The 54,831-nt window shown below is 65.8% G+C and carries 55 protein-coding genes and 4 tRNA genes (2 of these 59 only partly in view); 36 read left to right on the plus strand and 23 right to left on the minus strand.

Annotation, left to right across the window (positions count from 1 at the left end; translation table 11 throughout):
- The 3 genes in view from H4P35_RS07835 to glcF are tightly spaced (at most 12 nt apart) and all read left to right on the plus strand, a layout consistent with a single transcriptional unit that may run on beyond the window.
- On the plus strand, positions 1–753 hold the 3' portion of the coding sequence (locus H4P35_RS07835) for an FAD-linked oxidase C-terminal domain-containing protein (protein WP_226848564.1). The gene continues 747 nt to the left of window position 1, outside the view; the window shows 753 of its 1,500 coding nt (coding positions 748–1,500); its start codon lies beyond the left edge, outside the window; it ends in the stop codon at positions 751–753.
- Between the two features lie 12 nt (positions 754–765).
- Positions 766–1,872 carry a glycolate oxidase subunit GlcE gene (glcE, locus tag H4P35_RS07840; protein WP_175211163.1) on the plus strand — a complete coding sequence of 369 codons (1,107 nt, stop codon included), beginning with the start codon at positions 766–768 and terminating at the stop codon, positions 1,870–1,872.
- Between the two features lie 6 nt (positions 1,873–1,878).
- Positions 1,879–3,114, plus strand: a complete 1,236-nt coding sequence (glcF, locus tag H4P35_RS07845) for a glycolate oxidase subunit GlcF (protein WP_142049902.1) — start codon at positions 1,879–1,881, stop codon at positions 3,112–3,114.
- 27 nt (positions 3,115–3,141) lie between these two features.
- Here the strand turns inward: glcF and H4P35_RS07850 are convergent, their stop codons facing one another.
- From H4P35_RS07850 to H4P35_RS07870, 5 genes are all read right to left on the minus strand, one after another.
- Positions 3,142–4,581 (minus strand): NAD(P)(+) transhydrogenase (Re/Si-specific) subunit beta, encoded by a 1,440-nt coding sequence (locus H4P35_RS07850; protein WP_226848565.1) that lies wholly within the window; start codon positions 4,579–4,581, stop codon positions 3,142–3,144.
- Positions 4,578–4,895 carry an NAD(P) transhydrogenase subunit alpha gene (locus H4P35_RS07855; protein ID WP_006224972.1) on the minus strand — a complete coding sequence of 106 codons (318 nt, stop codon included), beginning with the start codon at positions 4,893–4,895 and terminating at the stop codon, positions 4,578–4,580. The genes H4P35_RS07850 and H4P35_RS07855 overlap by 4 nt, the downstream gene beginning before the upstream one ends.
- A 2-nt stretch (positions 4,896–4,897) precedes the next feature.
- Positions 4,898–6,016 carry a Re/Si-specific NAD(P)(+) transhydrogenase subunit alpha gene (locus H4P35_RS07860; RefSeq protein WP_056322621.1) on the minus strand — a complete coding sequence of 373 codons (1,119 nt, stop codon included), beginning with the start codon at positions 6,014–6,016 and terminating at the stop codon, positions 4,898–4,900.
- A gap of 191 nt (positions 6,017–6,207) precedes the next feature.
- A complete protein-coding gene (locus H4P35_RS07865) occupies positions 6,208–7,083 on the minus strand; it encodes an N-formylglutamate amidohydrolase (RefSeq protein ID WP_180099173.1) in 876 nt (291 codons plus the stop codon).
- A gap of 67 nt (positions 7,084–7,150) precedes the next feature.
- Positions 7,151–8,140, minus strand: coding sequence for a tripartite tricarboxylate transporter substrate binding protein (locus H4P35_RS07870; protein ID WP_056322627.1), 990 nt, complete (start codon positions 8,138–8,140; stop codon positions 7,151–7,153).
- Between the two features lie 238 nt (positions 8,141–8,378).
- Between H4P35_RS07870 and H4P35_RS07875 the strand changes: the two genes are divergently transcribed.
- The 3 genes from H4P35_RS07875 to H4P35_RS07885 all read left to right on the plus strand — a co-directional run bounded on the left by H4P35_RS07875 (position 8,379) and on the right by H4P35_RS07885 (position 11,334).
- Positions 8,379–9,305 carry a LysR substrate-binding domain-containing protein gene (locus tag H4P35_RS07875; protein WP_056322630.1) on the plus strand — a complete coding sequence of 309 codons (927 nt, stop codon included), beginning with the start codon at positions 8,379–8,381 and terminating at the stop codon, positions 9,303–9,305.
- A gap of 7 nt (positions 9,306–9,312) precedes the next feature.
- A complete protein-coding gene (mnmA, locus tag H4P35_RS07880; RefSeq protein ID WP_128827814.1) occupies positions 9,313–10,431 on the plus strand; it encodes a tRNA 2-thiouridine(34) synthase MnmA in 1,119 nt (372 codons plus the stop codon).
- 84 nt (positions 10,432–10,515) lie between these two features.
- Positions 10,516–11,334: a sulfite exporter TauE/SafE family protein gene (locus tag H4P35_RS07885; protein ID WP_056322636.1), complete on the plus strand. Its 819-nt coding sequence runs from the start codon at positions 10,516–10,518 to the stop codon at positions 11,332–11,334.
- Between the two features lie 79 nt (positions 11,335–11,413).
- Here the strand turns inward: H4P35_RS07885 and H4P35_RS07890 are convergent, their stop codons facing one another.
- Entirely contained in the window at positions 11,414–12,025 is a 612-nt protein-coding gene (locus H4P35_RS07890; protein WP_056322638.1) for a glutathione S-transferase, read from the minus strand.
- A 162-nt stretch (positions 12,026–12,187) separates the two neighbouring features.
- Between H4P35_RS07890 and purB the strand changes: the two genes are divergently transcribed.
- Together purB and H4P35_RS07900 are read left to right on the plus strand one after the other, a co-directional pair.
- The gene (gene purB / locus H4P35_RS07895; RefSeq protein ID WP_062838459.1) at positions 12,188–13,564 is read left to right on the plus strand and encodes an adenylosuccinate lyase; all 1,377 of its coding nucleotides are present in this window, start codon (positions 12,188–12,190) and stop codon (positions 13,562–13,564) included.
- 58 nt (positions 13,565–13,622) lie between these two features.
- Positions 13,623–14,081 (plus strand): cytochrome c, encoded by a 459-nt coding sequence (locus H4P35_RS07900; protein WP_056322645.1) that lies wholly within the window; start codon positions 13,623–13,625, stop codon positions 14,079–14,081.
- Positions 14,082–14,166: 85 nt separating this feature from the next.
- Here H4P35_RS07900 and H4P35_RS07905 read toward each other — a convergent pair whose 3' ends face one another.
- From H4P35_RS07905 to H4P35_RS07915, 3 genes are all read right to left on the minus strand, one after another.
- Positions 14,167–14,859, minus strand: a complete 693-nt coding sequence (locus tag H4P35_RS07905) for a cytochrome b/b6 domain-containing protein (RefSeq protein ID WP_062838458.1) — start codon at positions 14,857–14,859, stop codon at positions 14,167–14,169.
- An 86-nt stretch (positions 14,860–14,945) separates the two neighbouring features.
- Entirely contained in the window at positions 14,946–15,227 is a 282-nt protein-coding gene (locus H4P35_RS07910; protein WP_056320023.1) for a hypothetical protein, read from the minus strand.
- 582 nt (positions 15,228–15,809) lie between these two features.
- Positions 15,810–16,169, minus strand: a complete 360-nt coding sequence (locus tag H4P35_RS07915) for a hypothetical protein (RefSeq protein WP_152383845.1) — start codon at positions 16,167–16,169, stop codon at positions 15,810–15,812.
- A 235-nt stretch (positions 16,170–16,404) separates the two neighbouring features.
- Between H4P35_RS07915 and H4P35_RS07920 the strand changes: the two genes are divergently transcribed.
- The 4 genes from H4P35_RS07920 to H4P35_RS07935 all read left to right on the plus strand — a co-directional run bounded on the left by H4P35_RS07920 (position 16,405) and on the right by H4P35_RS07935 (position 20,327).
- A complete protein-coding gene (locus H4P35_RS07920; protein ID WP_226848566.1) occupies positions 16,405–17,115 on the plus strand; it encodes a DUF3053 family protein in 711 nt (236 codons plus the stop codon).
- A 91-nt stretch (positions 17,116–17,206) separates the two neighbouring features.
- Positions 17,207–18,388: an AI-2E family transporter gene (locus H4P35_RS07925; protein ID WP_226848567.1), complete on the plus strand. Its 1,182-nt coding sequence runs from the start codon at positions 17,207–17,209 to the stop codon at positions 18,386–18,388.
- Between the two features lie 107 nt (positions 18,389–18,495).
- On the plus strand, positions 18,496–18,717 hold the full coding sequence (locus tag H4P35_RS07930) for a hypothetical protein (protein WP_152383847.1): 222 nt from the start codon (positions 18,496–18,498) through the stop codon (positions 18,715–18,717).
- A gap of 35 nt (positions 18,718–18,752) precedes the next feature.
- Complete coding sequence (locus H4P35_RS07935; RefSeq protein WP_180099178.1) at positions 18,753–20,327, plus strand: sensor domain-containing diguanylate cyclase; 1,575 nt, start codon at positions 18,753–18,755, stop codon at positions 20,325–20,327.
- A gap of 24 nt (positions 20,328–20,351) precedes the next feature.
- Here the strand turns inward: H4P35_RS07935 and H4P35_RS07940 are convergent, their stop codons facing one another.
- Positions 20,352–20,591 carry a 6-phosphofructokinase gene (locus H4P35_RS07940; RefSeq protein WP_152383849.1) on the minus strand — a complete coding sequence of 80 codons (240 nt, stop codon included), beginning with the start codon at positions 20,589–20,591 and terminating at the stop codon, positions 20,352–20,354.
- A gap of 96 nt (positions 20,592–20,687) precedes the next feature.
- Here H4P35_RS07940 and yddG point away from each other — a divergent pair, with 96 nt between their 5' ends.
- On the plus strand, positions 20,688–21,596 hold the full coding sequence (yddG, locus tag H4P35_RS07945; protein ID WP_226848568.1) for an aromatic amino acid DMT transporter YddG: 909 nt from the start codon (positions 20,688–20,690) through the stop codon (positions 21,594–21,596).
- Positions 21,597–21,624: 28 nt separating this feature from the next.
- Here yddG and H4P35_RS07950 read toward each other — a convergent pair whose 3' ends face one another.
- Positions 21,625–21,816 carry a hypothetical protein gene (locus H4P35_RS07950; protein ID WP_062838453.1) on the minus strand — a complete coding sequence of 64 codons (192 nt, stop codon included), beginning with the start codon at positions 21,814–21,816 and terminating at the stop codon, positions 21,625–21,627.
- Between the two features lie 259 nt (positions 21,817–22,075).
- Here H4P35_RS07950 and H4P35_RS07955 point away from each other — a divergent pair, with 259 nt between their 5' ends.
- The 3 genes from H4P35_RS07955 (at position 22,076) to H4P35_RS07965 (ending at position 23,751) form a co-directional block, all read left to right on the plus strand.
- The gene (locus H4P35_RS07955; RefSeq protein ID WP_056320044.1) at positions 22,076–22,327 is read left to right on the plus strand and encodes a hypothetical protein; all 252 of its coding nucleotides are present in this window, start codon (positions 22,076–22,078) and stop codon (positions 22,325–22,327) included.
- Between the two features lie 107 nt (positions 22,328–22,434).
- Entirely contained in the window at positions 22,435–22,626 is a 192-nt protein-coding gene (locus H4P35_RS07960) for a hypothetical protein (RefSeq protein WP_056320045.1), read from the plus strand.
- 201 nt (positions 22,627–22,827) lie between these two features.
- On the plus strand, positions 22,828–23,751 hold the full coding sequence (locus tag H4P35_RS07965; RefSeq protein WP_226848569.1) for a hypothetical protein: 924 nt from the start codon (positions 22,828–22,830) through the stop codon (positions 23,749–23,751).
- A gap of 75 nt (positions 23,752–23,826) precedes the next feature.
- On the opposite strand, the gene H4P35_RS07970 is transcribed toward H4P35_RS07965, so the two are convergent.
- From H4P35_RS07970 to egtD, 3 genes are all read right to left on the minus strand, one after another.
- Positions 23,827–23,903: transfer RNA gene (locus tag H4P35_RS07970), tRNA-Met, on the minus strand.
- Positions 23,904–24,063: 160 nt separating this feature from the next.
- The gene (gene egtB, locus H4P35_RS07975; RefSeq protein ID WP_226848570.1) at positions 24,064–25,380 is read right to left on the minus strand and encodes an ergothioneine biosynthesis protein EgtB; all 1,317 of its coding nucleotides are present in this window, start codon (positions 25,378–25,380) and stop codon (positions 24,064–24,066) included.
- 32 nt (positions 25,381–25,412) lie between these two features.
- Positions 25,413–26,390 (minus strand): L-histidine N(alpha)-methyltransferase, encoded by a 978-nt coding sequence (gene egtD / locus H4P35_RS07980; protein WP_226848571.1) that lies wholly within the window; start codon positions 26,388–26,390, stop codon positions 25,413–25,415.
- Positions 26,391–26,686: 296 nt separating this feature from the next.
- On the opposite strand from egtD, the gene H4P35_RS07985 reads away from it, so the two are divergent.
- Together H4P35_RS07985 and H4P35_RS07990 are read left to right on the plus strand one after the other, a co-directional pair.
- Positions 26,687–27,022, plus strand: coding sequence for a YqjD family protein (locus H4P35_RS07985; protein ID WP_056320053.1), 336 nt, complete (start codon positions 26,687–26,689; stop codon positions 27,020–27,022).
- Between the two features lie 9 nt (positions 27,023–27,031).
- Positions 27,032–28,519, plus strand: coding sequence for a phosphatidylserine/phosphatidylglycerophosphate/cardiolipin synthase family protein (locus tag H4P35_RS07990; protein ID WP_226848572.1), 1,488 nt, complete (start codon positions 27,032–27,034; stop codon positions 28,517–28,519).
- 49 nt (positions 28,520–28,568) lie between these two features.
- Here the strand turns inward: H4P35_RS07990 and H4P35_RS07995 are convergent, their stop codons facing one another.
- The 4 genes from H4P35_RS07995 to H4P35_RS08010 all read right to left on the minus strand — a co-directional run bounded on the left by H4P35_RS07995 (position 28,569) and on the right by H4P35_RS08010 (position 33,681).
- Positions 28,569–30,236: an FMN-binding glutamate synthase family protein gene (locus H4P35_RS07995; protein ID WP_062838448.1), complete on the minus strand. Its 1,668-nt coding sequence runs from the start codon at positions 30,234–30,236 to the stop codon at positions 28,569–28,571.
- Positions 30,237–30,435: 199 nt separating this feature from the next.
- Entirely contained in the window at positions 30,436–31,659 is a 1,224-nt protein-coding gene (locus H4P35_RS08000; protein ID WP_142049866.1) for a YeeE/YedE family protein, read from the minus strand.
- Positions 31,660–31,809: 150 nt separating this feature from the next.
- Entirely contained in the window at positions 31,810–32,754 is a 945-nt protein-coding gene (locus H4P35_RS08005; protein WP_142049863.1) for an AEC family transporter, read from the minus strand.
- Positions 32,755–32,787: 33 nt separating this feature from the next.
- Positions 32,788–33,681 (minus strand): DMT family transporter, encoded by an 894-nt coding sequence (locus H4P35_RS08010; RefSeq protein ID WP_226848573.1) that lies wholly within the window; start codon positions 33,679–33,681, stop codon positions 32,788–32,790.
- A gap of 118 nt (positions 33,682–33,799) precedes the next feature.
- On the opposite strand from H4P35_RS08010, the gene H4P35_RS08015 reads away from it, so the two are divergent.
- Positions 33,800–34,243, plus strand: a complete 444-nt coding sequence (locus H4P35_RS08015; RefSeq protein ID WP_056320068.1) for a GNAT family N-acetyltransferase — start codon at positions 33,800–33,802, stop codon at positions 34,241–34,243.
- A gap of 150 nt (positions 34,244–34,393) precedes the next feature.
- Here the strand turns inward: H4P35_RS08015 and H4P35_RS08020 are convergent.
- A tRNA-Leu gene (locus tag H4P35_RS08020) sits at positions 34,394–34,478 on the minus strand.
- A 150-nt stretch (positions 34,479–34,628) separates the two neighbouring features.
- Here H4P35_RS08020 and H4P35_RS08025 point away from each other — a divergent pair.
- Complete coding sequence (locus H4P35_RS08025) at positions 34,629–35,240, plus strand: tRNA-uridine aminocarboxypropyltransferase (protein WP_226848574.1); 612 nt, start codon at positions 34,629–34,631, stop codon at positions 35,238–35,240.
- Positions 35,241–35,405: 165 nt separating this feature from the next.
- Here the strand turns inward: H4P35_RS08025 and H4P35_RS08030 are convergent.
- Positions 35,406–35,490 (minus strand) — tRNA-Leu (locus H4P35_RS08030).
- Positions 35,491–35,727: 237 nt separating this feature from the next.
- Between H4P35_RS08030 and rnr the strand changes: the two genes are divergently transcribed.
- From rnr to H4P35_RS08090, 12 genes are all read left to right on the plus strand, one after another.
- On the plus strand, positions 35,728–38,193 hold the full coding sequence (gene rnr, locus H4P35_RS08035; RefSeq protein ID WP_226848575.1) for a ribonuclease R: 2,466 nt from the start codon (positions 35,728–35,730) through the stop codon (positions 38,191–38,193).
- A 138-nt stretch (positions 38,194–38,331) separates the two neighbouring features.
- Positions 38,332–39,069, plus strand: coding sequence for a 23S rRNA (guanosine(2251)-2'-O)-methyltransferase RlmB (gene rlmB, locus H4P35_RS08040; RefSeq protein WP_056320073.1), 738 nt, complete (start codon positions 38,332–38,334; stop codon positions 39,067–39,069).
- Between the two features lie 46 nt (positions 39,070–39,115).
- The gene (locus H4P35_RS08045; protein WP_062838442.1) at positions 39,116–40,360 is read left to right on the plus strand and encodes a cystathionine gamma-synthase family protein; all 1,245 of its coding nucleotides are present in this window, start codon (positions 39,116–39,118) and stop codon (positions 40,358–40,360) included.
- Positions 40,361–40,417: 57 nt separating this feature from the next.
- Positions 40,418–41,098, plus strand: coding sequence for a Fe2+-dependent dioxygenase (locus H4P35_RS08050; protein WP_062838441.1), 681 nt, complete (start codon positions 40,418–40,420; stop codon positions 41,096–41,098).
- A 355-nt stretch (positions 41,099–41,453) separates the two neighbouring features.
- Positions 41,454–41,726 carry an HU family DNA-binding protein gene (locus H4P35_RS08055; RefSeq protein WP_003812968.1) on the plus strand — a complete coding sequence of 91 codons (273 nt, stop codon included), beginning with the start codon at positions 41,454–41,456 and terminating at the stop codon, positions 41,724–41,726.
- A gap of 145 nt (positions 41,727–41,871) precedes the next feature.
- Positions 41,872–41,947 (plus strand) — tRNA-Val (locus H4P35_RS08060).
- A gap of 382 nt (positions 41,948–42,329) precedes the next feature.
- Positions 42,330–43,148 (plus strand): energy transducer TonB, encoded by an 819-nt coding sequence (locus tag H4P35_RS08065; RefSeq protein ID WP_062838440.1) that lies wholly within the window; start codon positions 42,330–42,332, stop codon positions 43,146–43,148.
- 1 nt (position 43,149) lies between these two features.
- Positions 43,150–44,121 (plus strand): MotA/TolQ/ExbB proton channel family protein, encoded by a 972-nt coding sequence (locus H4P35_RS08070; RefSeq protein WP_056320084.1) that lies wholly within the window; start codon positions 43,150–43,152, stop codon positions 44,119–44,121.
- Positions 44,121–44,606 (plus strand): biopolymer transporter ExbD, encoded by a 486-nt coding sequence (locus H4P35_RS08075; RefSeq protein ID WP_226849447.1) that lies wholly within the window; start codon positions 44,121–44,123, stop codon positions 44,604–44,606. Before H4P35_RS08070 ends, H4P35_RS08075 begins: the two co-directional genes overlap by 1 nt.
- 63 nt (positions 44,607–44,669) lie before the next feature.
- On the plus strand, positions 44,670–45,341 hold the full coding sequence (locus H4P35_RS08080) for a response regulator transcription factor (protein WP_008164454.1): 672 nt from the start codon (positions 44,670–44,672) through the stop codon (positions 45,339–45,341).
- A gap of 114 nt (positions 45,342–45,455) precedes the next feature.
- Positions 45,456–46,526: a HAMP domain-containing sensor histidine kinase gene (locus H4P35_RS08085; protein WP_226848576.1), complete on the plus strand. Its 1,071-nt coding sequence runs from the start codon at positions 45,456–45,458 to the stop codon at positions 46,524–46,526.
- Positions 46,523–48,451 carry a potassium transporter Kup gene (locus tag H4P35_RS08090; protein WP_226848577.1) on the plus strand — a complete coding sequence of 643 codons (1,929 nt, stop codon included), beginning with the start codon at positions 46,523–46,525 and terminating at the stop codon, positions 48,449–48,451. Before H4P35_RS08085 ends, H4P35_RS08090 begins: the two co-directional genes overlap by 4 nt.
- A 75-nt stretch (positions 48,452–48,526) precedes the next feature.
- Here the strand turns inward: H4P35_RS08090 and argG are convergent, their stop codons facing one another.
- Positions 48,527–49,867: an argininosuccinate synthase gene (gene argG, locus H4P35_RS08095; protein ID WP_063952908.1), complete on the minus strand. Its 1,341-nt coding sequence runs from the start codon at positions 49,865–49,867 to the stop codon at positions 48,527–48,529.
- A gap of 70 nt (positions 49,868–49,937) precedes the next feature.
- The gene (locus H4P35_RS08100; protein WP_175156856.1) at positions 49,938–50,864 is read right to left on the minus strand and encodes a LysR substrate-binding domain-containing protein; all 927 of its coding nucleotides are present in this window, start codon (positions 50,862–50,864) and stop codon (positions 49,938–49,940) included.
- Between the two features lie 98 nt (positions 50,865–50,962).
- Here H4P35_RS08100 and H4P35_RS08105 point away from each other — a divergent pair, with 98 nt between their 5' ends.
- The 4 genes from H4P35_RS08105 (at position 50,963) to H4P35_RS08120 (ending at position 53,958) form a co-directional block, all read left to right on the plus strand.
- The gene (locus H4P35_RS08105; RefSeq protein ID WP_226848578.1) at positions 50,963–51,829 is read left to right on the plus strand and encodes an amidohydrolase; all 867 of its coding nucleotides are present in this window, start codon (positions 50,963–50,965) and stop codon (positions 51,827–51,829) included.
- A 69-nt stretch (positions 51,830–51,898) separates the two neighbouring features.
- Positions 51,899–52,852, plus strand: a complete 954-nt coding sequence (locus H4P35_RS08110) for a tripartite tricarboxylate transporter substrate binding protein (protein WP_056320100.1) — start codon at positions 51,899–51,901, stop codon at positions 52,850–52,852.
- Positions 52,853–52,854: 2 nt separating this feature from the next.
- Positions 52,855–53,385: a carboxymuconolactone decarboxylase family protein gene (locus H4P35_RS08115; RefSeq protein WP_062838433.1), complete on the plus strand. Its 531-nt coding sequence runs from the start codon at positions 52,855–52,857 to the stop codon at positions 53,383–53,385.
- A gap of 12 nt (positions 53,386–53,397) precedes the next feature.
- Complete coding sequence (locus H4P35_RS08120; RefSeq protein WP_226848579.1) at positions 53,398–53,958, plus strand: DUF4286 family protein; 561 nt, start codon at positions 53,398–53,400, stop codon at positions 53,956–53,958.
- Positions 53,959–54,033: 75 nt separating this feature from the next.
- Here the strand turns inward: H4P35_RS08120 and argF are convergent, their stop codons facing one another.
- Positions 54,034–54,831: the 3' portion of an ornithine carbamoyltransferase gene (gene argF / locus H4P35_RS08125; protein ID WP_056320238.1), read on the minus strand. 144 nt of this gene lie beyond the right edge of the window; 798 of the gene's 942 nt are visible here — the last part of the coding sequence; its start codon lies off the right edge, out of view; the stop codon is at positions 54,034–54,036.

Raw genomic sequence — 54,831 nt, forward strand, 5'->3', positions numbered from 1 at the left:
GCGGTCACGCAGGTGATCGCGGCGGGCATGATCCCCGCCGGCCTGGAAATGATGGACCGCCGCGCGACGCACATGGTGGAACCGTTTGTCCGTGCGGGCTACGACATGGATGCGCAGGCCATCCTGCTATGCGAATCGGACGGCACGCCCGAAGAGGTGGAGCACGAGATCGCGCGGATGGAAGCGGTGTTCCGCCAGGCTGGCGCCACGCGCTGCCAGGTGTCGGCGTCCGAGGCCGAACGCTTGAAATTCTGGGCGGGACGCAAGAACGCGTTTCCCGCCGCCGGGCGCGTGTCGCCCGATTACTACTGCATGGACGGCACGATTCCGCGTCGTCATCTGGCGCGCGTGCTGGGCGCCATCGAACAGATGGAAGACGAATTCGGCCTGCGATGCGCCAACGTCTTTCATGCCGGGGACGGCAATCTGCACCCGCTGATCCTGTTCGATTCGAATAAGCCGGACGAGGTGGAACGCGCCGAAAAATTCGGTGCGGCCATTCTTGAGCTGTGCGTGCAGGTGGGAGGAACCGTGACTGGAGAGCACGGTGTGGGAATGGAGAAAATTAATCAAATGTGCGTGCAATTCTCTCGCGAAGAACTCGACGCGTTTATGGCAGTCAAGCGGGCCTTCGATCCGCCGTGCCTGCTCAATCCTGAAAAGGTCATCCCCACGCTGGCTCGCTGCGCCGAATACGGCAAGATGCACGTCCATGCGGGAGAACTGCGCTTCCCCGATCTCGCCCGTTTCTAGGACGTATCCCTTATGGATTTTGTCCTGTCGGAATTGTGCGACCAGGTCATGACGGCGCGTGCCGGTCACAAACCCCTGTTCGTGATGGGCGGCGGCAGCAAGCGGTTCTACGGCAACTATCGTCCGGTCAGGCCGCAGGATGGCCATTGCCTGCTGGACATGACGCCTTACCGCGGCATCGTCAGCTATCACCCATCCGAACTCGTGGTGACCGTGCGCGCCGGCACGCCGCTGGCCGAACTGGAAGCCGCGCTCGCGGAGCACGGCCAGATGCTGGCCTTCGAGCCGCCGCATTTCGCGCCCACCGCGACCGTGGGCGGCTGCGTGGCTGCCGGCCTGTCAGGGCCGCGCCGCATGAGCGCCGGCGCCTTGAAGGATTTTGTGTTGGGGGCGCAACTGCTGGATTCCGAAGGGCGCATCCTGTCCTTCGGCGGCGAGGTCATGAAGAACGTGGCGGGTTATGACGTGTCGCGCCTCCTGGCCGGCTCGCACGGCATCTTTGGCGCCATCCTGGAGGTGTCGCTCAAGGTCGTGCCCAAGCCGATGGAAGAGATGACGCTGACGCTGCCCGCCACGCAGGCGCAGGCGCTGGCGAACTTTGCCTTCTGGCGCGGCAAGCCGTTGCCGATCTCCGCATCGAGCTGGACAAGCGAAAGCGGTGGGGCCGACGGCATGACGATGGTGCGTCTGTCGGGCGCGCCGCCCGCGCTCGCCAGCGCCCGAGGGCTGATCGGCGGCGACCTGATGGCACCCGAGGCCGCGGCGGCGTGGTGGCAGTCGCTGCGTGAGCAGACCCACGCGTTCTTTTCGCCCGGGCAGCCCTTGTGGCGTCTTGCCTTGCCGCCCACCACGGCCGACCTCGAACTGGGGCCGACGCTGATCGAGTGGGGCGGCGGGCAGCGATGGCTGAGCGGCCCGCACGATGCGGCCCAACTGCGCGACGTGGCGGCCCAGCATGGCGGCCATGCCACGCTGTTCCGGCCTGCGGACACTCCGCCGCCGGCCGATGGCGTGTTTCACCCGCTTGCGCCGGGCATTGGCGCGATCACCCGCCGGCTGAAGCAGGAACTTGATCCCGCCGGCCTGTTCAACCCCGGCCGCCTGGTCCTGGAGCTGTAGGACATCATGCAAACCAATCTGGCATCCTGGGCGAGCGGCACCGATCTGGGCAACGAGGCGGACGCCATCCTGCGCCGCTGCGTGCATTGCGGATTCTGCACGGCAACCTGTCCGACCTACCAGGTCCTGGGCGACGAGCTGGACAGCCCGCGCGGCCGCATCTATCTCATCAAGCAGGTCCTTGAAGGCAAGGAACCCACGCAGTCCACGCAGCAGCATCTGGACCGCTGCCTGACCTGCCGCAACTGCGAGACCACCTGCCCGTCGGGGGTCGAATACGGCCATCTGGTCGATATCGGCCGCAAGATCGTGGACGAACGCGTGGAGCGGTCATGGGGCGATAGAACCCGGCGCACCTTGCTGCGCAAGGCGATGCTGTCGCCGATGTTCGCGCCCGCCATGCGGCTGGGGCAGAGTCTGCGCGGGCTGCTGCCGCAAGCGCTCCGGCGCAAGGTGCCGGAACGCCGCGACGCGGGGCCGCTGCCCCAGGTGGGGCAGCACGCACGGCAGGTGCTGATGCTGGCCGGCTGCGTGCAGCCGGCCATGATGCCCACCATCGACGCCGCCACCATCCGCGTGCTGGATGCCGTCGGCATCGGCGCGCGCATTGCGCCGGGCGCCGGCTGCTGCGGCGCGGTCAGTTTCCATCTGGATGCGCAGGACGAAGCCGTGGCGCAGATGCGCGCCAACGTCGACGCGTGGTGGCCGCTGGTTCAGGACGGCAAGGTCGAGGCCATCGTGATGAACGCGTCGGGCTGCGGCGCCATGGTCAAGGAATATGCGCATCATCTGCGGCACGATGCGGCCTACGCGCAAAAGGCCGCGGACATCGTGGCGCTGGTCAAGGACGTGGCCGAAATCGTTGCGCCGCATGCCGGGCTGCTGCGCGCGCGGCTGCCGGCGGGCATGCGGGCGGCCTTTCATCCGCCCTGCACCTTGCAGCACTGGCAGGGCTTGCGGCCGTTGTCCGAGCAGTTGCTGGCCGACCTGGGTTTTGAGCTGCAGCCGTTTGCCGACAAGCACCTGTGCTGCGGGTCGGCCGGCGCGTACTCGGTATTGAATCCGGACATCGCGCTTGAGCTGCGAGACCGCAAGCTGGGCGCCATTGCGGCGGCAAGTCCCGATGTGATCCTGTCGGCCAACATCGGCTGCATCGGCCATCTGCAAAGCGGCACCGACACGCCGGTGCGGCATTGGGTCGAGGTGGTGGACGAGCAATTGCGCCGCGCCGCGCAGGGCTAGGCCCGCGCGGCGGTTGGCGCGCGCCGCCTACTCGACGGCCTTGACCATGTCCTCGAGCACCTTCTTGGCGTCGCCAAAGACCATCATCGTGCGGTCCATGTAGAAGAGCTCGTTGTCCAGGCCGGCGTAGCCCGAGGCCATGGAGCGCTTGTTCACGATGACCGTGCGCGCCTTGTAGGCCTCCAGGATGGGCATGCCCGCAATGGGCGACTTTGGATCGTTCTTGGCGGCGGGATTGACCACGTCGTTCGCGCCCAGCACCAGCACCACGTCGGTCTGCCCGAACTCGCTGTTGATGTCTTCCATTTCGAAGACCTGGTCGTACGGCACTTCGGCCTCGGCCAGCAGCACGTTCATGTGGCCGGGCATGCGGCCCGCAACCGGGTGGATCGCGTACTTGACGGTCACGCCGCGCTCGGTGAGCTTTTCGGCAAGCTCCTTGAGCGCGTGCTGCGCGCGCGCCACGGCCAGGCCATAGCCCGGCACGATGGTCACGCTTTCGGCGTTGGTCATCAGGAACGCCGCGTCATCCGGGCTGCCCGACTTGACGCTGCGTTGCGGCGTGTCGCCAGCGGCCGCGGCGCCGCCCGCTTGACCGCCGAAGCCGCCCAGGATCACGTTGAAGAACGAGCGGTTCATCGCCTTGCACATGATGTAGGACAGGATGGCGCCCGACGAGCCCACCAGCGATCCGGCGATGATCAGCATGGGGTTGTTCAGCGAGAAGCCGATGCCCGCCGCCGCCCAGCCGGAATAGCTGTTCAGCATCGAGACCACCACGGGCATGTCCGCGCCGCCGATCGGGATGATGATCAGCACGCCCAGCACGAAGGCGATGAGCGTCATGATGATGAAGGGCGTCCATTCCTGCGTGAGCATGAACCAGACGCCGCAGCCCAGCATCGCCAGCGCCAGCGCCAGGTTCAGCATGTGCTGGCCGGCGAACACCACCGGCGCGCCCTGGAACAGCCGGAACTTGTACTTGCCGGACAGTTTGCCGAAGGCGATGACCGAGCCGGAAAACGTGATGGCGCCCACGAACGTGCCGATGAACAGTTCAAAGCGGTTGCCGGCGGGGATGGCCATGCCGGGCGGCGCGATGCCGAAGGCGTGCGGCTCGGCCACGACGGCCACCGCGATCGCCACCGCCGCCAGGCCGATCATGCTGTGCATGAAGGCGACCAGTTCGGGCATCTTGGTCATTTCGACGCGCTTGGCCATCAGCGTGCCGATGGAGCCGCCGACCAGCAGCCCCAGCACGACCCAGCCCAGCCCGATCGTGGCTGTGCCGCTGCGCGCCAGGCCCACGATGAGCGCCGCGGTGGTCACCACGGCGATCGCCATGCCGGCCATGCCGAAGGCGTTGCCCAGGCGCGAGGTGGTGGGATGGGACAGACCCTTGAGCGCCTGGATGAAGCAGACCGAGGCAATCAGGTAAAGCAGCGTGACGAGGTTCAGCGAGATCATTTCGCTTCCTCCTTGCCCGGCTTGCGGTCCTTTTTCTTGAACATCTCGAGCATGCGCCGCGTCACGAGAAATCCGCCAAAGACGTTCACGGCGGCCAGCGCAACGGCAAAGACGCCCATGCCGCGCGCCAGTCCGCCTTCGGTCAGCGCGGCGGCCAGCATCGCGCCCACGATGATGATGGCGGAAATGGCGTTGGTGACCGCCATGAGCGGCGTGTGCAGGGCGGGGGTGACGTTCCAGACGACGTGGTAGCCGACGTAGATGGCCAGCACGAAGATGATGAGGTTCATCAGGGTGGGATTGATCGCTTCCATGCTTACGTCCTCCGCGTCACATTGCCGCCTTCGCACACCAGGCAGGCCGCCACGATTTCATCGTCGCGCTGGATCGCCAGCGCGCCGTCCGCATTGATGATGAGCTTCAGGAAATCCAGGATGTTGCGCGCGTAGAGCGCCGAGGCGTCGGTGGCGACCAGGCCGGGCAGGTTGGTCAGCCCGATGATCGTGACATCGTGCTTTTCGACGATGCGGCCTTTCTCGGAAAGCGGGCAGTTGCCGCCGCGTTCGACGGCAAGGTCCACCAGCACCGAGCCGGGCTTCATGGCCGCGACCGTTTCCGCCGAAACCAGCATGGGGGCGGGCCGGCCGGGAATCAGCGCCGTGGTGATCACGATATCGGCCTGCTTGCAGCGTTCGGACACCAGCGCCGCCTGGCGGGCCATCCAGGCCGGGGGCATGGGGCGCGCGTAGCCGCCCTTGCCCTGTGCGATCTCGCGTTCTTCGTCGGTTTCGAAGGGCACGTCGATGAACTTGGCGCCCAGCGATTCGACCTGTTCGCGGGCCGCGGGGCGCACGTCGGATGCCTCGACCACGGCGCCCAGCCGCTTGGCCGTGGCGATGGCCTGAAGGCCAGCGACGCCAGTGCCCAGGATGACCGCGCGCGCGGCCTTCAGCGTGCCGGCGGCCGTCATCATCATGGGAATCAGCCGTCCGTAGTGATGGGCGGCGAGCAGCACGGCCTTGTAGCCGGCCAGGTTGGCCTGCGAGGACAGCACGTCCAGGCTTTGGGCGCGGGTGATGCGCGGCGCGGCTTCCAGCGCGAAGCCGGTCAGGCCGGCGGCGGCCAGTTGCGCCAGGCCTTCGGCGTCGAAGGGATCGAGCATGCCGATGACCACCGTGCCCGGTTTCATGTGCGGCAATTCTTCAGGGGAGGGCGCGCGAACCTTCATGACCAGATCGGCGCCCAGGGCATCCTGAGCGGAACCTAGCGTGGCGCCCGCGGCAACGTAGGCATCGTCGGGATAGCGGGCCGCGGCGCCCGCACCACGCTCCACGACGACGGTGTGCTTGCCGCCCACGTACTTCTTGACGGTCTCCGGTGTTGCTGCGACACGGGTTTCCCCGTCTCGGGTTTCTTTTGGTATCCCGATGTGCATCGACGCCTCTCCTCAGAAGGTTCGCCGTAGTTATACACGGAATGTGCGCTCTGACGCTTCCCCCGTTTGTCCGCATCTCGCGCGGGCAAAAAAAACCCCATGGCGAACCATGGGGCAGGGGTCTTGCAACCCGAATGCGCCGGCCGGTATGAACACGTCGCTGGCCGGCGCCGGCGAACAGACGTCCGGCGTCAAGCCGTCTGCGCGCGCGTCCAGTTGATCAGCGCGCGGGTGAGGTCGCGCAGATCGGCCTTCAGGCGGCCATAGTTTTCGGTGGGGCGAAGCGACACTTCGTCCATGTAGAGCTTGCGGTTGATTTCGATCTGCAGGCTGTGGCGGCCTTCTTGCGGGCGGCCGAACGCGCGCACCAGTTCCACGCCCTTGTAGGGATCGTTCACGGTGACGTCGTAGCCGCGCTCGCGCAGCCAGGCCGCGATGAATTCGCGGAAGGCGGGGTCGCTGGTGCTGCCGTCGCGATCGCCCAGCACGAAATCGGGGTGGACGAGGCCGGGGCGGTCGGTGGCGAATTCACCGGCGACGCTGGGCATGGAATGGCAGTTGATGTGCCAGACCTTGCCGAACTTGCGATGCGCGTTGTCCAGCACCTGGCCAAGCGCGGCGTGATAGGGCGCCCAGCAGGCGTCGATGCGGTGGCGCACTTCCTCGACCGTCAGCTTGCGGTCGTACAGCGGCGTGCCGTCATCGAGCATGCGCCAGATCAGGCCCTTGCCAAGCTTGACCTTGGGCGAAGGATTCAGCGCGTCAGGCCAAGCCTGGTCCAGCAGCAGTTCGTCGATTTCGTCGCGGGCGCGGTTGGCGTCGATGTAGGCGCGCGGGAAGGCCGCGGCAATCATCGGCACGCCCATCTCGATGGCGTCGCCCCACAGATCGTCAACCCAGGTGTCCTCGGCGGTGCGCAATGCGCCAAAGTCCACCGCGGCAGCGAAATCGGGGGGGTAGGCGGTGCCGCTGTGCGGGGAATCCAGCACGAGGGGGGCCGAAATATCCGAATCGGGGTATTGCTGCGGAAGGTCGAGGCGGTAGGACAGGGGGCGGGTAATTCGCATAGAGGGGTACTGCGTTCGTGAATCGGAGGTCCTCGCGTGCCGGCGGCGCGCGAGGACCGAAGACCGGTTAGTCGATCTTCACGTTGGCTTCTTTGGCGATGCGCTTGTTCTTGGCGATTTCAGCCGAGATCTGCGCGCCGAATTCGGCCGAGGTGTTGGCCGCGGGCGAAGCGCCCAGGGCAGCGAGGCGGCTCTTGACGTCCTCTTCGGCGCTGACCTTCTGGACAGCGGCGTTCAGCTTGGCCAGCACGGGGGCGGGCAGCTTGGCCGGGGCGACCAGGCCGAACCACGACGCGTCGTTCACGGCGGGCAGGCCGGCTTCGGCGAACGTGGGCACGTCAGGCAGCGCGGCAACGCGCTGCGGGGCGGCGACAGCCATGGCGATCAGGCGGCCGGACTGCACGTGCGGCAGGGTGGAGGGCAGGTTGTCGTACATGACGTCGACCTGGCCGGCCAGCGCGTCGTTCAGCGCGGGGCCAACGCCACGGTACGGCACGTGCATCAGGTCGGTGCCCGACGCCATCTTGAACAGTTCGCCCATCATGTGCGAGACCGAACCGTTGCCGGCCGACGCGTACGTCAGCTTGCCCGGCTGGCTCTTGGCCAGCGTGATGAACTCGGCGATGTTCTTGGCCTGGACCTTCGGGTTGATGGTCATGATGTTCGGCACGGCGGCCAGGTTCGAGACGGGCGTGAAGTCCTTCTCGCCATCGAACGGCAGGTTCGGGTAGATGGCCGGGTTGATGCCGTGCGTGCTGACGGTGGCAATGCCCAGGACATAGCCGTCCGGCGCGCTGCTGGCGACGAACGCGCTGCCGATCGAGCCGCCGGCGCCGCCGCGGTTTTCCACGACGACGGTCTGGCCCAGTTCCTTGCCGAGCTTGTCGGCGAACAGGCGGCCGACGATGTCGGTGGTGCCGCCGGGCGGGAAGGGAACGATCAGGCGGATGGGCTTGCTGGGGTACGCGTCTTCAGCGTGCGCGATACCCGAGGTCAGCGGCGTGGCCAGGGTCGCGGCAGCGACACACAGGCCCAGAACTACATTACGGCGTTGCATGAATTCCCCTACTAATGAATGGAAAGCAGCTGCATGAAAGCAGTCGCAAACCCGACGATTCTTTCCTGGCGGGCGGGTTTGCGCAAACGAAAGATTCTCCGTAAGCTATGACTTTTTTTCATACCTCTTACTCGGCAGGGCTTCGCCGCGGTTACTTTTACGTAACATTCGCCGTGCATCCTGTGTCGACGTCACGCCCGCGCGGGCAAGGGAGCCCCACGACGGGTGGGGGCTGCAAATGAGGCGTTTCTGTCCCTCTTTAACCGATCTTCAGGCCTTTGAAGTCGCCGCCAGGCACAGCAGTTTCACGCGCGCTGCGCAGGAATTGTGCGTGACGCAGGGCGCGGTGAGTAAACAGGTGAAACATCTGGAGGAGTTCGTTGGCGTCGAACTATTCCTGCGAATCAGGCAAGGCCTGGTGTTGACCGAAGCGGGCCGCAGTTACCTGGCCAAGATCCAGGCCGGTCTCGGCCAGATCGAAGCGGCCACCGTCGAACTGATTGCGCATCAGGGGCGGGGCGGCACGCTGAACCTGACCTGCATGCCCACGTTCGGCGCGCGTTGGCTGATTCCGCGCCTGACCGCCTTCATGCGCTTGCGTCCCGATATCCACGTCGAATTCCTGCCGCACCGCCAGGGCTACGACTTCTCCACGCCGGAGCTGGACGCCGCCGTGCGCTTCGGCGAGGGCCTGTGGCCCGGCAGCGGGGCCGATTACATCGTCGGCCGCGAGATTCTTCCCGTCTGCAGTCCCCGCCTGATCCCGGGCGGGTGCACGTCGCCCGAAGCGCTCCTGGCCTATCCGCTGCTGCACCATACGTCGGCCCTGGAGGGCTGGCGCGACTGGTTCGAGCAGGCCGGCTGCGACACGCGCCGCAGCCTGGAAGGCGCGCGTTTCGACCAATACGCGTTGCTGTCGCAGGCAGCCGCCGCGGGCTTTGGCGTGGCGCTGATCCCGCGCTGCCTGATCGAGGACGAGCTGCGCGACGGCAAGCTTGCCATCGCCATCCAGCTGCCGATCCGGGCGCGCATGGGCTACTACCTGTGCTATCCCGAGCAAAAGGCCAATCTGCCCACGTTGCAGGCCTTCCGGGCCTGGCTGATGGAAGTGTCCCGCGCCGCCGAGCCCCAGCCGCGGGAAGACGCCGTGTCCGATCTAAAATAGCCGCATCATGAGTCAAACATCCACCAAGAAAGGCCGCGTTGTCGTCGGCATGTCCGGCGGGGTCGATTCTTCGGTCACCGCGTGGCTACTCAAGCAGCAAGGCTACGAGGTCGTCGGCCTGTTCATGAAGAACTGGGAAGACGACGACGATTCCGAATACTGCTCCACCCGCCAGGATCTGCTGGACGCCGCCAGCGTGGCCGATCTGGTCGGCGTGGAATTCGAATTCGTCAACTTCGCCGCCGAATACAAGGACCGCGTGTTCGCGGAGTTCCTGCGCGAGTACTCCGCGGGCCGCACGCCCAATCCCGACGTGCTGTGCAATGCCGAAATCAAGTTCAAGGCATTCCTGGACCACGCCATGGCGCTGGGCGCCGAGCACATCGCGACCGGCCACTATGCGCGCGTGCGCGAAGTGCCAGCCGAGGGCGGCGGCACGCAGTTCCAGCTGCTCAAGGCGCTGGACGCTTCCAAGGACCAAAGCTACTTCCTGCATCGGCTGAACCAGGCGCAGTTGTCGCGCACGCTGTTTCCGCTGGGCGAGATTCACAAGACCGAAGTGCGCCGCATCGCGCACGAGATCGGCCTGCACAATGCCGCCAAAAAGGATTCCACCGGCATCTGCTTCATCGGCGAGCGCCCGTTCCGGGAATTTTTGAACCGCTACCTGCCGACTGAGCCGGGCCCCATCCTGACGCCCGAAGGGCAGAAAGTGGGCCGCCACGAAGGCTTGTCGTTTTACACGCTGGGCCAGCGCAAGGGGCTGGGCGTGGGCGGCGTGAAGGGCCGGCAACGGGAGGACGGCACGGCCGAAGCCTGGTACGTGGCCCGCAAGGATCTGGAGCGCAACGTGCTGTACGTCGTGCAGGGGCACGACCATCCGTGGCTGCTGTCCGGCAACCTGAAGGCGCAGGACGCGAGCTGGGTGGCGGGCCACCCGCCGGCCGCCGGCGTCTACGGCGCCAAGACGCGTTACCGGCAGGCCGATGCGGCGTGCCGCCTGGCCGATGCGGCGCAAGAGACTTTTTCACTGGAATTTACCGACCCCCAGTGGGCGGTGACGCCCGGCCAGTCGGCCGTGCTATACGATGGCGAGGTTTGCCTGGGCGGCGGGATCATTCTTTAGGAATGCCCTGCCGCACGTAACCAAGGCCCCCGGGTGCAATATCCGTGGGGCCTTGTTCATGACAATAAAAGCGAGGAGAGGGTTGTGGATGTGACGATGGTGATCTGCCTGTTGGTCCTGGGCGGCGTGGTGGGCTTTGCGGCGGGCCTGCTTGGCATTGGCGGCGGGATGCTGCTGGTGCCGTTCCTGACGATGCTGTTCACCTGGCAGAAAATGCCGGCCGATCTGGTCGTGCATGCGGCGATCGCCACGTCCATGACGTCGATCCTCTTTACGTCCATCTCCAGCGTCCGGGCCCACCAGCAGCGAGGCACCATCAAGTGGCGCATCGTCGCCGCGATGGCGCCGGGCATCATCGTCGGCGGGCTGCTTTCCGGCGGCGCGGTGTTCGCGGCGCTGAGCACGTTGTGGCTGTCGCTGTTCTTCGCCCTGTTCGTGGGGTATTCCGGCTGGAGCATGCTGCGCAACAAGAAGCCCAAGCCCACGCGGCAGATGCCGGGCGTTGTCGGCACCAGCGCGGCCGGCGCGGGCATCGGTTTTCTGTCGGGCCTGGTCGGCGCCGGGGGCGGGTTCCTGTCGGTCCCGTTCATGGTCTGGTGCAACGTGGCCCTGCACAACGCGGTGTCGACGTCGGCGGCGCTGGGCTTTCCGATTGCGCTGGCCAACAGCGTGGGCTATGTCGTCTCGGGCCTGAACGAGGCCCAGACCTATCCGGGGATGCTCGGCTTCATCTATTGGCCGGCGCTGCTGGCGCTGGTCTGCACCAGTGTCCTGACCGCGCCGCTGGGGGCGCGCATGGCGCATCGCCTGCCGGTTCAGACGCTCAAACGCGTGTTCGCCGCACTGCTGTTTGCGCTGGCGGCCTACATGCTGTTCAAGGCCTGGCAGACCTGGACGGTTTGATCGCGGAAATGAAAACCGGCCGCGGAAAGCGGCCGGTAAAAGCGAGCGCCCGGCCATGCCGGGCGTTTTTGTTGAGGCGTCAGGCCGTCTTGGGCACCGTGTCGATGAACGACTGGCGTTGGGACAGCTTGTCGTACAGGCGGGCCAGGTTGGGCTGGCCAGTGCGCCAGTCCAGCGAGGGGAACCGCAGGTCGAGATACCCCAGGGCACAGCCCACGGCGATGTCCGCGAGGCTGTAGTTGATGCCCATGCAATGCGCGTTGTCGCCCAGGCTTTTGTTCATGGCGTCCAGGCTGGCGTGGATCTTGCCGTACTGGCGCTCGATCCATTCGGGGCTGCGCTGGGCTTCGGGGCGCTGGTTTTCCTTGACGATGGTCACGCACGCGTCCAGGAGGCCATCGGCGATGGCTTCCCAGCACTTGACGGCTGCGCGGTCGCGTCCGGGCTGCGGAATCAGCCGGGCGACAGGAGACAGGGTGTCCAGGTATTCGACGATGACGCGCGAGTCGAACAGGGCGCCGCCATCTTCCATGACCAGGCAAGGAACTTTGCCCAGCGGGTTGTACGTTTGGATCTGCGTGTCGGCGGACCAGACGTTTTCGAGTTCAAGCCGGTAGTCCAGCTTTTTCTCGGCCATGACGATACGCACTTTGCGCACGTAGGGACTGGTAAGCGAGCCGATCAGTTTCATGGAGTCACAAGCGGAGTCGGAAAGCGGCCGAAGTATAGCAGGCTGTATGACGGCCGGAATTGTCCGCAGGGCGGAATCTTCGTCAGTTTGCCACAATGTCGGGCCGCCCCGGATGATAAAATCGCCGGGTTTTCCCATCCGTCGTTTTTTCTCTACCAGACCATGCAAATCGCCGATCAGCTGAGCCAACTTAATGCCCTTTCGCCACTGGATGGCCGCTACGCTTCCCGGGGCGACGCGCTGCGCGGTCTGCTGTCCGAAGCCGGTTTCATGGCGCACCGCGTCGAAGTCGAGGTCGCCTGGCTGATCGCGCTGTCGGACGCCGGCCTGCCCGAGCTGCCGGCCTTCTCCGAGGGCGCCCGCGCGCGTCTGGCCCAGCTGGTCGCCAATTTCTCCGAAGCCGACGCTGGCCGCATCAAGGAGATCGAGCGCGTCACCAACCACGACGTGAAGGCCGTTGAATACTGGCTGAAGGAAAAGGTCGCCGATGACGCCGAACTGGCCCGCGCGGCCGAGTTCATCCACTTCGCGTGCACGTCCGAAGACATCAACAACACCTCGCACGCGCTGATGCTGTCGCGCGCGCGCGACCAGGTCGTGGTGCCGCGCCTGCGCGAAGTGGCCGCCAAGCTGAATGAAATGGCCATCGCCAACGCCGACCAGCCGCTGCTGTCGCGCACGCATGGCCAGCCCGCCAGCCCGACCACGCTGGGCAAGGAATTCGCCAACGTGGCCGCGCGCCTGAACCGCGCCATCGCCGCCGTCGAGGCCGTCGAGCCCCTGGCCAAGCTGAACGGCGCCACGGGCAACTACAACGCCCACCTGTCCGCCTATCCGGAAATCAACTGGCCCGAATTCAGCAAGCGCGTGCTGTCCGGGCTGGGCCTGACCCAAAACCGCCACACGATCCAGATCGAGCCGCATGACTGGATGTCCGCGCTGTTCGATGCGATCACCCGCGCCAACATCATCATCCTGGACCTGGATCGCGACATCTGGGGTTATGTGGCGCTGGGCTACTTCAAGCAGCGCCTGAAGGAAGGCGAGGTCGGTTCGTCGACCATGCCGCACAAGGTCAACCCGATCGACTTCGAAAACTCCGAAGGCAACCTGGGTCTGGCCAACGCCGTGCTGCGCCATCTGGCCGACAAGCTGCCCATCTCCCGTTGGCAGCGCGACCTGACCGATTCCACCGTCCTGCGCAACCTGGGCGTGGGCCTGGGCTACTGCCTGGTGGCATGGGATGCCTGCATGCGCGGCCTGGGCAAGCTGGAAGTCAACACGGCCGCCATCGACGCCGATATCGACGCGTGCTGGGAAGTGCTGGCCGAACCGGTGCAGACCGTCATGCGCCGCTACGGTCTGCCGCAGCCCTACGAACAGCTCAAGGCCTTGACGCGCGGCAAGGGCATCACCGAAGAGGCCCTGCGAGAATTCATCCAGGGCCTGGCGCTGCCTGAAGAGCCCAAGGCCCGCCTGCTGGCGATGACCCCGCGCTCCTACATCGGCCTGGCGGCCGAGCTGGCCCGGGCGGTATAGTCGCCGTGCCGCGCGCGTCATGCGCGCGGCTTTCACGTTGTACCTACGGGAGATCGCAATGAAGAAGTTGTCCACGCTCGCAGCGCTGGCCTGTATGACGGTGGGTCCGCTGCTGGCGACGTCCGCCTCCGCGCAATTCGCCAAGCCTGAAGATGCGGTCAAGTACCGCCAGTCGGCGCTCTCGCTGATCGGCTCGCACTTTGGCCGCATGGCGCCGGTGGTCAAGGGCCAGGCGCCCTACGACGCCGCGCAGATCAAGGCCAACGTCGATGTGCTGAAGACGCTGTCGGCATTGCCTTGGGCGGGTTTCGGTCCGGGTACGGAAGGCGGCGACGCCCGTCCGGAAATCTGGAGCGATGCCGCGGGCTTCAAGCAGAAGCAGCAGGCGTTTCAGGACAACATCGTGAAGCTGTCGGCGGCTGCCGACGCAGGCGATCTGGACAAGCTGCGCGCCGCTTTCGGCGACGTGGGCGCCAGCTGCAAGGCCTGCCACGACGCGTACCGCAAGAAGAAGTAAGGTGCCGGGCCGGCCGTGCCGGTCCGCCGCTCAACAAGCAAAAAGCAAAAAGCCCCGTCAAGGGGCTTTTTTCATGGGTGCGCGATCAGGAGAAGGACATGTCGGACACGATCTCGAGCGATCGTATCCACAGCACCAGTCCCGTCACGCAGGCGCCCAGCACCAGGGCGCGCAGCCAGACCGCCAGCCCATCCTGCGCGGGCGGCGTGCCGGCCGGGACATCCTTGGCGTCGACGTTGCCGGTGATGATGGCGCGCACCAGACGCTTGCGGCGCACGACCGCATACCAGATGACGGCCAGCAGGTGCAACGCGACCAGGCCGATGATGACCCACTCGTTGAGCTTGTGCCAGGACGTCATCGCGCTGGCGGTGGCTTCCGAGACATACCCGAACAAGGGGCCCTGCGTCATGATGTCGTCGGTGGTGAACAGGCCGCTGACTGCCTGAAAGCCCACGACCAGCAGCAAGGCCATGACCGACAGCGCGCCCAGCGGATTGTGGCCGGCGGGCGCGGCGGCGCCCTTCAGGTAGCGGACCACGGCGCCCGGGCCGCGCACGAAATGCGCGAAGCGGGCATAGCGCGGTCCGGCAAAGCCCCAGAGCAGGCGAAACAGGATCAGACCCAGCGCCGTACAGCCGAAACGCACGTGCCAGTCCATGTACAGACCGCCCAACTTGACGCTGACGAACGCGCCGACGATGCAGACGACGAGGGCCCAGTGAAAGAGTCGGGTGGGGAGGTCCCAGATACGGACCGCGAGACGATTGTTCTGCATGTTGAGATCGGCGGACGGGAGTTGCCCGGACTTTATCACGCACAAAGCAAACCGCCGCACTAGTCAGGCGGCGGTTTTGAGGCAGATCAGCGAGCGTTGCGGCGCACCGGTTCGATGCGATGCACATGCTCGTGGCGGAACCGGATGCGTTGGCCCGGCGCCTTCTGTACGGCCGATCCGCAGGGTACGACTTCAGTGGTGTAAGTCGTCGTGCCGTTGATCGGCGCATTGAAGATGACCGTGGCGCGAATCTCGGGGCCGTCGGCCGGTTGCAGATAGACGATGTCGCCGATGTGGATAGGCATGTCGTCAAGCTGCGTGTGGGCCGGGCGTCGGATCAGGTCGGTGGTGGTGAAACGAGTGTTCATGTTGTGTTCTCTTTAGGTTCTAGTTATAGGAAAAGCTGCGTCTTGCCATGGTGAACGCACCGGGCGGGAAAATTGCCGCCATGAGTGTGCGTGATGCGCTGCGTCCGCCGGATGTGATTGGACACGCGCTACATGACACTAACGCATTGCTGCTGCCGTCCTTTTGCGCATTCTCATGTTTTTTGCGCGCCGGGTCCGGCGAAGTGATGCCTTCGTCCAGTCTTGGAGGGCATCGATTCGGGCTGCGCGGCGAAAGACAAGATTGCCGGCGCATTGGCGTACGCCCGCGTGGTAGCGGGTGAAGCCATCATTTGGGTTGGGTTTGCTTCATGCCGGTCCGGACTGGCGGACGGGTGAAGGCGTTCCCGATGCGGCGCTGGGGTTGCGTTTTTTGCGTTGTACTTCGCTAGGACGCCAGCGCTGTCGGGCGGATCTTGGCAGGGGGTGGCCACAGGCGTTTAGCTTGGCCGGGCTGACCCTCAAAGGTCTGCCCTTTCAGATCCAACCGTCAATATTATCGACATTTGAGCGATTATGCAAGCTTTTTCGGAAAGGAGGGCGCGGGACGTGCGCCCTTGCCGATTAGTGCGTTGCGGGACGGGCCTGTCGCTGGGCCTCGATGATCAGGCCTTCCAGGCGTGGCGACATGCGCAGCGCCACCTGGGCGCCGGTCGTGCCATCGGGCTGCTGCTGGGTTTCCAGGGCGAGTTCGATACGTTCGTCGTCAAAGGCCTCCGGGGCCGCCTGGATTTCCACATAGCGCTCGAGCAAGGCATTGACCGCCTTTTGCGCATCCGCCAGCGCTTCCTCCGACAACTTGCCGTGGCCCAGGTATTGATTGACCACGCGCGCCAGGTCATTCATGAAATGAAGCAGGGCGTTTGCGCCGCGGCAGTCCGGCAGGGTGAAGCCCCAGGGCAGGGGGGAAGCGTTCTGAGTCATGTCGTCAGCCAAGGCAATGAGAGGAGGCGGCAACGGGCCGCCGAATGTTCGATTTTAGAGGATGCGTAAAGGCTGCGACGCGGGCGCGCGGCGCGGCGCGCACTGTGTCAACTCGCTTCGATGGCAACAAATTCCGCCCCTTCTGGCCCCATTGGCGGCGCTACCGGATAATCTGCCCGAATGGCCCGCCCCGTGCGGCCGTAATCTGCGGAATCGGAGTGCTAACAGGATGCGCATGGTTTGGGTTCGCGCGTGGGTGACAGGAATGGCGGTCGTCTCGATGTTGCTGGCGGCGTGCGTCAACAAGGAACCGCAGGAGCGCGCCGCATTCATACAGTTGCTGCAGGGTCGGATGAACAACGTGACGCTCGTGCCGATCGGCATGCTGGGCAAGTCGGAAAAGGAAGCCATTGGCGGCTACGACGACGCGTACGAGGTCATGACGGATTTCCAGGAAGCCTTGGCCAAGGCGGCGGCGCCCCTGCGCGAGGTGCTGTCGGTGGAGACGATCCAGTCCGTTGAAGAGATCGTGGCGCGCCGGGGTAGCCTGGAGGCCGCACGCAAGACGCTGGCCGGCAGTGCCGCCCAGGTCCAGGCGGCGCGCGGCAAGGCAGACAAGGCGCGCGCGGATCTTGCCTTGCCCGCCGACCTGGCGCCCGTTTATGACGGCGTCTATGACGAGGCGGTGACGGCGCCGGCCGGGGAATTGATCGACGCGGCATCCCGGATGGATGCGATTGCCCGCGATGCGCTGGCCATTGCGGACTTCGTGGCGGCCAATGCCGCGGACATCCAGTTCGAAGAGGGGCAAACAAAGGTGGTCAAGCCGACCTTGCAACAGGAGCTGAACCAGCGGTTGCAAGCATTGAACGCGCAGTCGGGTGGGCTGGAAGCCGCGCGCGCAACGCTGCTGCAGGCTGCCAGCGCGGGCTCGGCCGCGCCCTAGCCATGCGCCAGCCCCGTCGCCATCCCAGCGGCGCCCGGCCGCGCTTTGTACAATGCGGCTCTTGCGGCGCATGCCGTGCCTTGGACTGACTATGAGCGATTCTTCAGGCGTGCATTACAGGACCTTCGTGCTCCTGCTCGTGGTGGTCACCATCGCGTTCGGCTGGCTGTTGTGGCCGTTCTATGGCGCCGTCTTCTGGGGCACCATTCTTGCCATCCTTTTCGCGCCGTTGCAGCGCCGTCTGGTGGCGCGCATTGGCGGGCGGCGCAATCTGGCCGCGCTCATCACGCTGCTGCTCGTGCTGCTGCTGGTGATTCTTCCGCTGGTCGTGATCAGCGGGTCGCTCGTGAACGAAGGGGCGAATTTCTACCAAAGCATCAAGTCCGGGCAAATCAACTTTGGCGCGTACTTCCAGCAGGCGATGGACGCACTGCCGCCATCCGTGCACGCATTGCTGGCGCGCTTTGACCTGGCCGATATTGCCAGCCTGCAGGACAAGCTGACGGCCGGTGCAATGCAGGCCAGCCAGTTCCTGGCCACCCAGGCCTTGAACATCGGGCAGGACACTTTCCAGTTCGTGGTCAGCTTCGGCATCATGCTGTATCTGCTGTTCTTCCTGCTGCGCGACGGTCCGCTGCTGTCGGCGCGACTGCGCCGTGCCGTGCCGCTGAGCGACACGCACAAGCAGCACCTGTTCCGCAAGTTCACGACCGTGGTGCGCGCCACCGTCAAGGGCAACGTCGCGGTCGCGGCGGCGCAAGGCGCGCTGGGCGGCATCATCTTTTCCATCCTTTCGATCCAGGGTGCGCTGCTGTGGGGCGTCATCATGGCCTTCCTGTCGCTGCTGCCCGCGATCGGGGCGGGGCTGATCTGGGCGCCGGTGGCCGTGTACTTCCTGCTGACGGGCGCCGTGGTCAAGGGCGCGGTGCTCATTGCGTTCGGCGTGCTGGTCATCGGCATGGTCGACAACGTGCTGCGGCCCATTCTGGTGGGCAAGGACACGAAGATGCCGGACTACGTGATCCTGATCTCCACGTTGGGCGGCATGGCGCTGTTCGGGCTGAACGGATTCGTGATCGGTCCGCTCATCGCGGCGTTGTTCATGGCAAGCTGGGATCTGTTTTCGCCCGCGGCAGGCGACCCGGGGGGGGGGCACGCAGTGAGCGCGCCGCTGCCGGGCAACCCCGTGGCCGGTTCGCCGCCGGCATCCGGGGGCGCCGGCGCGCGTGCGCAGGCAGCGCTTGCCAGGGATCGCCAGTCCCGCGACGAATGATCTCGCCGGGCGCCCGCGTGCGCCCGGCCGGGTGTAAGGTGTAGCAGCGCCGGCCGAACCGCGGCCGGCCTTTCGTGTCAACTTCGCCAAACAGGAGCGCGCCGGATATGGAATGGAAACTGCATCGGTCGGGCTGGATCGAGGAACGCAACTTCGACATTGAGTTCGCCGAAACGCCCGAGGGATACCACACGCGCGTGCGCGTCTTCGGCTTTCCGGTTCTTGAAGACACCAAGCACGTGTTCCCCAACGAAGCGCTGGCTGAAAAAGGCGCGCTGACACTGCTCAAGAGCCAGTTTTCAGGCACGCCCGACCTGGAAGAGAGATAGCAGGGCGATGGGCAGACCGAGGGGCAGGCCGCGCCATGGCTGACGGCGAAACGGTTGCTGGCGTGCGCCGCCGCCGGGCGCGCCGCTATTCCATGCGGACGGGTCTGCTTGCCCTCGTCTTTGCCTGTATTACCCCGGCGCTCGTCGTGGCAACGGTCGCCGTCTACGAAAGCTACGTCATCCAGAAAGAGCGGATCTTCCGCGACACGATCTTCCTGGCGCGCAATCTCACGGCGATCCTGGATCGTGAGCTCACCGGCGTCGAAGCCGGTTTGCAGATGCTGGCGTCCTCGCCGGATCTGGTCGAGGGCGATCTCGCCGGCTTCCATCGGCGCGCGCGCGAGTCCGTGCGCTTTCAGATCGCCGACACTTACGTGCTGACGAACAAGGAAGGCCGGCAGATCATCAACACGCAGGTGCCCTACGGCTCGGCCTTGCCGACCGGCAGGGCGCCCGATGAACTGGGTCGCGTCTTCCTGACGCGCATGCCGGTGCTGACAAGCCTGTTCACCGGCGGTCTGACCAAGGACCCCACCATCGCGCTCGGCGTGCCAGTCTTGCGGGACGGAGAGGTGGTGTACAGCCTGAACGTAGGACTGTCGCCCGAGCGCATCGGCAACGTCCTGGGCCGCCGCGCCCTGCCCGAGGGCTGGGTGGCCGCCGTGCTGGACGGCTCGGGAACCATCATCGCCCGCACCCGCGACACCTCCAAATTTGTGGGTCAGAAGGCGGTGCCGGCGCTGGCCCGCGCCGTGCAGCAGGAAGGCGAAGGCTCGTTGGAGACGATCACCAAGGAAGGCACGCCCGTCTACACCGCGTTCAGCCGGTCGACGCTGTCGGGCTGGACAGTCGCCGCCGGCGCGCCCATGCAATTGCTGACCACGGACCTGTACCGATCCATTGCGTGGATTGGTCTGGGCACGTTGTTCGCGTTCGGTTTGGGGTTGTGGCTGGCGCTCAGGCTTGCAAGCCGGCTCACGTCGGCCGTGCAGGGGCTGGTCGCGCCGGCGCTCGCGCTGGGCGAAGGCCGGACCGTGGAACTGCCCGCCACGCGCATCAAGGAAGCCCAGGAGGTGGGCGCCGCCATGCTGCAGGCGTCGCGCAAGCTGGCGCGCGCCCAGCACCTGGCGCACTACGATCCGCTCACCGGCCTGTGCAACCGGGTGCTGTTCGGCGAACTCGTGCTGCGTGAACTGGCGGTCGCCCAGCGCAGCGGCGATTCGTTCTCGATCCTGGCGATCGACCTGGACGGCTTCAAGGCGGTCAACGACATGCACGGGCACGCGGCCGGCGACACGGTCCTGAAAGAGGCGGCCGATCGCATGGCCAGCGCCATCCGGGTCTCGGACGTGGCGGCAAGGCTGGGCGGCGACGAATTCGCGGTGCTGCTGCTGGGCGCCAACCAGGAGAACGCGCGGCTGGTGGCCGAAGCCCTGGTCGAGAGCCTGTCCTTACCGTACCCCAATGTGCGCGTCGCGGTGTCGGCAAGCATCGGCATCGCGGTGTATCCCCAATCGGGCGCCACCATGTTGCAGTTGCTCGAGCGGGCCGATGTGGCGTTGTACCGCGCCAAGGGCCTGGGCAAGCGCCGGGTGGCGCAGGACCAGTAGGTCCGCCGCCGGTCGCCATGCGCGTCACATATCCTGGCGCGGCGACAGTGCGGTCAGGACCTCGCCCGATTTCAAGCGATAGCGCCTGTCGTCCAGCGCGACGACAGGGTCGCCTTCGGAGGTTCTGAGTATGTAGCGCGATGCGGCAAGCGGCATGGGGCTGGCGCCCGCGTCGTCCGCCCGCAAGAACACTTCAATGCGGTAAAGGCGCCCCGAATCCGTGCTTGCCAGCACGTCGCTCATCCTGCGTGTAGAAATGGCCATGCCGCTATTTCTCCGTTGGGTTTTCGCTAAACTTGCCGCCTTGGCGCCGGTCCGGTCTGATTGCCGGGCATGCGCGGCGCGCAATCGGAAACGGTAATGCAATTGAATCCTGGCCGGAACGCGGCCACTACCCTGGGTCTGCTGGCTATCCTGCTGTGGGGCACGGTCGTCGGCCTGATCCGGGGCGTCAGTGAAAACTTCGGCCCCCTTGGCGGCGCCGCGCTGATCTATACGGGAGGGTCCATCTTCCTGGTGCTGTTGCTGGGATTGCCCAAGCTGCGCACGTTTCCCCGGTCGTATCTCATCGTGGGCAGCCTGCTGTTCGTCGCCTATGAGATATGCCTGTCGCTGTCGCTGGGATTCGCGGCCGATCGTGCGCAAGCCATCGAGCTGGGCATCGTCAATTACCTGTGGCCATGCCTGACAGTGGTGTTCGCCATGCTCATCAATGGGCAGCGGGCGAGCTGGTGGGTGGCGCCGGGCATCTTGTTGTCGGTTTGCGGCATCGTCTGGGTCGTGGGCGGAACGGGCGGGCTGTCAATTGAACGCACCGCCGCGAATGTGTCGAGCAATCCTCTGAGTTATGGACTGGCCTTCAGCGGCGCCATCATCTGGGCCGTTTACTGCAACGTGACCAAGCGCTTTGCGGACGGCAAGAATGGCGTCGCGCTGTTTTTCATGCTCACGGCAGCGGTCTTGTGGATCAAGTACCTGTTCAGCGCGGAACCCGCATTGGTGTTTGCCGCGCCCGCCACGGTCGAGTTGTGCGTGGCCGCTGGCGCCATGGCAAGCGGCTATGCACTGTGGAACGTCGGAATACTGCGGGGCAACCTGACCCTGCTGGCTACCGCGTCGTACTTCACGCCGGTCTTCTCCACCTTCTTTGCCGCGCTGTGGCTATCCACGCCGCTCACCCTGTCGTTCTGGCAGGGCGTGGCAATGGTCACCGCCGGTTCATTGTTGTGCTGGGCAGCGACGCGCGGCAGACCGGCCCGCAACGGATAGTCCGGGCCGTGTCGTGAGAGGGGGAGATTTACTCGACGAGCATCGTCAGGGCGACTGCGAACCCCAAGGGAACCAGCAGCAACGAGGCAAAAGTGGAACTGACAATCGCCGCCGATATCTTCAACAAGGGCTCGGGCCCTGCGCTTCGTATCGTTTGAACCACCAACGCGACGATACCCATAACCATCAAACAGCTCATGAAAACTGCTACGTAAGTCATGTTGTCTCCGTCCTCGCCTGATTTAGGGGATGCGGCGCCGCTGTGCGGTCTTGATGTTTGTGTCGATTGTGCGCCTGTATTGCGAGACTGCACCCTAGGGTTTTCCTTGCCGGCGGGCGGCTTTGTGGCGTATTTGCCGCGCAGTGTGCAGCATGAAAATCGTGTGCGGACGCAGCAATTTCCGACGGCGGAACAGGCTTCGGCAACCCGGCGCGATTGCGCTACGATGGCGTGATCAAAACACCGGAGAGGCCGCCAGATGCCGCAAAAACTACGCCCTGGCACGCGCGCCACCTTGCAGGTCCGCCAGCTTTCGCCCGGCGAGTTTGCGTGGATCATTACCTTGCTCGATCCCGAATCCGGCAATGTGCGCAGCACCAATTATTCGGACAGGCGATATCCCAGCCAGGATGAAGCGTCGACGGCCGGCAAGGCCGCCGTCCTTGCATTTCTCGCGGACGACACGTCCGAACGCGCGCCGGCCGCAAGCGGCGGCAAGCGCAAGGACTGACGCCGAGCGCCGTCCTTCCATGGCGCCCGGCCGCTGAGCGGTCTTGGGCACGCCATTTGCTGATGCTCATGCAAGGCGCATCTTGCGCTGCTTGAGGAGAGGCAATCATGTCCCAGATCCCGCATCGAGAGCCCGGTCAGCCGGACGATCTCACGCCTGACGATCCGGCGCTCCCGGGAAACCCGCCTGCGGACGATCCGCGTCCGGACCCGGGCCGTCCCACGGACAACCCCGACGTCATCGACCCCACGCCGCCCGCGCCGGATCCCCGCGCGCCCGGCACCATCGACCTGGCCTGATTGCGGCCAGCATTACTTCAATTCCGATCCCTTCATCGAAGCAAGGAGGTTTCCATGCGCTCAATCCTGTTGTGGCTGCTCGGCGTGCCCATTCCCATCATCATCCTGCTGGCTCTGTTCTGGCACTGAAGGCCGGTGCGTCATTTCCGCTTTGGCACCCGCGTGTGCGCGGCTGCGTAAGTCTCTGGACAAGGATCGATCATGCAAAATACGTCTTCATTGAGCCAACCTTATGCCGATGGCGTGCCTCCACGTGAGTCCGCCATTTCGGCCGTGTCGTGGGCGGCGGTATTCGCCGGCGCGGTGATCGCCGCGGCGCTGTCGCTTGCATTGTTTGCCGGCGGCACCGGCCTCGGTTTTCTGTCCGTTTCGCCCTGGGGTGAGGAGGGCGTGTCGGCCCCCGCCATCGGCATTGGCATCATTGTCTGGATGCTGCTCACGCAGATCATTTCGTACGGCATCGGCGGCTATGTCGCCGGGCGCCTGCGGACGAAATGGGTCGACGTGCATTCCGATGAGGTCTACTTTCGCGACACCGCGCACGGCTTTCTGGTCTGGGCGCTGAGCGCCGTGGTCAGCGCCGCGCTGCTGGGCTCCGCGCTCGCGTCGATGGCTTCCGGCGTTGCCAAGGCCGGCGCTTCGGTGGCGGCCACGGCCGGCACGGCGGTAACCGCGGCGGCGACGGCCGGCGCTGCCGGTGCGAGCAGTGGCGGTGGCATGGAGCGCGCGACCGACTATCTCACCGACACCCTGATGCGCTCGGAACGTCCCGAGGCCAACTCCGATCCTGAAGCGGCGCGTGCCGAAGTTGGCCGCATCGTCGCCATGAGCATCACCCGCGGCGACATGACGCCGGCCGATCGCGACTACGTGGTGAAGGTCGTGGCCGCCCAGGCCGGTGTGGAACCCGCCGTCGCGCAGCGCCGCGTCGACGAGGCGATCCAGAACGCCAAGAAGACCGCGGAAGAAGCCAAGGTGAAGGCCAAGGAAGCTGCAGACGCAGCCCGCAAGGCTGCCGCCGCGTTTGCGTTGTGGGGCTTTGCGTCGATGCTGATCGGCGCCTTCGTGGCGAGCCTGGCTGCCACCTGGGGCGGCCGCCGCCGCGATGCGGTCTATCGGGTTTAATGTGGTGCTTCGGGTGTAAATAATCCGCCCGAATGCAAAAGGGCCCGCACAGTGTGCGGGCCCTTTTTAATTTCTTGGTGGCGCATCCCTGATTCGAACAGGGGACCTGCGGATTATGATTCCGTCGCTCTAACCGGCTGAGCTAATGCGCCATCCTTTTTTCGCCGTTCGGTTTGCGTTGCAAGTGCCGATCAACGAAGAACGAAATTCTAGCACGAAGTTTTTTTGGAGTGCAAGTGGGCCCCGGCCAAATTTTTTCGGCCGGTCTGGACGCCTTGTTCAGCCAGCGTTGGTGAGGTCGCGCGCCGCCCTTCAAGCATCCCGCGCCAGGCGGATGCCCGAGAACTGCCAGCGCGCCTCGGGCGGAAAGAAGTTGCGGTAGCTGGGCCGGATGTGGTCGCGCGGCGTCGCGCACGAGCCGCCCCGCAGCACGTACTGGTTGCACATGAACTTGCCGTTGTATTCGCCGACGGCTCCCGCGCTGGGCTGAAACCCGGGATAGGCGTCATAGCCGCTTGAGGTCCATTCCCACGCGTCGCCGAACAATTGCACGGGACCGCCCGAGCTGTGGCGCGCCGGGGCGGGGCGCGTGTCCAGGTGACCGTTTTCAAGCATGTTCGCGCGGGCCGAATAGGTGTCTTCCGACAACTGGCGCGCGGCGTGTTCCCATTCCGCTTCCCGCGGAAGGCGCGCGCCGGCCCAGCGGGCGTAGGCGTCGGCCTCGAAGTAGCTGACGTGCGTGACCGGGGCATGCAGCTCCAGGTCCTGCATGCCGCGCAGCGTGAAGACACGCCACGCATCGTCCGAGCTTTCCCAATACAGCGGGGCGCGCCAGCCTTGTGCGCTCACCATGTCCCACCCCATCGAGAGCCACAGTTCGGGCCGCTGGTACCCGCCATCCTGCATGAAGGCCAGGTATTCGCTCTGTGTCACGAGGCGATCGGACAGGGAGAAGGGCGTCAGCAGGACGTCGTGGGCCGGCCCTTCGTTGTCGAAGGCGAAGCCGCGTCCGTCGTGGCCGATGCGCGTGATGCCGCCGTCGTACCGGGTCCAGCCCGGTGTGGTAGCGGGCGGCTGCGCGGACTGGCCCGGCGCGACGTACGCTGGCCTGAGCGGATTGGCCGACAGCATGTGCTTCAGATCGGTCAGGATGAGTTCCTGATGCTGTTGCTCATGATTGAGGCCAAGCTCGAGCAGCGCGTCGAATTCGGGATCGTTGCCGCCCAGGCGCGAGATCAGCGCGTGCATCGCTTGGTCGACATGTTGCCGGTAGTGCAGCACTTCCGACAGCGGCGGGCGCGACAACAGGCCGCGTTGGGGGCGCGGATGTTTTGCGCCGATGGCGTTGTAGTAGGAATTGAAAAGCATCCGGTATTGCGGATGGAAGGGCGGACTGGACGCGTCATAGCGCGCCAGCAGGAAGGTCTCGAAGAACCAGGTGGTGTGCGCCAGATGCCATTTGACCGGACTGCAATCGGGCATGGATTGCACCTGGCAATCCTCCGCGCTCAAGGGCGCGGCCAAGGCGGCGGTGGTGGAGCGTACGGCGTCGTACCGGTCGTGCTGTCCGGCTTGTCCGCTGGCATAAGGCCCGATGGCGGGATGAGTCAGCAGGCATGCGGGGTCCATGGGGATATCTCCAGAATCGTGGGCGCCCTGCGTCAGGCGCGGGCGCTGAAAACAGAAAACCAGTCGCGGGCGTCCGACCAGTGCGCGATGTCGCGAAAGCCCGCGCGGTGGAGCAGATCGCTGAAGGCTTGCGGCGTGAATTTGTAGGAGTTCTCGGTGTGGATCCGTTCGCCGGCCTTGAACTCGCGGTGGCCGCCGGGCCAGGCAACCTGCACGGCGCGCTGCGCCTCCAGGTGCATTTCGACACGCGAACGTTCGCTGTTGAAGAGCGCCACGTGGCGCCAGTCATCGACATTGAAATCGCTGCCGAGCACGGTGTTCACGTGGCGCAGCAGATTCAGGTTGAACGCGGCCGTCAGGTGCAGGGCGTCGTCATACGCCGGTTCCAGCACGCTCTTCGGTTTGACCCGATCGACGCCGACCACGAGTCCGCCGCCGGGACAGGCTTCCCGGATGCGCCGCAGCATGGCGTACGCGGCTTCGGGGCCCAGATTGCCGATGCTGGAGCCGGGATAGAAGAACAGGCGTTGCTGTGCCGGAACGCCTTCGGGCATCGCCAGTTCATGTGAGAAATCCTGGCCGACAGCCGTGATCCGCATGTCCGGATACGAAAGCTTCAGGCGCCGCACGGCTGCCTGCAGATAGTCGGCCGAGATATCGACGGGCACATAGTGGCTGGGCCGCAGGCTGGCGAACAGCCGCTCGGCCTTGACGCAATCGCCGGCGCCCAGGTCGATCATGGCCTGCACGGGGCCGACGTGGCGCGCGATATCGTTGCCGTGGCGCTGAAAGATCTCGTCTTCGCAACGCGTTGGATAGTATTCGGGCAGCTGCGTGATGGCCGTGAACAGCGACGAGCCGAGCGCGTCGTACAGGAACTTGGGATCGATGTGGGCGGCCCTGTCGAGCAGCCCTTCGTGCAATTCGATCTGCTCGGCGCTGGGGTGCTGCGGCTCCTGCGCGATGAATTCGGGGGCGACGGCGGCAAGGAGTGCGGAAGGAGAAACCATGCGTTCAGTTCCTTTTTGGGGCGGTTGAAGCGCATTGCAAAGACTCATTGTGGCGGCTGAGGGGGTTTGCGTGTCAAGCGCCAGGCCTCTGAATGCAATGGACTTTTACGAAATCGAAATTGCGTTTGGCGGAATACGGGAAGGGGCCGCGAGGTCACGCGCAGGCGTTCCGACTCCGCCATCAGCAAGTTTCGGGCCGCTGAAATATCGGTTTACCGCTGGTTGCGAAAGCTCGGGCAGTTTTGGGCCGTTGGTGTGGACAATGGGACTTCCAAGAAAAAATCGAAGGAGCTAGCATGAATCGAAAGCACCAGCGCGCTGAAATGGCTTTGCATCGTGAACGCGTGAATGACAGCTTCCACGAGCTGCTCGCCGGCACGGAAGACCTTTTGCGTTCGACCGCGTCGTATACGGGCTCCGAAATCGAAGCGGCGCGCGCGCGCTTGAAGCGCCAGCTCGCCGATGCGCGTGAATCCGCTGGCGGCTGGGAAGGCGTCGCCCGCGAACGAGCCCGCCGGGCCACCGCTTACGCGGACGAATACGTGCATGAGAATGCATGGAAGTCGGTCGGCGTGGCGGCGATAGTGGGCGCCGTGCTCGGCTGCATTTTCGTGGCGGGTAATCGACGCTAGAGACGCATCATGAGCCCATTACCGGCATTGAGCCGGGGTGGGCCGCGCAATGCCCTGCAAGAACTGACGACCGACGCGCGCCGCTGGGCGCGCGCCGTGCTGTTTGTGTGCGTCGCATCCGTGCTCGCCGCCTGCGCCAGCGTCCCCGACGCGCAGGAGCGGCACGCGCGCGCCGCGCAAGCAGGCCTGTCCGCGGATGCGGCACAGGACAGCTATCGTCGCGGGCAGGGCATTGCAGCGGACCCTCAAACCCCCAAGGATGATTTTCTTGCACGGCACCTGGCGGTGGAGCAGGCGGTCAGCGGCGCGCCGCTGGCCAAGGGCAATCGTGTGCGCCTGCTTGCCGACGGACCCAGCACGTACAAGGCGATGCTTCAATCCATCGCTCAGGCGCGCCGCTACGTGCACATGGAAACCTACATCTTCGACGACGATGCGGAGGGCAATCGCTTTGCAGACGCGCTGATCGCGGCGCGCAACCGCGGCGCCGAGGTGTCGCTGATGGTGGACGCGGTCGGCACGATCAAGACGCCCGATGACCTCTTCCAGCGCATGCGCGACGCGGGCGTGCAGGTGGCGGTCTTCAATCCCGTCAATCCGGTCAACGCGCGCGCCGGCTGGTCGCCGAATCAGCGCAACCATCGCAAGGTGCTGGTCGTCGACGGCAAGGTGGGCTATCTGGGCGGCATCAACGTCAGCAGCGTGTACGAGTCGTCTTCGTTCTCGGGCGGAAGCGGCTCCGGGTCGTCGGGATCCGGCGGCGGCTCGGGCGCCAAGGCGGGCGAGCCCGCCAAGGATGCCGACTCCGCGCCCTGGCGCGACACGCACCTGCGCATCGAAGGGCCGGCGGTGGCGCAGCTGGAACAGGTGTTGCAGGCCGGCTGGGCATCGCAGGCCAAGGAGCCCATCAAGGGCGGCGATTCGCACGTTGCGCCGGCGGTCGGCGACACCGCCGTCCGCATCCTTGCGAACCAGCCCGATCGCAGCGACGGCTACACGGTCTATCTGACGTTGATGTCGGCGTTCGAAAGCGCGCAGAAATCCATTCACATCACGATGGCGTACTTCGTGCCGGATCCGGCGTTCATCGAGGTGCTGCAATCCGCGGCGCGGCGCGGGGTGGACGTGGTGCTGGTGCTGCCGGGCTTCAGCGACTCGTCGCTGGTGTTTCATGCAGGGCGTTCGCACTACACCGATCTGCTGCGCTCGGGCGTGAAGATCTACGAACGCCGTGACGCCTTGCTGCATGCGAAGACGGCGGTGGTCGATGGCGTCTGGTCGACCGTGGGGTCCAGCAACATGGATTGGCGCAGCTTTGCGCTGAACTACGAGATCAACGCCGTGGTGCTGGGACCGGAGTTCGCGGCCGAGATGGAGGCGCTGTTCCAGCGCGACGTGGCCGATGCCGTGCAGGTGACGCCCGAGGCCTGGAAGGATCGCGGCCTGGACGACCGCTTCATGGAGTCGTTCTCGCGCATGTTCGAGCGCTGGTTGTAGCGGGTGCGCGGGCGGCTCGGATCCTGTCCGCGCCGCCCGTCAGCGCCGTTCAGGAGTTGCCGGCCGCGGCGGCCTGTGCAGCGTGCTCGCGCGCCAGGGCCGTGGTGATGTCGTGGGTGGGCTGAAACGACTGCGCCTGCGCCATCGCCCAGCCTGCACGGAAGACCTGGTGCCGGAACTCGCCGCGCAGCAGCTCGCCAGGCGCCAGCTCCGGAAACAGCGCGGACAAGAGGCGGATTTCGCTGGGCGAGATGCGTCGCGCGATATGGTGCGGGCGCAACTGGCCCGGGTGGGTCAGGCCGGCCGCGGCCAGCAGTTCGGCAAGTGCATGCAGCGTGTTCTTGTGAAAATTGGCCACGCGCTGCGCCTTGTCCGGCACCACCAGCGCGCGTTGCCGTAGCGGATCCTGCGTGGTGACGCCGGTGGGGCATTTGCCGGTGTGGCAGGCCTGGGCCTGGATGCAGCCGATGGCAAACATGAAGCCGCGCGCGGCGTTGCACCAGTCGGCGCCCATCGCCATCACGCGGGCCATGTCGAACGCAGTGATGATCTTGCCGGACGCGCCCAGCTTGATGCGGTCGCGCAGGTTCACGCCGATCAGCGTGTTGTGCACGAGCCGCAGCGCCTCGCGCAGCGGCGTACCCACGTGATCCACGAATTCCACGGGCGCCGCGCCCGTGCCGCCTTCCGCGCCGTCCACCACGATGAAGTCCGGGGTGATGCCGGTTTCAAGCATCGCCTTGACGATGGCGAACCACTCCCAGGGATGCCCCACGCAGAACTTGAAGCCGACGGGCTTGCCGCCGGAGAGCTCGCGCAAGCGCGCCACAAATTTCATCAGGCCGATCGGACTGTCGAACGCGGAATGGCTGGCGGGCGAATTGCAGTCCTGCCAAGGCGCCACGCCCCGCGCCTCGGCGATTTCGATCGTCACCTTGCCCGCCGGCAGGATGCCGCCGTGGCCCGGCTTGGCGCCTTGCGACAGCTTGATCTCGATCATCTTGACCTGCGGCGTACAGGCGTTGCGCACAAACGCTTCTTCCGAAAACGCGCCGTGCTCGTCGCGGCAACCGAAATAGCCCGAGCCGATGTTCCAGACGAGGCTGCCGCCCGGCTGGCGATGGTAGCGGCTGATGCCGCCTTCGCCGGTGTCGTGCGCAAAGTCGCCTTGCCGCGCGCCTTCGTTCAGGGCCAGCACCGCGTTGGCCGACAGCGCGCCAAAGCTCATGGCCGACACGTTGAACACCGACATGGAATAGGGCTGCGTGCAGTCGGGCCCGCCCACGGTGACGCGAAAGTCCGTGTCGTTGATATGCGAGGGCGACATGGAATGGTTGATCCATTCGTAGCGGTCGCCGTAGACGTCTTCCTGCGTGCCGAATGGGCGCTTGTCGATCTCGCGCTTGGCGCGCTGGTAGACGATGGAACGCTGCGCGCGCGAAAACGGCGAGGCCTGCGTGTCGTCCTCCAGGAAGTACTGGCGGATCTCGGGGCGGATGAATTCGAACAGGAATCGCAGGTTGCCGATGACCGGGTAATTGCGGCGGATGGCGTGCCGCGGCTGGATCAGGTCGTACACGCCCAGCGCGCCCAGCAGCGCCAGCGGCACGGCTGCCGCAAGCCACCACAAGGACGCGGTGGCGGCCAGGGCCGCGGTGATGGCCGCGCCTGCAAGGGTCAACAGAAAGGCCGTGAATCGGCCGGCTATCCAGTTCATGTCCGTCTCCGCTTTTCGGAATGGAGCAACCATACACCAGGGCCGCTGGCTGCCGGATGAATGGCGGGCCGTGTGCGCGTGCGCCGGCGCGTGCCTTGCGCAGCCGGGGGATAGGCTCAAAGGCGCATATTCATTGGCTTGGCGGCGGGGCAAAAAAATGGCCTCCTGCATCAGGAGGCCATTGCTGGAACACTGTTTCTCAGCAGCTGGACGCCGGCGGCGTCTTTTCGACGGCCAGGCCGAACAGCGGGCGCAGGTGCACGCCCAGTGCGCTGCCCGCGAACGCGGCAGGCAGCCACAGCCAGGCATGCAGGCTGCCCGACAGGATGCCGCTGAAGTAGGCGCCGATGTTGCAGCCGAAGGCCAGGCGCGAGCCATAGCCGAGCAGCAGGCCGCCGATCACGGCGCCCGCGAGCGAGCGCGCCGGCACCTTCCAGACGGGGGCGAACTTGCCGGCCGCGCTGGCGGCGGCCAGCGCGCCGAGCATGAGGCCGATGTCCATGACGGTGGTGACATCCTGGCGCAGCGGCGCGGCCAGCGACGGCTGCTTGGCCCAGTAGGCCCAGGTGGCGACGTCGCCGCCCAGGGCATCCAGCGTCTTGGCGCCCCACAAGGCGAAGGCAGACGTAATGCCCCAGGGGCGTCCGGCCAACGCCAGCGTTGCGAAGTTCAGCACGACGAGCGCCACGCCGCCCCACACGAGGGGCCACGGACCCTGCAGCAGCGAAACGGGGCGAGCCGTGCGCGAGGCGAAGGAAATCACGTGGCCATGACGGCGCTTTTCCAGCGTGGTGGCGATCCAGGCGATCAGCGCAAAGACGGCCAGATTGACGAGGATCGCGGGCGCCAGGCCCCAGGTCTTGATGAGCGACGTGGGCGCCAGCGCCGGCAGGCTGGACCACCAGCCGAAGTTGGCCGTGGCGATGACCGAGCCCACGATGAAGAACAGCAGCGTCACCACCATGCGGGTGTTGCCGCCGCCCACCGCGAAGAGCGTGCCCGACGCGCATCCGCCGCCCAGCTGCATGCCGACGCCGAACAGGAACGCGCCCAGCAGGACCGAGACGCCCGGGGGCGACACGAAGCCGTTGACCGGCTGACCGAACAGCGTGCCGGCGGCCAGAAAGGGGAAGAACAGCAGCACGCCCACGGCGAGCATCAGCATCTGCGCGCGCAGGCCGGCCCCGCGGCGGTCCGACACGAACACGCGCCAGGCTTGCGTGAAACCGAACGACGCGTGGTACAGCGTGACGCCAAGCAGTGCGCCGACCACCCACAGCGCGCCCTGGCGCCAACTGACGGTCTGGTTGAGGTACAGGGCGCCGGCCAGGACCAGCAGCACCGCAATCCAGAGCGGCTTGCGATTGATGTGGATGGGAGGCAGGGCCGAGGGCAGCGGCAGGGAGGAGGCGTTGGCGCTCATGAAAATCCCGAGGATCAAGTCGTAAATGCAAACGGGTGCGAAAGGCGCACCCGTGGGAATGGACGTCAGTCTAGTCCTATCAGTAAATATCTCAAACCAAGGATTCGTGCTTTAGCAATAACTTCAAGTTATATAGAGCCGCTGGTGAGTTCACGAGACGGGGTGCGCGCTGATCCACGCGACGAGCAGGCTGACCGTCACCACCGATGCCACGGTGCTGACCAGGATGGCGCGCGAGGTCACGCGGGCGTCGCGTCCATACATCTTGGCCAGCATGAACGGTCCGGTGCCGATGGGCAGCGCGCTCATCAGCACGGCCGTCCAGGCCCACAGCGGGGGCATCGAGAACACGTAGAACGCCAGCACCGCAGTCGCGGCCGGTTGCAGGAGCAGCTTGCCCAGCACCAGGCGCATCACGCCCGGTCCGGAGGCCGCAGTTTCCGTCTGTGCCAGAAAAAGGCCGATGGTCACCAGCGCGCACGGGCTGGCGGACGCGCCCAGCAAGGCCACATAGCGGTCGACGCCTTCGGGCAGACGGGCACCGGTTGCCGCCCAGGCAAGGCCGAGGACCGGGGCCGCCAGCAGCGGATTGCGGATCAGGGCGCGGCCTACCTTCAGCAGCGTCGCGGGCAGGTTGGGCGTCTGCTGCCGATCGAACTCGATGAGGGCGATGGCAAATCCGAAGAGCACGCTTGCGGTGAGCAGCGTGGTGAAAGTGGCGGGCGCCAGGCTGTCGGCGCCAAGCAGCGCCAGGCACAGCGGAATGCCCATGTATCCGGCGTTGGCGTAGGACGCCGCCAGGCCTTCGATGCTGCGGTCGGTGAGCGTCTGCGCGCGGCGCCCGCGCGCCAGGAACGAAACCACGAACGTGATGGCGATGCCGCCCGCAAACGCGCCGACGAAGCCCCAGTGCGCCATCTGCGCCAGGTCCACCTGCGTCATGGCGCGGAACAGCAGCGCGGGCAAGGACAGGTACACCACGTAGCGATTCAGCGCGTCGGTCGCGTGGGTGCCCAGGATGCGCCAGCGGGCGGCCAGCCAGCCGGTCAGTATCAGCGCAAAGACCGGCAGGGCGGCGGTGACGACGGCGTTCATGGGCGAGGTCGCGAGGGCGGAAAGGCGGTCATTCTACTTGGCGTCGCGGGCGGGCTTGCGGGTCACCAGCAGGATGCCCAGCGCGGCCAGCGCCATGCCAGGCCAGGCCAGCGGGGGAATGGGTTCGCGCAGGATCAGCAGCGCAATGATCGCCGTGCAGGGCGGCACCAGGAAAAACAGCGCGGACACGCGCGAGGCCTCGCCGTGGCGGATCATGGCCAGCAGCAGGGTGATGGCGACCAGGGAGTTGCCGACGACCAGATAGGCGAGAGAGCCGAGCAAGGGGCCGGTCCATGCGATGCGCATGGGTTCCAGCCAGAACGCCAACGGCGCGGACACGGCAAGGCCCACGCCGTACTGGACGAAGTTGGAGGCGACGGGATGGATCTGTGCGCCGAAGCGCTTTTCGTAGAGCGTGCCGCCCGTGAGGCAGAGCAGCGCGCCGACCGCGAACGCCAGCCCCAGCGGCGCCAGCACGTCGATTGATGCCTTGGCCACGATCACGAGCGCGGCGCCCGCCACGCCCAGCGCCAGGCCGGCCCAGCGCCGGGCGTCGACGCGTTCATGCGCGAGCGCGGGCGCCAGCAGGCCGATGAGGATGGGTTGAAGCGAGGTGATGAGGGCCACGCCGCCGGCCGACATTCCCTGCTTGAGCGAGAGGTAGGTGAGGCAGAAGTAGCCGGCCTGCAGCAGCAGGCCCACCATCGCCAGGTGACCCCATGCGCTGGCCCGCGTGGGCAACGGCGGCCGCAGCGCCAGCAGCAGCGGCGCAAGGATCAAGACGACACATGCGTAGCGCAACGCCAGGAACGTCAGCGGATCGGCATAAGCCAGGCCCACCTTGAGCACGACAAAGCCGCTGGACCACAGCACGAGAAAGAGCGCGGGTGCGGCTTTCAACCAGGCAGGGGGCGCGGCAGGCGTCATGGCGGACCAAGGGCGGCAAGGGCAAGCCGCGATCGTACCCCTTTTCGCGCCTTCTTCATCCTTGCGAAAATGCGGCGTAGGATTCAGTTATTCATTTGCTGCAACGTAGGGGTAGGACATGTCGGCCAACAAAGAAGCAACGGTGCGTATTGCGCTGGGAACCTGGGATCGCTTGCGCGACGACGCTTATTCGGTGCGCCACGCGGTTTTCGTGGTCGAGCAGAACGTGCCGCCGGAAATCGAGATGGATGACGACGACGCGGTGTCGGTGCATGCCGTGGCGTATGGACCCGATGGCACGCCGATGGGCACGGGGCGCCTGTTGCCCGACGGACACATCGGCCGCATGGCGGTTCACAAGCGCGCGCGCGGAATGGGCGTGGGCGGGCAGTTGCTCGATGCGCTGATCGGGCAGGGGCACGGCGACGGCCACCGCATGCTGGTGCTGCATGCCCAGACGCACGCCGCGGGCTTTTACGAGGCGCATGGCTTCAAGGCCGAAGGCGAAGAGTTCGTCGAGGCCGGCATCCCGCACGTGGTGATGACGCGCACGTTGAAGTAGGGGGCCGCGCTGGGGGCGTGCGCCGCAGCCGATGCGCGGCGGCGCCTCGCCCTGCGCAGTGTGGCGCGCACAAAGCAAAAACCCCGAACGCTTTCGCATTCGGGGTTTTTCTTTTGGCGCATCACGACAGGTACCTCGTGATGTAGTAATTGGTGCCCAGGAGAGGACTCGAACCTCCACACCTTGCGGCACACGGACCTGAACCGTGCGCGTCTACCAATTCCGCCACCTGGGCGCTGTTGCTTCACATGTCGGGTCGCTTTCGCTTCCGTTTCGTGTTCAGCAGCAGAGGAACGAGATTATGCACACTTTTTTTGAAGTGTGCAACTTCGTCTGCATTTTTTTCACTTTTTTTGTGCGGTCCGCTTTCGATATAGTGTCGGCCATGTCTCGAGCCCTCTGTACGCGCTGCCTGCGCCCGCTGTCGCATTGCCTTTGCGCCCTGATCCCGTCGTTGTCCTGCCGCACCAGCGTGGTGGTCCTGCAGCATCCCAGCGAAGCGCGCCACGCGCTGAACACGGCGCGTCTGGCAGTGCTGGGAATCGCGGGCGCGCGCCGTGTCGTCGGTGAATATTTTTCCGAGACGGATTGGGCAGCGCCGGGGTACGCGCCGCGCCTGCTGTTTCCGGGAGAGGGCGCCGACGTGCTGACGCCAGGCTATGGCCAGGACATGGACTCGCCCATCCGGCTGATCGTGCCGGACGGCACCTGGGGGCATGCGCGCAAGCTGCTGCACATCAATCCGGCGCTTGCGGCGCTGCCGCGCGTCATGCTGCCGCCGGGCCTGTCGACGCGCTACCGTGTGCGCCATGCCGATGTGCCGGGCGCGTTGTCCACCATCGAGGCCGTGACGCACGCGCTCAATGCCATCGAGGCGCCGCGCAACTTCGACGCGCTGCTGGCGCCATTTGAGGCGTTGATCGATGGGCAGATCGACGGCATGGGCGCGGACCTTTACGCGCGTCATCATCTGAATCGCAAGGTGCCCTGGCGCTGACCGGGGAAAGCAAAACGCGTGGGGCAACGTAAATCCCCCGGCAAAGCAAAAGCCCCGCGGAAAGCAAAAGCCCCGCGGAAAGCAAAAGCCCCGGGAATCTTTCGATTTCCGGGGCTCTTAGCCTTTTGATCAAGCCAGTTTGAAACTGCCTTGATTAGAATTCCGTGGTGCCCAGGAGAGGACTCGAACCTCCACACCTTGCGGCACATGGACCTGAACCATGCGCGTCTACCAATTCCGCCACCTGGGCACTGAAAGATACTGTCAGAACTATGTGCTACGCTGCGTTCCAGTCGCGTGACTTGATTCAAGTTCTAAACCTTGAACTAATCCATGCGTCCGAATGCAGTTGGTTTTACAATGGGTTTTTTTCAACCCGAGTTATCAGCTTTTTAATTCGGCTTCTAACTCTTCTGACCATTTCTGCTTCAGTGTTCAGCCTTGGGCGAACCACAGAAGCTGCGCATTATATACGGAAAATTTAGCTTTGGCAAAACGATCGAATAACGAATCGAATAACAACAGATCAACACCCTTGCCCGAAGCGCCGCCGGACTTCGACCCTGATGTTCCGTCCCGTGAAGCCATCCTGACAGCGCTGCGCGCCGCGGGTTCGCCGTTGTCGCCGGCTGAGCTGGCCGAACGCATGGGCGTCGAGCGCGAGGCGACGATGGTGGGCTTTGAGCGCCGCCTCGGTGCGATGGAGCGCGACGGGCAGTTGCTGCCCAATCGCAAGGGGGTGCTGCTGCTGGCGACCAAGCTCGATTTCGTGGCGGGCAAGGTGCTGGGGCATCGCGACGGCTTCGGATTCCTGCTGCGCGATGACGGCGGGCCGGATCTGTTCCTGTCGCCCCGCGAAATGCTCAAGGTGCTGCACGGCGACCGCGTGCTGGTCAAGCCGTCGGGCGAATACCGGGGCAAGCCGGAAGGCACCATCGTCGAAGTCATCGAGCGCCGCACCAACAAGCTGGTGGGCCGCTTTCTGCACGAGCACGGCCTGTCCATCGTCGTGCCCGAAGACCAGCGCATCAAGCACGACATCCTGATTCCGCCCAGCGACACCAACGGCGCCCAGCACGGGCAGGTGGTCGCGGTGGAAATCATGGCGCAGCCCACGCGCCACACGCAGCCGCTCGGCCGCGTGGCCGAGGTGCTGGGCGAGATCGACGATCCCGGCATGGAAATCGAAATTGCCGTGCGCAAGTTCGACGTGCCGGTCGACTTTACCGAAGGCGCCTTGAAGCAGGCCGCCCGCCTGCCCGACACGGTCCGCAAATCCGACCTGAAAGACCGCGTCGACCTGCGCGACGTGCCGCTCATCACCATCGACGGCGAGGACGCGCGCGACTTCGACGACGCGGTGTACTGCGAGCCGGTCGAGCTGGGCACGGGTCAGCGCAAGCGTCCGGGCTGGCGCCTGCTGGTCGCCATTGCCGACGTCAGCCATTACGTGCGTCCGGGCGATGCGCTGGACGACGATGCGATGGAGCGCGGCACCAGCGTCTACTTCCCGCGCCGGGTCATTCCCATGTTGCCCGAGTCGCTGTCCAACGGCCTGTGCTCGCTCAATCCTGACGTCGACCGTCTGGTGCTCGTGTGCGACATGGTCATCCCGGCCAGCGGCGCCAAGGCCGGCACGGTCACGGCGTACCAGTTCTATAACGCGGTCATGCACTCGCACGCCCGCACCACCTATACCAACATCTGGGCGGCGCTGCAGCAGCCGGGCGGTCCGGCCGCCCATGCGATGCGCAGCGTGATGCCGCAGGTCCAGCACCTGTACGAGCTCTTCCAATTGCTGTCGCAAGGCCGCAAGAAGCGCGGCGCCATCGATTTCGACACGGTCGAAACCAAGATCGTCTGCAACGAGCTCGGCCGCATCGAACAGATCGTGCCGTCCGTGCGCAACGACGCGCACAAGCTGATCGAAGAGTGCATGCTGGCCGCGAACACCTGCGCGGCCGACTTCATGACGCGCAGCAAGCATCCCGGCCTGTACCGCATCCACGAGGGTCCCACGCCCGAGCGCCTGCAGTCGCTGCGCGAATTCCTGCGCACCATGGGGCTGTCGCTGGGCGGGGGCGACATGCCCACGGCCAAGGACTACGGCGATTTCCTGGATTCCGTGCGCGGGCGTCCCGACTATCAGCTGCTGCAGACCATGTGCCTGCGCTCGATGCAGCAGGCGGTCTACAGCCCCGACAACATGGGCCACTTCGGCCTGTCCTATCCGGGCTACAGCCACTTCACCTCGCCGATCCGCCGGTATCCCGACCTGCTCACGCACCGGGTCATCAAAGCGTTGCTCGCGGGGCAGCGTTATGTGCCCAGCCTGGACGATCACGCGGTCGTCATCGGCCGCAGCCAGCGCGAACACGAGCAGGCCATCTGGGAAAAGATGGGCTTGGTGCTGTCGGCCAGCGAGCGCCGCGCCGACGAGGCGTCGCGCGATGTCGAGGCCTGGCTCAAGTGCTGGTTCGTCAAGGAGCGCGTGGGCGAAGACTTCAGCGGCACGGTCACCGGGGTGGCAAGCTTCGGCATCTTCGTCACGCTGGACACGTTGCACGTCGAGGGTCTGGTGCACGTCTCCGAACTGGGCGGCGAATACTTCCAGTTCAACGACGCCCTGCACGAACTGCGCGGCGAGCGCACCGGCATGCGTTACCGCCTGACTGACAAGGTGCAGGTGCAGGTCGCGCGCGTGGACCTGGAAGCGCGCCGCATCGAGTTCCGCCTGGTGCAGGGCACGAGCTTCGACGCGCTGCGCAAGGCGTCGGCGCGCGGGCCCGACGAACCCGTGCGCCGGGTCAAGAAGGCAGCCTCTCCCAAGCCCGCCAGCCTGAAGGGCCAGACCGCCAAGGAACGGCGCGCCTCGGCCAAGAAGGCCGGCAAGCCGCCCAAGGCCACCCAGCGGGCCGCGCCCGCCAAACAGGCCACCCGCAAGCGCCACTGACCGGCGGCGCGGATCCTTATGGCCATGCCGTCGTTTGGCGGCGTGGCCTAAGGGGGTAACATTGCGGTTAGTGCCGGCGCTGTCCGGTGGCCCGCCCCCTCTGGGGCGGGTATTTGTTTATCTAAAGGTATTGTTTCTATGGCGTCGACCCAAGTCCTGGCCGGGTTTCACGCGGTTGTCGCGCGGCTGCGGCACGCGCCCGAGTCGATCAAGGAAATCTACGTCGAGGCCTCGCGCCGCGACAAGCGCATGCAGACATTCATCGAGCAGGCCGAGCGCGCCGGCTGCCGGCTTCACCCGGTTCCGATGGAACGCCTGGACGGCCTGGCGCGCGGCACGCGTCACCAGGGCGTGGTGGCGCTGGCCGACGAGCGCCAACTGGCGGTGGATGTCGACGAAGTGCTCGACGTGATCGAAGGGCCGCCGCTGCTGCTGATCCTTGATGGCGTGACCGACCCGCACAATCTGGGCGCTTGCCTGCGCACCGCCGACGCGGCGGGCGTGCATGCGGTGATCGCGCCGCGCGATCGGGCGGTGGGGCTGAACGCCACCGTGCAGCGTGTCGCATGCGGCGCGGCGGACACGGTGCCGTACTTGATGGTGACGAACCTGGCGCGCACCATGCGTAGCCTGAAGGACCGGGGCGTGTGGCTCGTGGGGACGGACGATCAGGCCACCGACAGCATGCACAAGGTCGATGCGCGCCAGCCGATGGCGTGGGTCATGGGCGCGGAAGGCGAGGGCATGCGCCGCCTCACGCGCGAGACCTGCGACCAGCTCGTGAACATCCCGATGCTGGGTTCGGTGGAAAGCCTGAACGTCAGCGTCGCCAGCGCCGTCTGCCTGTACGAGACCGTGCGCCAGCGCCAATCGTGATCCGTCCCACCCTGTAGATTCCCTTCTTCAATTGCGTCAGCCCATCATGCACCAGAACGGCTTTACCACCACGATTCTCCATTCCGACCGCCATCAATCCGTCGAGCACGGAGCGGTGCACAAGCCGATGCACCCGTCGTCTGAATTTGCTTACGACGACGCGCGCGAGCTGGCTGCCGTATTCCAGGGCAAGGCGGGCTTCACGTATGCGCGCCAGGGCACGCCGACCACGACGGCGCTGGAGGCCAAGATCAGCCAGATGGAAGGCGGCAAGGGCACGGTCAGCTTTTCAACGGGCATGGCCGCGCTGGCCGCCATTTTCACCACGCTGCTGCGCCGGGGCGATCACCTGGTGTCCAGCCAGTATGTGTTCGGCAACACCAACAGCCTGTTCGGCACGCTGCAGGAACTGGGCGTGGAGATCACCTTCGTGGACGCGACGGATTCGGCGCAGGTGCGCGCCGCCATCCAGCCCAATACGCGCATGGTCTTTACCGAGACCATCGCCAACCCGGGCACGCAGGTGGCCGACCTGGCCGTGATTGGCGAGATCTGCCGCGAGAAGGGGCTGGTCTATGTCGTGGACAACACGCTGACCTCGCCGTGGATGTTCCGGCCGGCCTCGGTCGGCGCGTCGCTGGTGATGAATTCGCTGTCCAAGTACATCGGCGGACACGGCAATGCGCTGGGCGGCGCCGTGACCGACACCGGCCTGTACGACTGGGCCGGCAACGACAACATCTACGAAGCCTATCGCAAGGGCGCGTCCACCGGCTGGGGGCTTACGCAGATCAAGAAGAAGGGCCTGCGCGACATGGGCGGCACGCTGGCCGCCGAGCCCGCGCACCGCATCGCGGTGGGCGCCGAGACGCTGGCGCTGCGCATGGCCAAACATTGTTCCAACGCGCTGGCGCTGGCGCGTTTGCTGCAAGCGCATCCTGGCGTGGCGAAGGTGCATTATCCGGGCCTGGCCAGCCACCCCCAGCATGAGCGGGCGGCGGCATTGTTCGGGTCGCGATTCGGCGGTCTGCTGGGCGTCGAACTGGCGGACGGCGTCGATTGCTTCGACTTCCTGAACCGCCTGCGCGTGGTGCTGATGGCGACGCACCTGGGCGATACGCGCAGCCTGGCGCTGCCGGCGGCGCACACGATCTATTACGAGATGGGCGCGGAGCGCCGCAAGCAGATGGGCATCGCGGACAGCCTGATCCGCGTGTCGGTCGGCATCGAGGACGAGGCCGATTTGCTGTTTGATTTCGATCAGGCGCTCAATGGTTGCCTGAAGGGATAATTCGGCAGCCGCGGCGCCCCGGGCAGGGGTGCCGGCAACGCAATCGGGCAGGAACCCATGCTTATTCAGATCGCAGAAGTCTTTACGCCGCAAGAGGCTGCCGACATCCGCCAGCGGCTGGATGCCGCGGACTGGGTGGACGGCAAGGTGACCGCAGGCCATCAGTCGGCCCAGGTCAAGCGCAACCGGCAACTGTCCGAGCAGCATCCGCTGGCGCAAGAGCTCGGCACGCTGATCCTGCAGCGCCTGTCGGCAAACAACCTCTTCATGTCGGCGGCGCTGCCGCGCAAGATCTTCCCGCCGCTCTTTAACCGCTACGAAGGCGGCGAGGCGTTCGGCTATCACGTGGACAACGCCGTGCGCGGCATCGCCGGCTCGGCCGAGCGTGTGCGTACCGACCTGTCCGCGACGCTGTTCTTCTCGGACCCCGACAGCTACGACGGCGGCGAGCTCGTCATCGACGACACCTATGGCCCGCGTGCCGTGAAGCTGCCGGCCGGACACATGGTGCTGTATCCGGGGACGAGCCTGCATAAAGTCAATCCCGTAACGCGCGGCGCGCGCGTCAGTTCATTTTTCTGGATGCAGAGCCTGGTGCGCGAAGACAGCCAGCGTGCGCTGCTGCTGGACATGGACGTCGCCATCCAACGCTTGAATCAAGATGTGGCGGGACATGCCTCAATTGTTCAGCTCACCGGCATTTATCACAATCTGCTGCGCCGCTGGGCCGACGTTTGATGAAGCTTAAAGTGTTTTTTGCGGGTGTCGTGCAAACCCCAAAATGAGCGTTTTTGTTTATTGCGGAATCGGCTAAAAGCTAGTATTGACGCGGGTTGCCGTGAGGTTTTCGCTTGACAGCCGCTCTACGCCAAGGCCTAATACACGTCTGCGTCGCTGACGGTTTGCAGGCATTAAGCCAGCAAATCCTAGGCGGCGCAGCAGTTTAAAAGTTGTGCTTTGCAGCGCAAGAAAAAAGTTTATCCACTGTCTGTTCGTCGTTTGCCTGGTCTCGCGTCCATTTCTGGCATTCCTTCCTGACGGCCATGAACTGCCGCCCCGGGCAGACTCCACACCTTGTGAGGGGTACACCTGCATGAACAAAACCGAACTCATCGATCACATCGCCAGCAAGGCCGATATCTCCAAGGCTGCAGCCGGCCGTTCGCTCGACGCCCTGATCGGTGCCGTGAAGACCACGCTGAAGAAGGGCGGTACGGTCACGCTGGTCGGTTTCGGCACGTTTGCCGTGTCGGCTCGCGCCGCGCGCACCGGCCGCAACCCGCGCACTGGCGAAACCATCAAGATCAAGAAGGCCAAGGTGCCGAAGTTCCGTCCGGGCAAGGCCCTGAAGGACGCTGTCAACTGATAGGACGGCAGCCGATCGCATGGCGCACGGCGCTGCGATTTGCCCACAAGTACGCGGTCCGGTATACTCCGGCCCGCGTATTGCTTTTGAGTACCCCAAATTGGCAATGTCCCCGCGCAAATGCGCCGGGCGATTGCACCGAAATGGGTGCTTAGCTCAGTTGGTAGAGCGGCGCCTTTACACGGCGTAGGTCACAGGTTCGACCCCTGTAGCACCCACCAGAAGCCCTCGCAGTTCACATCGAACCCGCACACATCCCGCCTCCGGCGACGTGGCGGGTTTTTTGTTTTCCGGCCCTGATTGCGACGGCGCGTCTCTTCGAATTGAATGCTTGGCCAACATGGGTCTGACCCGCATTGGTATGACCCGCGTGGCTAACGCGCCGTCACGGGCATGCCTCATGCTGCCTGCCTTTTCATAAGCGTTTTATTGATGCTGCCTTGATTCCGATCAGCAGTGTTACGCTGTTCCATTCGAAATACAACGTGCGAATCATTCGCATTTAAGATACTATGACGGGCTTGTACCGGTCAGCCGGCGCCGCGGTCTTGTGCGCGTCAACTTCCTGGCAGGCCGGAAAAGTCAATGCACCCTGGCTGATTCATGCCTAGTCTTCAACCCGGTTGGAATTCTTCTTCGCGGTCTTCTTTTGGTATTCGCGCAGGCGCTGGCCTGGCGGTCGTTGCGCTTCATGCAGCGGTGATCGGCGCCATTTTCATGGCGCCGGAGAGTCGTCCTGAATTGGAGGAACCCGAGGCGATCATGGTGAGCGTGGTGGATGCGCCCGTTCCCCAGATCGCCAAAGCCGAACCTACGCCCGAAGTGCCGCAGCCGGTCACCGAGACGCCGCCCGAGCCGGAACCCGAGATCGAGCCCGAACCCGAGCCCGAACCGGAATTGAAACCGGAACCCGAGCCGGAGCCCGAACCCGAGCCGGTGGTCGAAAAGCCGCCCATGCCGGCGCCCAAGCCGCCTCCGCCCAAACCCAAGCCGAAGCCCAAGCCCAAGCCTCAGCCCAAGCAGGAGGTCAAGCCCGAGCCCAAGCCCGAGACGCCGCCGCAGCAGACGCCGCCCAGCGGCGCGCCGGAAGGCACGCAGGCGCCGCAAGGCCCGACACAGGGCCCGCCGCCCGATCAGCCCGTGCTGGTCTCGAGCATTGAATTCCAGGGCGCGCGTCCGATGCCCAACTATCCGATGGCATCGCGCCGCATGCGGGAAGAGGGGCGTGTCGTGGTGCTGGTGGAAATCAACACCCAGGGCCTGGTCGAGCGCGCAACCATCGACGCTTCGTCGGGGTTTCCGCGTCTGGACGAATCGGCGCTGGCAGCCGCCCGCAAAGGCCGTTTCAAGCCGTATACCCGCAATGGCGTGGCCTATCCCGCCAAAGCAAAAATTCCGTTCGATTTCGTAATGAGGAACTGAGATGTCCAACGCACTGCATAGCGCCACCCTGGTGGCGCAGGCGACCACCAGCCCGGCAGCAGCGCCGGCTGCCGCCGCCGCGCCCGCAGCCCAGCAGGCCGCCACGACGGGCGGCGAGGTCGCCCAGCAAGCCGCCGGCGCCGTCCAGCAGGCCGCTGGCGCCGTCCAGCAGTCGGCCGACGCGCTGCACAGCGCCGCCGCAGCGATTCCGCCCGCGCCGGCGCCGGTCCCCGACATGGGCTTCCTGCACTTCGTCGCGCAGAGCGACTTCGTGGGCAAGAGCCTGTTCGTCATCCTGATCCTCATGTCGCTGGTGACCTGGTATCTCATCCTGGTCAAGGCCGCCAGCAATGTCAGCATGCGCAAGCGTTCCGCCGACTTCCTGAACAAATTCTGGAACGCCAGCTCGCTGGAACAGGTCGAGCACGAAATCAACACGCACGGCGCGCGCGATCCCTTCTCGCATCTGGCCAGCCACGCCATGCACGCGCAGGCGCACCACAACAAGTTCGGCGCAACCAAGCTGGAAGAGTCGGGCAGCAATTCGGATTTCGTCACGCGCACCATGCGCAAGGTCATCGACGAAGAAACCGCCAAGCTGGAAAACGGCCTGACCGTGCTGGCCTCGGTGGGTTCGACGGCGCCGTTCGTCGGCCTGTTCGGTACGGTGTGGGGCGTGTATCACGCCCTGGTCGGTATCGGTCTGTCCGACGGCGTGACCATCAACCGCATCGCCGGTCCGGTGGGCGAGGCCCTCATCATGACGGGCCTGGGCCTGGCGGTGGCAATTCCGGCCGTCCTGGCGTACAACACGTTCGTGCGCAACAACCGCGTGTTCCTGTCGCGCCTGGATGCCTTTGCGCATGATCTGTTTGCGTTCCTGACCACCGGCCAGCAGGTTGCGCTGTCCGACGGCAAGGTGCGCGCGCTGCGTCGCCAGAACGGCCACGCGGTCCAACGCGGGAGCGAATGATGGCCTTTGGCAGCTTTGAGGGTAAAGGGTCCGGAAGCCATGCGGTGTCCGAGATCAACATGGTGCCCCTGATCGACGTCATGCTGGTGCTGCTGGTGATCTTCATCATCACGGCGCCGCTCTTGGCGCACTCGATCAAGATCAACATGCCCCAGGTGGCCGCCGAGCAGATCGAGGAAGAGCCCAAGACCGTGGACCTGGCCATCGATGCCAGCGGCGCGCTGTTCTGGGACGAGAAGCCGGTCAATATCGACGACCTGCCCAATCGCTTCAAGTCGATCGCCGGCACCAAGCCGCAGCCCGAGATCCGCATCCGCGCCGATCAGAACACCCGTTACGAAACGCTGGCCAAGGTCATGGCCTCGGCGCGCCGTTCGGGCATGACCCGGATCGGTTTCGTCACGACGCCGCCCTCTGGCGGCGCCCCGGCGGCCGGTGCGCCGGCAGGGGCAGCGGCCGCCGCCGCGGCACCGTCCGGCCGGTGAACGAATCCGGAAAGGGGGCGCATTTCGCGCCCCTTTTTTTTTGGATCGCGCTAGAATCGCGGCATGCGAGTTCTGGTAATCGAAGACGACACCACCCTGGGCCATGCGCTCCAGGAATTCCTGGCCGACCAGGGTTATGCGGTCGACTGGCTGACCGACGGCGACCGGGTTCTGGGCGCGTTGGCAGGCCAGCCGTATGACCTGATGCTGCTCGACCTCAACCTTCCCGGCATGAGCGGCCTGGACGTGCTGCGCCAGCTGCGCCAGGACGGCAATCAGGTTCCCGTGCTCATCCTTACCGCCCGCGATGGCATCGAAGACCGCGTCGCCGGTCTGGACGCCGGGGCGGACGACTACGTCACCAAGCCTTTTGAACTGCCCGAGCTTGCCGCGCGCGTGCGCGCCTTCGGCCGCCGCCGTGCGGGCCAGGCCCAACCGCTCATCGAAGTCGGTCCGCTGGTGTTCGACACCGTCGGCCGCGAAGTGCGCGCCAACGGCCAGCGCCTGTCGCTGTCGGTGCGCGAGCTTTCCGTCCTCGAAATGCTGATGGCCCGCGTGGGCCGCGTCGTGACCAAGCGCCAGATCGTCAATTCCCTGTCCGCCTGGGATGCGGATTTCAGCGAGAATGCGGTCGAAGTCTATGTGTACCGCTTGCGCAAGCGCCTGGAAGGCACCGGCGCCAGCATCCAGACGGTACGCGGCTTTGGCTACATGCTGGATGTGGAAGCGGCCTGACGGGCCGGCCGCGGCCGGCGACCGCCAGCCGCGCGCATTCATCCGCCTCATTAAGGGCTTCGCGCCATGACGCAGGAACGCACCCACCAACCGTCTCCGGCTGCGCGGCCTCCCATGCTTCCCTCCCGTTCATTGGCCCGGCATCTGGTCATCCGCCTGATGCCGCCCATCCTGCTCCTCGTCCTGCTGGACCTGGCGGCCACCTGGGTCATCACCCACAAGATCGACATGTCGTTGTGGATGCTGGAAGACTTCTTCTGGCTGATGGTCGTGGGCCAGGTGGCGCTGATTGCGCTGTTCGCATGGGTGGTGATGCAGGGCGTGCGCTCCGGGCTGCGGTCGGTGAATCACCTGTCCGAAGAAATCCGGCAACGCTCCATCGACGACATGCAGCCGCTCGAGGTCGCCGGCGTGCCGGTAGAGATCGAGCCGCTGGTTACCCACACCAATGACTTGTTGCTGCGGCTGGATGCATCGCTGGCCGCACAGCGCCGCTTCATCGGCCATGCCGCGCACCAGCTGCGCACGCCGTTGTCGGGCCTGCGGCTGGAATCCGAACTCATGCTGGCGCGTCCCTTGCCCGACGATGTCCGCGCCCGCGCCGAGCGCATCAAGGCCGTCAGCGACCGCATGATCCGGCTGGGCCAGCAGCTTCTGGTGCTGGCGCGCGCCGACCCGAACGCCCGGCCCCAGGACAGTTTCGTGCGCATCGACCTGTGCGAATGGGTGCGCGTGCATGGCGCGGAATGGTTTCCGCGCGTGCGCGAGGCGCACTACGAACTGGACCTGGCCGCGCCCGAAACGCCCATCTGGATCGACGCGGATCCCTTGCTGCTGGCCGAGCTCCTGGGCAACCTGATCGACAACGCGCTGCGCTATGGCAACCCCACGGGCCGCATCACGCTGATCGTCGGCGCCAATCCCCCCTCGCTGACCGTTGAAGACGACGGCCCCGGCATCCCGCCGGAAGAGCGCGACCGCGTGTTCGAAGCGTTCTACCGGTCGCCCACGGCCACGGCCGGCGGCTCGGGTTTGGGACTAGCCATCGTGCGTGAAATCGCGCATGCGCACGGGGCGTGGTGGAAGCTCACGAGCCGGCCCGATTTTCCCGGAACGCGGCTGTCCGTCGTGTTCCCCGGCCCCCGCAAGGGCGCTCAACTCACTCGCCAAGAACCTGCATCATGAGCCAAGGCACGGTCAGCGCTGCTTCTTTGCCCCCCGGCCACCCCGGCGGCGCGCACGCGCCGTCGTCGCGCGCCGCCCTGATCCTGGGCGCCCTGGGCGTGGTGTATGGCGATATCGGCACCAGCCCGCTGTACACCCTGCGCGCCTGCCTGACCGGGCTGAGCGTGCATACCGATCTGGAACCGGCCCACCTGCTGGGCGTGCTGTCCATCCTGTTCTGGATGCTGATGGTGGTGGTGTCCCTGAAATACGTCATGCTGGTGCTGCGCGCGGACAACCGCGGCGAGGGCGGCACGCTGGCGCTGCTGGAGCTGGCGGTGCGCGCCCGCGAGGGCAAGCTGCGCTGGATCCTGATCGTGCTGGGCATCTTCGGTGCGGCGCTGTTCTACGGCGACAGCATGATCACCCCGGCAATTTCCGTCCTGTCGGCGCTGGAAGGCATCGGCATCGTGTCGCACACGCTGGACCGCTGGGTGGTGCCGATCGCATTGGTGGTCCTCATCGCGCTGTTTGCGATCCAGTCGCGCGGCACGGCGACGATGGGCAAGCTGTTCGGCCCGGTGATGTTCGTATGGTTCGCCACGCTGGCCGCGCTGGGCGGCTGGCAGATCTGGCAGACGCCCGAGATTCTGGCCGCGCTGAATCCGATATGGGGGCTGCGCTTCATCGTGGAAGCGCCGTGGGTGAGCTTCGTGCTGCTGGGCGCGGTGGTGCTGGCGCTGACCGGCGCCGAGGCGCTGTATGCCGACATGGGCCATTTTGGCCGCCCGGCGATCCGCCGCGCCTGGTTCAGCATGGTGCTGCCGGCGCTGACGCTGTGCTACTTCGGCCAGGGAGCGCTGCTGCTGCGCGATCCCACCGCGATCCGCAATCCCTTTTTCCTGATGGCCCCGGAATGGGGGCTTGCCCCGCTGGTCGCGCTGGCCACCGTCGCCACCATCGTCGCCTCGCAGGCCGTGATCTCGGGCGCCTATTCGGTGACGCGCCAGGCGGTGCAGCTGGGCTTCTGGCCGCGCATGCAGATCCTGCACACGTCCGCCATCGAAAAAGGCCAGATCTACCTGCCGCAGGTCAACGCGTTGCTGCTGTGCGCGGTGCTTGTCCTGGTGCTGTGGTTCCGCAACTCCGACAACCTGGCAGCCGCCTATGGCTTCGCCGTGACGGGCACGATGCTCACGACGTCGGTGCTGGCGTTCGCAGTGCTGCCGCGCGGCACCACGGGCTTCAAGCGCATGATGTGGTTCCTGGTGCTGGGCCTGTTGCTGCTGCTGGACGTGCTGCTGTTTTCGGCCAACGTCTTCAAGATCCACGAGGGCGGCTGGCTGCCGCTGGTGGTGGCGATCGTGGTGTTCACGCTGATGATGACGTGGCGCCGCGGCCGGCACCTGCTGTCCGACATGCAGCAGCGCGACCGCCAGCCGCTCAAGGAATTCATGGAGCAGCTCGAGCAATACCCGCCGTCGCGGGTGCCGGGCACCGCGATTTTCATGACGATGAATTCGGGCAACGTCCCGTCGGCGCTGCTGCACAACCTGAAGCACAACAAGGTGCTGCACGACCAGGTGCTGTTCCTGACGATCCTGTCGGCCGACGTGCCGTACATCGCGCCGGAAGAGCGCTTCGAGGTGAACCGGCTCAGCGCATCGAGCTGGGCCGCGACGATCAACTACGGTTTCAAGGAAGATCCGGACGTGCCGGAGGCGCTGCGCCTGATCGCAGAGGGCTACCCCGAACTGGATCTGGAACCGATGCGCACGTCGTACTTCCTGTCGCGCCAGACCGTGGTGGCGGCCAAAAAGCCGGCCTTGTCGCGCTGGCGGCGCGCGGTGTTCTCGTTCATGGCGCGCAACTCCACCCGCAGCACCAAGTTCTTCAAGATCCCCGCGAACCGGGTTGTCGAAATGGGCATGCAGGTCGAACTCTAGGTGCGCCGCGCCGCGGTCAGGCGAAAAAAAACCCTCGGTGTGAAAACCGAGGGTTTTTTATTGGGCCTTGAAGCATTACTTCTTCGAGGTCGCGTCCTTCAGTTGGGGCAGCGACGTGCCGCTGGAGGCGAGCAGGCCGGTCTTGACGTACGTGAACAGCTTTTCGCGCGTGTCGACGATGTCGAGGTTGCGCATGGTGAGCTGGCCGATGCGGTCCGCTGGCGTGAAGGGGGCGTTTTCCACCTTCTCCATGGACAGGCGCTCGGGCGCGTACGTGAGGTTGGGCGACACGGTGTTGAGCAGCGAGTAGTCGTTGCCGCGGCGCAGTTCGATGGTCACTTCGCCGGTGACGGCGCGGGCAACCCAGCGCTGGGCGGTTTCGCGCAGCATGATGGCTTGCGGATCGAACCAGCGGCCCTGGTACAGCAGGCGGCCCAGCTTGCGGCCGTTTTCGCGGTACTGCTCGATGGTGTCTTCGTTGTGGATGCCGGTGACCAGGCGCTCGTAGGCGATGAAGAGCAGGGCCAGACCCGGGGCTTCATAGATGCCGCGGCTCTTGGCCTCGATGATGCGGTTTTCGATCTGGTCGCTCATGCCCAGGCCGTGACGGCCGCCGATGCGGTTGGCTTCGAGCATCAGTTCGACGGGGTCGGCGTATTCGACGCCGTTCAGGGCGACGGGCTGGCCTTCTTCGAAGCGCACCGTGACTTCCTCGGCCTTGACGGCGACGTCGTCGCGCCAGAACGCCACGCCCATGATGGGCTTGACGATGCGGATGCCGGAGTTCAGGTGCTCCAGATCCTTGGCTTCGTGCGTGGCGCCGAGCAGGTTGGAGTCGGTGGAGTAGGCCTTTTCAGCCGACATCTTGTAGTCGAAGCCGGCCTGGCGCATGTATTCGGACATTTCCGAACGGCCGCCGAGTTCGTCGATGAAGCGCTGGTCCAGCCAGGGCTTGTAGATCTTCAGTTCCGGGTTGGTGAGCAGACCGTAGCGGTAGAAGCGCTCGATGTCGTTGCCCTTGAACGTGCTGCCGTCGCCCCAGATGTTGACGTTGTCTTCCTTCATGGCGGCGACCAGCATCGTGCCGGTGACGGCGCGGCCGATGGGCGTCGTGTTGAAGTACGTGATGCCGGCGGTCGAGATGTGGAAGGCGCCCGATTGCAGGGCGGCGATGCCTTCGGCCACGAGCTGCGCGCGGCAGTCGATCAGACGGGCGTTTTCGGCGCCGTAGGCCATGGCCTTGCGGGGAATCTCGTCGTAGTCGGATTCGTCGGGCTGGCCCAGGTTGGCGGTGTAGGCGTAGGGAATGGCGCCGTTGTTGCGCATCCACAGGAGCGCCGCGCTGGTGTCCAGGCCGCCGGAAAAGGCGATGCCGACTTTCTGGCCGGTGGGCAGGTTCGGGAGGATAGTGGTCATTGTTTGAGGTGAGACGCCAACAGGACTTTGACAGCAACGAGCCGCCAAACAAGAAAAGTAGCCCGCCATTTTAACTCTTTTGAGGGGGGCTGGCCTCGGGGGCGAACAGATCGGCAAGCCGCAGTTCGCGGATGAGCTGGCCCGTGGCGGCGGCCAGCCGGGTGGCCGGGCGATGGCGCGGGCTGGCCAGCACCAGGTTGTTGGTGATCGTGGGCGAACCGATGGCGCACAGGGACAGTTCATGCTCGGCGGCCGGGCCGCGCGCGGCCGAGCGGGGCAGGATGGCGTAGGCGTCGCCCTGCGCCGCCAGTTCTACGATGGTCTGCACGGCGTCGACCTCGGCCGCCACCTTGAGCCGCACGCCCTGCGCGCGGCAGACGCTTTCCACGAGGGTGCGGATGGCGTTGGGCAGGCTTGGCAGCACCAGGGGATAGTCGCCCAGCCGCGCGACCGGCACGTGATCGGGCAGGGGCGGCTGATGGCCCGCGGCGGCCGCCAGGACGAGATCTTCGCGAAACAGCGATTCGTACGCGAGCTGCGGGGACGGGGCCGGGTCATAGAGCAAGGCCAGGTCCACGCGGCCGGCGAGCAGCCATTCGCGCACCTGCGCGCTCAAGCCTTCGGCCACCGCGATGGAGGCATCCGGAAAGTCCTGGCGGAACGCCTGCACGAGCGGGGGCGTGAGCACGCGCGCGATGCGCGGCGGCAGGCCGATCATGACCTTGCCCGTGGGCGTTTCGCGCAGCGTCTGAAGATCTTCCTTGGCGCGTTCGGCCAGCGTCAGCAGGGCGCGGGCATGCTCCAAAAAGCGCAGGCCGGCCTCCGTGGGTTCGGCGCCGCGGCCGTTGCGGTAGAGCAGGTGCTGGCCCAGCTCTACCTCCAGCAGCCGCACCTGGCGGCTGAGCGTGGGCTGCGCGACGTCCAGCATCTCGGCAGCGCGCGAGAAGCTGCGGCGCTCGGCCACCCGCACGAAATATTCGATCTGCTTGAGATCCATCGGATATTAGCTTTTTCGATATCAGAAATATCAGGTATAGCATTGTTTGCCAGGCCACATTCCGCGAGGATGGCGTTTTGCAATGAGGAAGTCCCCCCGTGCCCGATTGCCGTCCGCCGCTCGCCTCGCCGTCCCGTCCCCGCCACGCGCTGCCGCCGGGCGCGTGCGACGCGCATTGCCACATCTTTGGGCCGGACGACGTGTTTCCGTACGCGCAGGGCCGTTCCTACACGCCGCCGGACGCGCCGTACGCCAGCATGGCGGCGCTGCATGCCCATCTGGGCATCGAGCGGGCCGTCGTCGTGCAGGCCAATTGCCATGGGTCGGATCACCGCGCCTTGCTGGATGCGCTGGCGCGCAGCGCCGGGCGGTATCGCGGCGTGGCGTTGCTGGGCGCCGACGCCACTGCGGCCAGCGTCAAGGCGCTGCATGAAGGCGGCGTGCGGGCCGCGCGCTTCAATTTCGTGCCGCATCTGGGCGGCGCGCCCGATCCGGCCGTGTTCGACCATGTGGTCGCGCTGATTGCGCCGCTGGGCTGGCACCTTTGCCTGCACGTGGACGGCGCGATGCTGCCGGAACTGCTGCCGCGCCTGCTCGCGTTGCCGGTGCCGTTCGTCGTGGATCACATGGGTCGGCTGAAGGCATCGGACGGGCTCGATTCGCCGGCGATGCGGGCGCTGCTCAGCCTGGCCGACGTCGACGCGGCCTGGGTCAAGGTGTCCGGCATCGACCGGATTGCCGCCGGCCGGCGGCCGTTCGCCGAAGGCATCCCGTTCGTGCGCTCGCTCGTTCAGGCCATGCCGGACCGCACGCTGTGGGGCACTGACTGGCCGCATCCGAATGTGGCGGGCGACATGCCGGACGACGGCGAGCTGGTCGACACGTTTTTCGAGGCCTGCCCGGACGCCGGGCTGCGTCAGCGCGTGCTGGTGGACAACCCCGCGCGGCTTTACGGATTTCAGTAGTACCGAGACCGCGGAACGAGGGCCAGGATGCCCGAGCCGCAAGCACACCCCCATCAACGAGGAGACACCATGTTCAAGAAAATCATCTCGGCCGCCGTGCTGAGCCTGGCCGCCGCGGGTGCGGCTCATGCCGACGGTCCCGTGCGCCTCATCATTGCGTTCCCGCCGGGCGGCCCGGTGGACCTGGTGGGCCGCGTGCTGGCCGAGCAATTGGGCAAGGAGCTCAAGCAGAACGTCATCGTCGAGAACAAGGCGGGGGCCAATGGCAACATCGCGGCCGCTTACGTGGCCAAGGCGCCTGCCGACGGCTCGGTGCTGTTCCTGACCAGCGTTGGCGCGGTGGCGATCAGCCCGGCGCTGTACAAGGACCTGCCGTACGATCCGGCGCGCGATTTCGCGCCGGTGTCGCGCGTGGTGAACAACGCCACGGTGTTCGTGGTGAACCCGTCCAATCCGGCCACCGATGCGGCCGACTTCGTGAAGAAGTCGCAAGCCGCGTCGCAGTCGGTCGCCATCGGATCGTCGGGCATCGGCAGCATTCCGCACCTGACGCTGGAAATGTTTGCCGATTCCAGCAAGGCCAAGGTGCTGCACGTGCCTTACAAGGGCGCGGCGCCCGTCATCAACGACGTGATGGGCAATCAGGTATCCGGGTTCTTCGGCGACGTGCCGGGCCTCATCGGCCACATCCAGGGCGGCAAGCTCAAGCCCCTGGGCGTGGCGGCGCCGACCCGCCATCCGCTGCTGCCCGATGTGAAGACGCTGGCCGAGCAGGGCATTCCTGGCGTCGAGTCCAACAACTGGTATGGCCTTGTCGCGCCGGCGGGCACGCCTGCCGCCACCGTGGACAAGCTGAACCAGGCCGTGCGCGCCGCGCTGGGCAACGAAACCGTGCGTGCCCGCCTGGAGAAGTTCGGCGCCGAGGCCGCGCCCAGCACGCCGCAGGAATTGGGCGCGCTGATCGCCGCCGACCGCGAGAAGTGGACCGCGCTGATCCAGCGCAAGAACATCCGTCCGGAGTAAGCATGAGCGCCCGCCGAATCGAACCCGTCGTGCCGGGCACGCGCCCGGAACTGGCCGTGCTGGAGGCGCGCATCGCCGCCGCGCGCGGCCGCATTTCGCCGCTGTATCAGGTACTGCTGAACAGTCCGGCCGTGGTCGAAGGCTGGGAAGCCATGCTGACCGCGATCCGGCAGAAGACGTCGCTGGCGCCGCGGCTGCGCGAGCTGATCATCCTGCGCGTGGCGACCTTGAACAACGCGCCGTACGAGTTCGAGGCGCATGTGCCGCACGCGCTGGCGGGCGGCATGCCGCAGGCGGTCATCGACGTGCTGCGCGGCAATCCCGCTCCGGATCAGGTACCGGGCCTGGAACCTGGCGAAGCCGAGGTCCTGGCGCTGACCGACGCCATGACGCGCGATATCGAGGTGCCGGACGCGGTGTTCGCGCCGCTGCGCGCGCGCTATGACGACGCGCAACTGGTGGAACTGGCCGCGACGGTGGGCGCCTACAACATGGTGTCGCGCTTCCTGGTCGCCTTGCGCGTCGGACATTGAAAGGAGAGAGCTGTGCAGGAAACGATGTTGCTGGTGTCGCTGGGCGAACGGTTTGACGAGACGCGCATTCAGGATCTGGCCGGGCGTCTCGCGCACGGGCTGGAGGATGTGAAGATCAGCGCCTTTGCCGCGCTGGAATCCGAGGACACCTACGTACACGTGCGCGGGGCCCGAGCATTGCCGCAGATCCAGGCCCGCCTGAAGGAACTGGCGCCCGGCGCGCACGCGCGGGTGCTGCATCTGACGCTGGATTTGCCGGGCGCGTCGGCGGGCCAGGAGGCGCCGTGGCATTACATCGTCGAGACCGACGTGCTGCCCGAGGCCGAGGCCGACCTGAACGCCTGGTACGACCAGGAGCACCTGCCGGGCCTTGCGGCGGTGCCGGGCACGGTGCGCGCGCAGCGCTGGGAATGCCGCGATGCGTCGCCGCGGTACCTGGCCTGCTACGACCTGCACACGCAGGAAACCTTCGGCAGCCCGCCGTGGCTGGCCGTGCGCGCGACCGACTGGAGCAGCCGCGTGCGGCCGTCCTTTCGCAACACGCGGCGCACGATGTTCAGGAAGATCCTGTAGCGCCGTTGCGCCACAAAAGTGAAGGGGCCCGGACATCGCGCGATGTCCGGGCCCCTTTTTACTTGCGGGAGGGCGTCAGTCGACCTGACCCAGCAGCAGGAATTCCATCAGCGCCTTCTGCACGTGCAGGCGGTTCTCGGCCTCGTCCCAGACCACGCTTTGCGGGCCGTCGATCACTTCGCCGGTCACTTCCTCGCCCCGATGGGCGGGCAGGCAGTGCATGAAGACGGCCTGCGGGTCGGCGGCGGCCATCATTTCGGCATCCACGCACCAGTCGGCAAACGCGGCGCGGCGCTCTTCGTTTTCGGCCTCGTAGCCCATGCTGGTCCAGACGTCGGTCGTGACCAGGTGCGCGCCCTTGCACGCCTCCATGGGATCCTTGAACTGGCGCAGCACCTTGTCGGGCGGCGTGCCGATGCGGGCGGCTTCAAGTTCGTAGCCGGCCGGCGTGGACACGTGCAGCGTGAAGCCCAGCATTTCGGCCGCCTGCAGCCACGTGTAGGCCATGTTGTTGGCGTCGCCCACCCAGGCGACCGTCTTGCCGGCAATGGGGCCGCGGTGCTCGATGTAGGTGAAGATGTCGGCCAGGATCTGGCAGGGGTGGAATTCGTTGGTCAGGCCGTTGATCACGGGCACGCGCGAATGCGACGCGAAGCGCTCGATGCGGGTCTGCTCGAACGTGCGGATCATGACGATGTCGACCATGCGCGAGATCACGCGCGCGGTGTCCTCGATGGGCTCGGAGCGGCCGAGCTGCGAATCGTTGGACGTCAGGTTGATGACCGAGCCGCCCATCTGGTACATGCCGGCCTCGAACGACACGCGGGTACGCGTGCTGGCCTTTTCGAACACCATTGCCAGCGTGCGGTCGTG

Source organism: Achromobacter sp. 77, from assembly GCF_020541125.1.
GTDB lineage: Bacteria > Pseudomonadota > Gammaproteobacteria > Burkholderiales > Burkholderiaceae_B > Achromobacter > Achromobacter mucicolens.

Bases quoted from the DNA above. Each gene is read 5' to 3' on its own strand.
- H4P35_RS07940 (WP_152383849.1), bottom strand. From the start codon at position 20,591: ATGGCCATTTCTACACGCAGGATGAGCGACGTGCTGGCAAGCACGGAT.
- H4P35_RS07950 (WP_062838453.1), bottom strand. From the start codon at position 21,816: ATGACTTACGTAGCAGTTTTCATGAGCTGTTTGATGGTTATGGGTATC.
- H4P35_RS07960 (WP_056320045.1), top strand. From the start codon at position 22,435: ATGTCCCAGATCCCGCATCGAGAGCCCGGTCAGCCGGACGATCTCACG.
- H4P35_RS07985 (WP_056320053.1), top strand. From the start codon at position 26,687: ATGAATCGAAAGCACCAGCGCGCTGAAATGGCTTTGCATCGTGAACGC.
- H4P35_RS07955 (WP_056320044.1), top strand. From the start codon at position 22,076: ATGCCGCAAAAACTACGCCCTGGCACGCGCGCCACCTTGCAGGTCCGC.
- H4P35_RS08050 (WP_062838441.1), top strand. From the start codon at position 40,418: ATGCTTATTCAGATCGCAGAAGTCTTTACGCCGCAAGAGGCTGCCGAC.
- H4P35_RS07900 (WP_056322645.1), top strand. From the start codon at position 13,623: ATGAAGAAGTTGTCCACGCTCGCAGCGCTGGCCTGTATGACGGTGGGT.
- H4P35_RS07930 (WP_152383847.1), top strand. From the start codon at position 18,496: ATGGAATGGAAACTGCATCGGTCGGGCTGGATCGAGGAACGCAACTTC.
- H4P35_RS08115 (WP_062838433.1), top strand. From the start codon at position 52,855: ATGAGCGCCCGCCGAATCGAACCCGTCGTGCCGGGCACGCGCCCGGAA.
- H4P35_RS07965 (WP_226848569.1), top strand. From the start codon at position 22,828: ATGCAAAATACGTCTTCATTGAGCCAACCTTATGCCGATGGCGTGCCT.
- H4P35_RS08100 (WP_175156856.1), bottom strand. From the start codon at position 50,864: ATGGATCTCAAGCAGATCGAATATTTCGTGCGGGTGGCCGAGCGCCGC.
- rlmB (WP_056320073.1), top strand. From the start codon at position 38,332: ATGGCGTCGACCCAAGTCCTGGCCGGGTTTCACGCGGTTGTCGCGCGG.
- H4P35_RS08015 (WP_056320068.1), top strand. From the start codon at position 33,800: ATGTCGGCCAACAAAGAAGCAACGGTGCGTATTGCGCTGGGAACCTGG.
- H4P35_RS07925 (WP_226848567.1), top strand. From the start codon at position 17,207: ATGAGCGATTCTTCAGGCGTGCATTACAGGACCTTCGTGCTCCTGCTC.
- yddG (WP_226848568.1), top strand. From the start codon at position 20,688: ATGCAATTGAATCCTGGCCGGAACGCGGCCACTACCCTGGGTCTGCTG.
- mnmA (WP_128827814.1), top strand. From the start codon at position 9,313: ATGAGTCAAACATCCACCAAGAAAGGCCGCGTTGTCGTCGGCATGTCC.
- H4P35_RS08000 (WP_142049866.1), bottom strand. From the start codon at position 31,659: ATGAGCGCCAACGCCTCCTCCCTGCCGCTGCCCTCGGCCCTGCCTCCC.
- H4P35_RS07860 (WP_056322621.1), bottom strand. From the start codon at position 6,016: ATGCACATCGGGATACCAAAAGAAACCCGAGACGGGGAAACCCGTGTC.
- H4P35_RS07870 (WP_056322627.1), bottom strand. From the start codon at position 8,140: ATGCAACGCCGTAATGTAGTTCTGGGCCTGTGTGTCGCTGCCGCGACC.
- H4P35_RS08025 (WP_226848574.1), top strand. From the start codon at position 34,629: ATGTCTCGAGCCCTCTGTACGCGCTGCCTGCGCCCGCTGTCGCATTGC.
- H4P35_RS07910 (WP_056320023.1), bottom strand. From the start codon at position 15,227: ATGAACACTCGTTTCACCACCACCGACCTGATCCGACGCCCGGCCCAC.
- glcE (WP_175211163.1), top strand. From the start codon at position 766: ATGGATTTTGTCCTGTCGGAATTGTGCGACCAGGTCATGACGGCGCGT.
- purB (WP_062838459.1), top strand. From the start codon at position 12,188: ATGCAAATCGCCGATCAGCTGAGCCAACTTAATGCCCTTTCGCCACTG.
- H4P35_RS08055 (WP_003812968.1), top strand. From the start codon at position 41,454: ATGAACAAAACCGAACTCATCGATCACATCGCCAGCAAGGCCGATATC.
- H4P35_RS07915 (WP_152383845.1), bottom strand. From the start codon at position 16,169: ATGACTCAGAACGCTTCCCCCCTGCCCTGGGGCTTCACCCTGCCGGAC.
- H4P35_RS07875 (WP_056322630.1), top strand. From the start codon at position 8,379: ATGAGGCGTTTCTGTCCCTCTTTAACCGATCTTCAGGCCTTTGAAGTC.
- H4P35_RS07855 (WP_006224972.1), bottom strand. From the start codon at position 4,895: ATGGAAGCGATCAATCCCACCCTGATGAACCTCATCATCTTCGTGCTG.
- glcF (WP_142049902.1), top strand. From the start codon at position 1,879: ATGCAAACCAATCTGGCATCCTGGGCGAGCGGCACCGATCTGGGCAAC.
- H4P35_RS08075 (WP_226849447.1), top strand. From the start codon at position 44,121: ATGGCCTTTGGCAGCTTTGAGGGTAAAGGGTCCGGAAGCCATGCGGTG.
- H4P35_RS07935 (WP_180099178.1), top strand. From the start codon at position 18,753: ATGGCTGACGGCGAAACGGTTGCTGGCGTGCGCCGCCGCCGGGCGCGC.
- H4P35_RS08090 (WP_226848577.1), top strand. From the start codon at position 46,523: ATGAGCCAAGGCACGGTCAGCGCTGCTTCTTTGCCCCCCGGCCACCCC.
- H4P35_RS08010 (WP_226848573.1), bottom strand. From the start codon at position 33,681: ATGACGCCTGCCGCGCCCCCTGCCTGGTTGAAAGCCGCACCCGCGCTC.
- H4P35_RS08110 (WP_056320100.1), top strand. From the start codon at position 51,899: ATGTTCAAGAAAATCATCTCGGCCGCCGTGCTGAGCCTGGCCGCCGCG.
- argG (WP_063952908.1), bottom strand. From the start codon at position 49,867: ATGACCACTATCCTCCCGAACCTGCCCACCGGCCAGAAAGTCGGCATC.
- H4P35_RS07905 (WP_062838458.1), bottom strand. From the start codon at position 14,859: ATGCAGAACAATCGTCTCGCGGTCCGTATCTGGGACCTCCCCACCCGA.
- H4P35_RS08080 (WP_008164454.1), top strand. From the start codon at position 44,670: ATGCGAGTTCTGGTAATCGAAGACGACACCACCCTGGGCCATGCGCTC.
- H4P35_RS08005 (WP_142049863.1), bottom strand. From the start codon at position 32,754: ATGAACGCCGTCGTCACCGCCGCCCTGCCGGTCTTTGCGCTGATACTG.
- H4P35_RS08045 (WP_062838442.1), top strand. From the start codon at position 39,116: ATGCACCAGAACGGCTTTACCACCACGATTCTCCATTCCGACCGCCAT.
- H4P35_RS07850 (WP_226848565.1), bottom strand. From the start codon at position 4,581: ATGATCTCGCTGAACCTCGTCACGCTGCTTTACCTGATTGCCTCGGTC.
- H4P35_RS07865 (WP_180099173.1), bottom strand. From the start codon at position 7,083: ATGCGAATTACCCGCCCCCTGTCCTACCGCCTCGACCTTCCGCAGCAA.
- H4P35_RS08065 (WP_062838440.1), top strand. From the start codon at position 42,330: ATGCCTAGTCTTCAACCCGGTTGGAATTCTTCTTCGCGGTCTTCTTTT.
- H4P35_RS07920 (WP_226848566.1), top strand. From the start codon at position 16,405: ATGGTTTGGGTTCGCGCGTGGGTGACAGGAATGGCGGTCGTCTCGATG.
- H4P35_RS07995 (WP_062838448.1), bottom strand. From the start codon at position 30,236: ATGAACTGGATAGCCGGCCGATTCACGGCCTTTCTGTTGACCCTTGCA.
- egtD (WP_226848571.1), bottom strand. From the start codon at position 26,390: ATGGTTTCTCCTTCCGCACTCCTTGCCGCCGTCGCCCCCGAATTCATC.
- H4P35_RS08070 (WP_056320084.1), top strand. From the start codon at position 43,150: ATGTCCAACGCACTGCATAGCGCCACCCTGGTGGCGCAGGCGACCACC.
- H4P35_RS07990 (WP_226848572.1), top strand. From the start codon at position 27,032: ATGAGCCCATTACCGGCATTGAGCCGGGGTGGGCCGCGCAATGCCCTG.
- H4P35_RS07890 (WP_056322638.1), bottom strand. From the start codon at position 12,025: ATGAAACTGATCGGCTCGCTTACCAGTCCCTACGTGCGCAAAGTGCGT.
- H4P35_RS08085 (WP_226848576.1), top strand. From the start codon at position 45,456: ATGCTTCCCTCCCGTTCATTGGCCCGGCATCTGGTCATCCGCCTGATG.
- egtB (WP_226848570.1), bottom strand. From the start codon at position 25,380: ATGGACCCCGCATGCCTGCTGACTCATCCCGCCATCGGGCCTTATGCC.